Annotated in this window: 29 protein-coding genes; 8 read left to right on the top strand and 21 right to left on the bottom strand. The window is 68.8% G+C overall.

The features are described from left to right. Positions 1-206: integrase core domain-containing protein (locus KXV01_RS19525; RefSeq protein ID WP_263467825.1), on the top strand; the 206-nt coding region annotated here is incomplete at its 5' end. Positions 207-428: 222 nt separating this feature from the next. Here the strand turns inward: KXV01_RS19525 and gspD are convergent. From gspD to purL, 14 genes are all read right to left on the bottom strand, one after another. Further along, the gene (gene gspD, locus KXV01_RS19530; protein ID WP_099486224.1) at positions 429-2,630 is read right to left on the bottom strand and encodes a type II secretion system secretin GspD; all 2,202 of its coding nucleotides are present in this window, start codon (positions 2,628-2,630) and stop codon (positions 429-431) included. A 9-nt stretch (positions 2,631-2,639) separates the two neighbouring features. Beyond that, the gene (locus KXV01_RS19535; protein ID WP_099496130.1) at positions 2,640-3,428 is read right to left on the bottom strand and encodes a general secretion pathway protein GspN; all 789 of its coding nucleotides are present in this window, start codon (positions 3,426-3,428) and stop codon (positions 2,640-2,642) included. Further along, positions 3,418-4,125 carry a type II secretion system protein GspM gene (gene gspM, locus KXV01_RS19540; RefSeq protein ID WP_239668821.1) on the bottom strand — a complete coding sequence of 236 codons (708 nt, stop codon included), beginning with the start codon at positions 4,123-4,125 and terminating at the stop codon, positions 3,418-3,420. The genes KXV01_RS19535 and gspM overlap by 11 nt, the downstream gene beginning before the upstream one ends. Continuing rightward, positions 4,106-5,251: a PilN domain-containing protein gene (locus KXV01_RS19545; RefSeq protein ID WP_099496131.1), complete on the bottom strand. Its 1,146-nt coding sequence runs from the start codon at positions 5,249-5,251 to the stop codon at positions 4,106-4,108. Before KXV01_RS19545 ends, gspM begins: the two co-directional genes overlap by 20 nt. Further along, the gene (locus tag KXV01_RS19550) at positions 5,248-6,111 is read right to left on the bottom strand and encodes a type II secretion system protein GspK (RefSeq protein ID WP_099496132.1); all 864 of its coding nucleotides are present in this window, start codon (positions 6,109-6,111) and stop codon (positions 5,248-5,250) included. Before KXV01_RS19550 ends, KXV01_RS19545 begins: the two co-directional genes overlap by 4 nt. Next, positions 6,108-6,740, bottom strand: coding sequence for a type II secretion system protein J (locus KXV01_RS19555; RefSeq protein WP_099496133.1), 633 nt, complete (start codon positions 6,738-6,740; stop codon positions 6,108-6,110). The genes KXV01_RS19550 and KXV01_RS19555 overlap by 4 nt, the downstream gene beginning before the upstream one ends. Beyond that, on the bottom strand, positions 6,737-7,156 hold the full coding sequence (locus KXV01_RS19560; RefSeq protein ID WP_049417200.1) for a prepilin-type N-terminal cleavage/methylation domain-containing protein: 420 nt from the start codon (positions 7,154-7,156) through the stop codon (positions 6,737-6,739). The genes KXV01_RS19555 and KXV01_RS19560 overlap by 4 nt, the downstream gene beginning before the upstream one ends. Next, positions 7,153-7,647: a GspH/FimT family pseudopilin gene (locus KXV01_RS19565; RefSeq protein ID WP_099496134.1), complete on the bottom strand. Its 495-nt coding sequence runs from the start codon at positions 7,645-7,647 to the stop codon at positions 7,153-7,155. The genes KXV01_RS19560 and KXV01_RS19565 overlap by 4 nt, the downstream gene beginning before the upstream one ends. 6 nt (positions 7,648-7,653) lie before the next feature. Next, complete coding sequence (gene gspG, locus KXV01_RS19570) at positions 7,654-8,097, bottom strand: type II secretion system major pseudopilin GspG (RefSeq protein ID WP_005415225.1); 444 nt, start codon at positions 8,095-8,097, stop codon at positions 7,654-7,656. A gap of 49 nt (positions 8,098-8,146) precedes the next feature. Next, positions 8,147-9,367 carry a type II secretion system F family protein gene (locus tag KXV01_RS19575; protein ID WP_263468014.1) on the bottom strand — a complete coding sequence of 407 codons (1,221 nt, stop codon included), beginning with the start codon at positions 9,365-9,367 and terminating at the stop codon, positions 8,147-8,149. Between the two features lie 24 nt (positions 9,368-9,391). After that, positions 9,392-11,113, bottom strand: a complete 1,722-nt coding sequence (gene gspE, locus KXV01_RS19580; RefSeq protein WP_014035931.1) for a type II secretion system ATPase GspE — start codon at positions 11,111-11,113, stop codon at positions 9,392-9,394. A 136-nt stretch (positions 11,114-11,249) separates the two neighbouring features. Then, positions 11,250-13,103: a S8 family peptidase gene (locus KXV01_RS19585; protein WP_263468015.1), complete on the bottom strand. Its 1,854-nt coding sequence runs from the start codon at positions 13,101-13,103 to the stop codon at positions 11,250-11,252. Positions 13,104-13,260: 157 nt separating this feature from the next. Further along, positions 13,261-21,513: an ESPR-type extended signal peptide-containing protein gene (locus tag KXV01_RS19590; RefSeq protein ID WP_099496137.1), complete on the bottom strand. Its 8,253-nt coding sequence runs from the start codon at positions 21,511-21,513 to the stop codon at positions 13,261-13,263. Positions 21,514-21,952: 439 nt separating this feature from the next. Beyond that, positions 21,953-25,837 (bottom strand): phosphoribosylformylglycinamidine synthase, encoded by a 3,885-nt coding sequence (gene purL, locus KXV01_RS19595; RefSeq protein WP_099496138.1) that lies wholly within the window; start codon positions 25,835-25,837, stop codon positions 21,953-21,955. Between the two features lie 824 nt (positions 25,838-26,661). Here purL and KXV01_RS19600 point away from each other — a divergent pair. Continuing rightward, positions 26,662-28,761: a glycosyl hydrolase family 18 protein gene (locus KXV01_RS19600; RefSeq protein WP_263468016.1), complete on the top strand. Its 2,100-nt coding sequence runs from the start codon at positions 26,662-26,664 to the stop codon at positions 28,759-28,761. A 121-nt stretch (positions 28,762-28,882) separates the two neighbouring features. On the opposite strand, the gene KXV01_RS19605 is transcribed toward KXV01_RS19600, so the two are convergent. Continuing rightward, positions 28,883-29,668: a thioredoxin fold domain-containing protein gene (locus tag KXV01_RS19605; RefSeq protein ID WP_014645882.1), complete on the bottom strand. Its 786-nt coding sequence runs from the start codon at positions 29,666-29,668 to the stop codon at positions 28,883-28,885. A gap of 100 nt (positions 29,669-29,768) precedes the next feature. After that, complete coding sequence (gene xerD / locus KXV01_RS19610) at positions 29,769-30,746, bottom strand: site-specific tyrosine recombinase XerD (RefSeq protein ID WP_049414329.1); 978 nt, start codon at positions 30,744-30,746, stop codon at positions 29,769-29,771. Between the two features lie 56 nt (positions 30,747-30,802). Here xerD and KXV01_RS19615 point away from each other — a divergent pair, with 56 nt between their 5' ends. Beyond that, positions 30,803-31,294, top strand: a complete 492-nt coding sequence (locus KXV01_RS19615) for an RDD family protein (protein WP_049439199.1) — start codon at positions 30,803-30,805, stop codon at positions 31,292-31,294. Positions 31,295-31,411: 117 nt separating this feature from the next. Here the strand turns inward: KXV01_RS19615 and lptG are convergent, their stop codons facing one another. Continuing rightward, positions 31,412-32,518 carry an LPS export ABC transporter permease LptG gene (gene lptG, locus KXV01_RS19620; RefSeq protein ID WP_049414332.1) on the bottom strand — a complete coding sequence of 369 codons (1,107 nt, stop codon included), beginning with the start codon at positions 32,516-32,518 and terminating at the stop codon, positions 31,412-31,414. After that, positions 32,515-33,597 carry an LPS export ABC transporter permease LptF gene (gene lptF, locus KXV01_RS19625; RefSeq protein ID WP_100477538.1) on the bottom strand — a complete coding sequence of 361 codons (1,083 nt, stop codon included), beginning with the start codon at positions 33,595-33,597 and terminating at the stop codon, positions 32,515-32,517. The genes lptG and lptF overlap by 4 nt, the downstream gene beginning before the upstream one ends. A gap of 104 nt (positions 33,598-33,701) precedes the next feature. Between lptF and KXV01_RS19630 the strand changes: the two genes are divergently transcribed. From KXV01_RS19630 to KXV01_RS19645, 4 genes are all read left to right on the top strand, one after another. Continuing rightward, positions 33,702-35,180: a leucyl aminopeptidase gene (locus tag KXV01_RS19630; protein ID WP_164284371.1), complete on the top strand. Its 1,479-nt coding sequence runs from the start codon at positions 33,702-33,704 to the stop codon at positions 35,178-35,180. Between the two features lie 82 nt (positions 35,181-35,262). Beyond that, a complete protein-coding gene (locus KXV01_RS19635) occupies positions 35,263-35,688 on the top strand; it encodes a DNA polymerase III subunit chi (RefSeq protein ID WP_049414335.1) in 426 nt (141 codons plus the stop codon). Positions 35,689-35,760: 72 nt separating this feature from the next. Continuing rightward, positions 35,761-38,589 (top strand): valine--tRNA ligase, encoded by a 2,829-nt coding sequence (locus tag KXV01_RS19640; protein ID WP_263468017.1) that lies wholly within the window; start codon positions 35,761-35,763, stop codon positions 38,587-38,589. Between the two features lie 133 nt (positions 38,590-38,722). Then, complete coding sequence (locus KXV01_RS19645; protein ID WP_134709453.1) at positions 38,723-39,544, top strand: EamA family transporter; 822 nt, start codon at positions 38,723-38,725, stop codon at positions 39,542-39,544. Positions 39,545-39,610: 66 nt separating this feature from the next. On the opposite strand, the gene rimI is transcribed toward KXV01_RS19645, so the two are convergent. From rimI to pssA, 3 genes are read right to left on the bottom strand one after another with little or no spacing between them, the layout of a single operon-like run. Next, positions 39,611-40,108 (bottom strand): ribosomal protein S18-alanine N-acetyltransferase, encoded by a 498-nt coding sequence (gene rimI / locus KXV01_RS19650; protein ID WP_049414339.1) that lies wholly within the window; start codon positions 40,106-40,108, stop codon positions 39,611-39,613. Next, complete coding sequence (locus KXV01_RS19655) at positions 40,105-40,608, bottom strand: hypothetical protein (RefSeq protein WP_049414340.1); 504 nt, start codon at positions 40,606-40,608, stop codon at positions 40,105-40,107. Before KXV01_RS19655 ends, rimI begins: the two co-directional genes overlap by 4 nt. Beyond that, positions 40,605-41,381, bottom strand: coding sequence for a CDP-diacylglycerol--serine O-phosphatidyltransferase (pssA, locus tag KXV01_RS19660; protein WP_049414341.1), 777 nt, complete (start codon positions 41,379-41,381; stop codon positions 40,605-40,607). The genes KXV01_RS19655 and pssA overlap by 4 nt, the downstream gene beginning before the upstream one ends. Before the next feature lie 80 nt (positions 41,382-41,461). Between pssA and KXV01_RS19665 the strand changes: the two genes are divergently transcribed. Then, positions 41,462-41,839 carry a DUF4124 domain-containing protein gene (locus KXV01_RS19665; RefSeq protein WP_049414343.1) on the top strand — a complete coding sequence of 126 codons (378 nt, stop codon included), beginning with the start codon at positions 41,462-41,464 and terminating at the stop codon, positions 41,837-41,839. The last annotated feature ends 248 nt before the right edge of the window (positions 41,840-42,087 follow it).

Below are 42,087 nucleotides of genomic sequence, written 5' to 3' on the forward strand. Positions count from 1 at the left end.
GCAATTGCTGGGACAACGCGGTGGCCGAGAGCTTCTTTGCGACGTTCAAGACAGAAGAGGCTGCCGAGCCTTACGCCAGTAGGGAACAAGCCAGCCAGTCCATCGCTGCTTACATCCACGGCTTCTATAATCCAGCCCGGCTACACTCGGCGCTGGGCTACCACTCGCCTAACAACTATGCCCGGCAGCTCCGGGCTGCCGCCTGAAACGGCTTCATGGCGTCCGTTTTCAGGGGGCCAGATCAGTGAGCCGCATGGATGCGGCGACCAAGCCCCCATGGATGGGTTTACGGCGTCCCCGCAAACCCACAGTGCCCCGCCATCCCTCAGTAAACCCGCTGTTGCTTTGACTTTGGCTGTTGCCGTTGCTGTTGCCGGCCAGCGGCCGGCACTACCGCGGGTGCCGGGCGCAGCCCGGCCGCAAACCCCTTACTTCTTCGCGCGCGGCTGGTTCAGCGGCTCCATCGCGCGGAAGCGCTTGCTGTACTCATCGGTCAGGTTGCGCGATTCCTGGCTGTTGCGGACGATGGTCGGGGTCAGCAGCACGATCACTTCCGAACGACGGCTGGTGCGGGTCTTCTGCCCGAACAGCGCGCCAACCACCGGAATCCGGCTCAGGCCGGGAATGCCGCTGCTGCCATCGGTGCCCGAATCGGTGATCAGGCCGGCCAGCATGATGGTGTCGCCGCTCTGCACCGCCGCTTCGGTCGATAGCTTCTTTGTGGAAATGCGCGGGTTGCAGTTGCGCTCGTTCGGGTTGCAGGCGTCCGGCACGTCGGAGGCGCTGCTGACCTCCTGCACGATATCCAGGAACACCGTGCCATCGCGGGTCACGCGCGGGCGTACCTTGAGGATCACGCCCGTGTCGATGTACTGCACCGAGCTGTAGGTGCTGGTGCCCACGCCGGTATTCACCGTGGTGGTGTTGATCGGCACCTTGTCGCCAACGTTGAGCGTGGCCTCGGCGTTGTTGCGCACGAACACCGACGGTGTCTGCAGCAGGCGCAGGTCGGTGACCTTGTCCAGCGCGCTGACCACGGCGGCCGCGTTGTGGCCGGTGAACGCCCAGCCCACGCCATCGTTGCCGGTGACACCGCCGGCAAAGGTATTCCACGAACCGCCCGCTGCCGGCGGCAGGGTCAGGCCCGCCAGTGCGCCGGTCAGCGCGCGACCGGCCACGGCGTTGTCGAAGAACCAGTTCACGCCGTACTTCAGGTCACCGGTCAGCGCGACTTCGGCCACCTGTGCCTCGATGTGCACCTGCAGCGGCATCACGTCCAGCTTCTCGATCACCTCGCGGATCGAGCGCCAGGCCTGCGGGGTCGAGCGCACCAGCAGGGTGTTGGTCTCCTCCACCGCCGACACGCCGACGCGGTCGCCCTCCACTTCCAGGCTGACACTGACGTTGCCGGGCTGGCGCTGCGGCAGGTTCAGGCTGCCGTTGCTGCTGCCACTGCCACTGCTCCCGCCCAGCGTCGAGCCAAGGGTGCTGCTGTTGTTGTCCATGCCACGATCGCCGTCACTGCCCAGCTGCGACGGGATGGCGCCCGGCGCCAGCGAGGCCGGGCTGGAGCCGCCGCGGTTGCCACTGCTGGCGAAGGCCTCGCTGAGGCGCTCGGCCAGATCGCGCGCCTTGATGTAGCGCAGCTCGTAGGAGAACAGGCGGGCGCTGCCACCTGCGGTGTCGATGCGATCCAGCCACTGCTGGATCTGGTCCAGGTAGCGTACCTGTGGCGTGATCACCAGCACGGCGTTGGCGTTCTCCAGCGGCAGGAAACGGAACATGCCAGCGCTGGGCGTCTTGCTCTCTTCGCCGAACACCTTTTCCAGGTCGGCCGCGACCTGCTCAGCCTTGCCCGACTGGATCGGGAACACGCCCACCGACATGCCCGACAACCAGTCGACGTCGAAGATCTCGACGGTACGCAGGTAGTTTTCCAGTTCTGCGCGTGTACCACCGAGGGTGATCACGTTGCGGCCGCTGTCCACATTGACGATGGCGTTGGGACGCGCATACGGCTCCAGCACCTTCTTCATCTCGGTGGCGGAGATGAACTGCAGCGGGACCACGCGGACCTCGAAGCCGCGTGCGCTGGCCGCCGGCGCGGTGCTCGGCGCGACCGTGCCGGCCAGCGCCTGGTCGGCGGCGACAATGTTGTAGCGGCCGCCGCTGTAGACCATGCGCGCGTTGTTCCAGCCCAGCACCATCTCCAGCAGGTTCAGCGCCTGCGCCGGCGAGACCGGCTTGGGCGTGGCCAGGGTGACCGTACCCTGCACGCCCGGTGCGATCACGTAGTTCTGGCCAAGCATGTCGCCAAGGATGGCCTTGACCACCGCATGCAGTGATTCGCCTTCGAAGTTGAAGGTGGCCTCGCCGGTGCTGGCGCCATGCAGCGCAGGTGCCGGTGCGCGCGCGGCCTCACGGTTGATCATGGTGCCGGTGCCGCGACGGATCACCGCCTGCGGTGCGCCCTGGCTCTCGCGGGCGGCATCAGCGGCGACGTCGGCCGCTTGGCCGGCAGCGGCACTGGGCGACAGGTTGCCGTTGCGCTGCACGTGCGGCGCGGACACCGTACTGCAGCCGACCAGCAGCGCGAGGGCAAAGGACCAGGGAAGAAAACGCAGGTTCATGCATTCACTCTATCGGTTGGTGCCATCGCCCGGGGGCGGCGACGGTTGTTGCTGCTGTTGCTGCAGCTGGCGGCGGCGGGCCTGGATGCGTTCGCGGATGGCCTGCATCTGCGCCTCGCTGGGACCGTTGTTGTTGGCCGGTGGTGTTTTTGCAGCTGACGCCGCAGGTGTGGGGGCATTGCCGGCGGGCGGCGTCGGTGGGTTTGCCGCGACCGGGGGCGGCGCCGGCGGAGCACCCGCCGAAGGCGGCACAACGATCGCACCTGCAGGCGGTACACCGTTGGCACCGCGCAGCACCGTCGGCGGCTCACCGCCCTGGCCGTTGAACACCGCCAGTTCCAGGACCTGGTTGCCACCGGGGCCGATCACCGTCGCCTGGCGCGGCTGCAGCGCCACCAGCTGCCAGCCATCCACGGCTTCGCCATTGAGACGCAGGCGCAGCGAGCGGTTCTGTTCGGTGGTGAAGGTGGCCATGCCGAAATCGCCGGTCAGCAGCACGCCGGTCAGGCGCAACGCGGCACTGGCCGCCGGTTCGCTGCCACCCAGCAGATAGGGCCTCGGCCTGCGGTCTTCGGCAAACAGCGGGCGCTCTCCGATCGCGCTGTAGCTGTCGGCGCTGGCCATGCGCTCGGCAGCCAGCGGCGGCAGCGATGGCAGCGATGGCGCGGCGTCGGCATCACCGTCGGCGCCCGGCAGCTGGCTGCCCAGCCCGAAGACGGTTGCCAGCCAGACCGCCGCCGCCCAGCCGGCCAGTGCCAGCAGGAAACCGGTACGCAGGCTGATCTGCTCACGCTTCATCGGCCACCTCCTGCCCTTCGGACGGGGGCGCCGGCTGGGGCGCAGGCGTGGCCTCGGCCGGCGACGTGGACGATGCCGGTGCCGCAGCGGGTGCCGGTACCGTGCCATCGGCGGCGGCGCCTGGCAGCAGATAGCCGGCCAGCTCGAAGGACACATCCAGGCCCAGCCCCGATTCGTTCGGCGATTGCTGGAAGCGCTGCGCGATCAGGTTGAGGTTGTCGACGAACAGGCGGGGGCTGCCGGTTTCGAGGCTGTGCAGCACGGTGGCCAGTTCGGCCACGCCGCAGCGCAGGCGCACCTGCATGGCCACGCGCACGAACTCGGCATCGCGCCGGTTGTCGGCCAGTGGCGTGCGGTTGCTGATGGTGCAGCTGCGGTTGCCCGGGCTGGCCATCGCCACCGCATCCTGCAGTCGGGCGCCCAATGCAGCGGCGGCAGCTTCGGCAGTGGCTTCGCGCAGGAAGCCTGGCCGCTGCTGCAGTGCCTCGCGGGTAGCGCGAAGGCGCTGTTCGATCTGCGGCTGCTGCTGCAGCTGCGCCTGCACGCGCGACTCGCGTTCGCGCAGGGCGGCGACATCGGCATCGATCGCACGCAGCGGCTGGGTGAACCAGGGGTGCACCAGCAGCAGATAGGCCAGGCCCAGCACTGCCAGCAGCAGTGCCAGCGCCAACCAGCGATCACGGCGTGCGCTTGGCATCGGCATCGGCCGCCTCCGGGGTCGGTGCTGCGGCCGGCAACGGCTGCAGTTCGGCGGTCATGGTGAAGCGGTCGCGGCCACTGGCCGCGCCATCGGCCTGCAGCACCCCGGTCAGGTTGACCTTGCGCCACTGCGGTGCGTCCTGCAGCAGCTGCACCAGCTGCGATGCCTCGCGGCTCAGGCCGATCAGCTGCAGGTTGTTGTTCTCGATCGCCAGCTTTTCCAGGTAGGTGCCTTCCGGCAGGCGCCGGGTCAGTTCGTTCCAGATCTCCACCGTACCGGCGCGCTGGCTGCGCTGCTTCTCCAGGAATGCAGCGCCATCGATCAGCGCCTGCAGCTGCGCGCGTTCGCTGGCCACGCCACGCGCGCTGCGCGCGCTGCGCTCGACCTGCGCACGCAGTTCGTCGGCGGCGGCCTGGCGGTTGTCCAGCAGCTGCACCGCGGCCAGTACCAGCATCACGACGGATGCCACTGCCAGCAGCAGGTTCCAGCGCCGCATCGGGTCTGGCCGCAATTGGCGCTGCGCGGGCGGCAGCAGGTTCACCTGCAACACGTTACCCTGCGCATCGATGGCATCGACGCCGGCCAGCGCATCGGCCCATTGGCCCACCCGCGTGCGCCATGCCTCCAGCTGCCGCAGTGGCCACGCCACCAGTTCGACCTGCAACTGCCCTTCGCCGCCCGCGCCGAGTTCACGCACGTCATAGCTGACCTGGGACGCTTCGAACGGGGTCTGCCGGTCGATTTCGAAACCGACCACGGCACGCAGGCGGTCGGCCGCCGCGGCGGGCAGGCGCAGCGTGCGCCGCAGCACATCCGCCGCGGGCAGAACCCACACCCGGGGCAGGCTGCGCAGGCGCGGCTCGAGTACCCGGTCCAGTTCCACCGGCGACAGCGGCCACGGCAGGCGCGCCACCACTTCACGGCGTTCACCGGCCTCACGCCAGACCTGCAGCTGGTCGCTCTCAGGCTGCAGCAACAGGCGGGCCTGGCCCCAGCCCAACGCCCATTGCCAGCGCACCGGTACCCAGGCCAGCAGCGACTGCCGCCACCAGCGCAGGAAACGGCCAGCGCCCGGGCCGATCCGGCCCTGCACCTGCCGCAGACTGTCCTGCCACGCCGTCATCTTGCTGTCATTCCCTGCTCCCAGCGAAGCACTGTGTAGGTCCGCCCGGGAACCCCGCCCGAGCCACTGCGTACCACTGCCTGCAACACCGACCTGCGTCCACTGCTGTCGATGGCAGCGGACTCGATACTATAGGTGCCGCTGCTGCTGGCAAGCGTTGTCGTACCACCAGCGGAATCTGCATCACGCTCCTGCTGGGCGCGCTGCGCCAGCACAGTATCCGCATCCAGGCCCAGTGCGGTCAGTACCGGTGCGCTGGCGAACTGGGGATCCGGGCGCGCCTGGCGGCTGTACAGGGTCAGGTGCGGCAACATCGCCCGGTACAGCGTGCCGCGCATGCCCAGCACGCGCTGCAGCTCGCCCAGGGTCTCGAACCGCTTGTTGCGTGGGCCATAGGGCAACCCGGCTGCGGCGTAGTCCTGCGCTTCGGCACCACCGCCCGGCTGCAGCAGGCTGTCCTCGTCACGCCAGTCGATGATGGCCCCGGCCAGCTGCCGGGCCTGTGCATCGTCTTCACCCAGTGCCTTGAGGAAAGCGGCCAGCAGCGCGGCATCGGCCAGGTTCAGGTTGATCTTGCCGTTCTCGTCCAGCACCTTGATCTCGATGCTGGCGTCGTCGAACTGCCAGCGATAGGTCCGACCGTCGGCACGCCACGGCGCGCGCTGCGGATCGGGCGACAGGCGCAGCAGTGCATATTCGAGGCCGGCACGCGCACGTTCCTGCCCGCGTGCATCGTCATCCAGCACGCGCTGCTGCAGGTGTTCGACCCGTGCGCTCAGCGCGAATGCGCCGACCAGCGCGGTCATCAACGCGATCAGCCACAGCACCAGCACCAATGCCGCCCCACCCTGACGACTCATCGCGCGCCTCCGCTGCCACCGGCGCGCAGCGCCACCACCAGCGGTGGCCACGGCGCGCCCCGGGCCGGCACGAACTGGATCTCCACCAGCATCGGCAGGCGGCGGGTGTCGTCCCAGCGCGGCATCCAGTCGGTCACCTGCCCGGTGCTGGCATCGATACCCCGATAGCGCAGCTGCACCGACTTCAGGTTTTCCACCAGCACCTCGGGCGGGCGCGGCGGGTTCTCGGCGATGCGCTCGCCTTCCTGCAACAGCACCAGCTCCAGCAGCAGGCGCTGTCGGCCATCGCGTCCGTCGACCTGCAGCGCGTGCAGGTAGGGTCCGCCACGGCCGAGGTAGCCGGGCAGATCGGCGGCGAACAGCATGCGCTGCTCTTCGCCCTGGAAGAAGACCGGCTCGCGGGTGGGATCCGGAACTTCCAGTGGAGTGCGCAGCGCCCCCGCCAGCTGCCTGCGCAGCAACGATTCCACCGCGCGCATGCGTTCGCTTTCGGCGGCGATCTGCTCGCCGCGCTGGCTGACCGCCATCGCCGAGCGCACGCTGGCAAAGGCCAGCGCCAGGCCGCCGGCCAGCAGCACGGTGGCCAGCATCACTTCGACCAGGGTGAACCCTGCGGCGCGGCCCCTCACCGGGCATTCTCCAGGTCGGGCGGCAACAGGCGCAGGCTGCGCCAGCGCAGTTGTTCGCGTTCGCTGTCGCCCCAGCGCACCCGCAGCTGCAGCTCGGCCAGCCATGGGGTGCCCGCTGACGTGGCCTGCACGACGTTGCCGGCGCGTGGCTCCACCCACGGCTGAACCTGCAGTTCCCAGTGATAGCGCCCCTGTTCCCAGTCACCCTGTTGGCTGCCCACCTGCAGCGGTGTGTCGACGCCGGCTTCGGCCAGCAACGACTGGGCGTGCAGCACCGCGCGCGTGCGCAGCTCGGCATCGCGCACCTGTTTTGCGCCGCCGGACAGGCTGCCCAGCAGCAGGGTCAACGCCAGGCCCAGCAGGGCGAAGGCGATGATCACTTCGAGCAGGGTGAAGCCACGCGCGCGCCGCTTCATTGCGCCCGCCAGGGGCCGGAGCGGACCTCGCCGGTGAGCCAGCCGACGTCGACGCGCCATTCGGCGCCGTCGCGCTGCAACCGGATGCGGCCACCGCTGGAGCCGCCATCGGGGTGAAACTCGATCACGCCCTGCCCCGGCGCGGTGGCCAGCTGCGCGGCGCCTTCGAACTGCACCTGCAGCTGTGCCGGCACGTCACCGTGGCGCTGGTTGGCGCCTTCCCAGCGCCGCTTTGCCGGCTCGATGACAAAACGCTGCGGCTCGCCGCGGGCGATCGCCTGCGCGCGCACCATGCGCAGCTGGCTGGCGATGTCCTTGCCTGCGCTGCGCAACTGCATGCCGGCGAAGCCGCGCGACAGGCCGGCGGCGGTGATCAGGCCGATCGCCGCGATCAGTGCGATCACCAGCAGCATTTCCAGCAGCGACAAGCCCGCCGCGCGCCTGCCATGCAGGCGCGGGTGGGGCAACCGGCGCGGCAGGAAATACGTCATGCGCGGTTACGGCTGGTAGCGGATGTCAGCGTCGACGCTGCTGCCGCCGGCCTTGCCATCCTTGCCCAGGCTGACCAGCTCATAGGGCTGGCCTTCGCCCGGTGCGCGGTATTCCAGGGCGTGACCCCACGGATCGTTCAGGTCGGCCGGCTTGGCGTACGGGCCGAGCCAGCCGCCAACACCGGCCGGTGCGGTCACCAGGTCATTGAGCGAGCCGGGCAGCTTGCCGGTGTCGATCTGGTAGTTGTCGATCTTGGACGCCACGGTCTGCACCTGCGCCTTGGCGATGTTGGCCTTGCCACGGTCGGCACCGCCCAGTACGCGGCTGGCGACCAGGGTCAGCACCGCGCCGATCAGCACGATGACGATGATGATTTCCAGCAGGCTCATGCCCGACTGGTTGCGCGCGGCAGTGAAGGAAAGGCGGATCGGTCGGCGACGGGCAATCATGGACGGTCCTTTCAGTTGCGGAGTGTCGGGGTTGCAGGGAGTGCCATCGTCAACCGATGGCATTGGTCAGGTCGTACAGCGGCACCAGCACGGCGACGATCACCGCGCCCACCACCGAGGCCAGCACCAGGGTGATTGCCGGCACCATCGCCGCCAGCATGCGGTCGATGCGCCGGGCACTATCCTGTTCGAAGGTGTCGGCGGCCTTCAGCAGCATGGTATCGAGGGCGCCGGATTCCTCGCCGACCTGGATCATCTGCAGGGCCAGGCGCGGGAAGCGCTTGCCGCGCGACAGTGCCAGCGACAGGCCGGCGCCGTTCTTCACCTCATCGGCGGCCGTTTCCACGTCGGCGGCCAGCGCGCGGTTGCCCAGTACGTTGCGGGCGATGCCCAGTGCACCCAGCAGGGGCACGCCGTTGCGCAGCAGGGTGCCCAGCGTGCGCGCCAGGCGCGCGGTTTCCAGTTCACCGACGAGACGACCGATGCCGCGGCGCTGCAGCAGCCAGCCATCCAGCGCCAGCCGGAACGCGGGTTGCCGCGCCTTGCGCTCGAAGAACAGCGCCAGCAGCGCCGGCACCACCAGCAGCAGCACCCACCAGTCGCGCACGAACAGGCCCAGCTGCAGCACTGCATTGGTGAACCACGGCAGCGCCACGTCCAGGCTCTCGTACATCTGCGCGAACTGCGGCACCACGTAGCCAAGCAGGAACAGCAGCGCACCGCCCACCACCACCAGCAGGATCGCCGGGTAGACCAGCGCGTTGATGACCTTGCCCTGCAGCGCGCGGCTGCGCTCGAGGTAGTCGGCCAGGCGTTGCAGGGTTTCATGCAGGCTGCCATCGGCTTCGCCGGCGCGCACCATGTTCACGTAAAGGCGCGAGAACAGCCCATGCTGGCGTTCCAGCGCGGTGGACAGCGGTGCACCACCACGCACCACGTCGCGGATGTCGGTGATTGCGCGGCGTGATCGTTCGTCCTCGGGCAACCCCAGCAGGATCGACAGCGCGCGGTCCAGCGGCTGGCCGGCACCGAGCAGGGTCGCCAGCTGCTGGGTGAACTGCAGCAATGCAGCGCCCTGCAACGGCCGCTGCTGCAGCAGGTTGCGCCAGCTGCTGCCGCCGATCGCGCCGGCGTCGGCCAGCTGCGTCTCCATCGGCAGGTGGCCCTGGTCCTGCAGGCGCGCGATCAGCTCGGCCTCGCTGGCCGCTTCCATCTGCCCGTCGAAGACCTCACCGTGCGGATTGAGCGCCTTGTAGCGGTAGTTCGGCATGTCAGCCCCGGCGTCCTGCGCGCATCAGCTTTCCTCGGTCACGCGCAGCACTTCCTCGATGGTGGTCTGTCCGCTCAACGCCTTGGACAGGCCATCCTCGTACATGGTACGCATGCCGGCTTCGCGGGCGATGCGCTCGATCTCGCCCATGCCATCGCGACGCATCACCGCACGCCGCAGCGCATCGTTCATTACCAGGAACTCCATGATGGTGGTACGCCCCAGGTAGCCGGTCGGCGCCAGCGCCGAGGGCTTCGGGCGGTAAAGGTGGATCGGTCCCTCCGGCTGCAGGCGGCGCAGCTCGAAGCGTTCGATCTCCTCTGGCGACGCTTCGTAGCGTTCGGCATGGGTCGGCTCCAGCCGGCGCACCAGGCGCTGGGCCAGGATGCCGTTGATGGTCGAGGTGAGCAGGTAATCCTCCACGCCCATGTCGAGCAGGCGGGTGATGCCACCGGCCGCATTGTTGGTGTGCAGGGTGGACAGCACCAGGTGGCCGGTCAGCGCCGACTGGATGGCGATGCGCGCGGTTTCCAGGTCGCGCATTTCACCGATCATGATGATGTCCGGATCCTGGCGGACGATGCTGCGCAGCGCGTTGGCGAAATCCAGGCCGATCTGCGGCTTGGCCTGGATCTGGTTGATGCCCTCGATCTGGTATTCGACCGGATCTTCCACCGTGATGATCTTGACGTCGGCGGTGTTGAGCTGGCTCAGCGCGGTGTACAGCGTGGTGGTCTTGCCCGAGCCGGTCGGGCCGGTCACCAGCAGGATGCCGTGCGGCTGTTCCAGTACCTTGCGGAACTGCGGCAGGAAGGCATCGGTGAAGCCGAGCCGGTGGAAATCGAAGACCACCGTTTCACGGTCCAGCAGGCGCATCACCACGCTCTCGCCGTGCGCGGTGGGCACGGTACTCACGCGCAGGTCCAGCTCCTTGCCCTGCACGCGCAGCATGATGCGGCCGTCCTGCGGCAGGCGGCGCTCGGCGATGTTGAGCCGGGCCATGATCTTGATGCGGCTGATCACCGCTGCGGTGAGGTTGGCCGGCGGGCTTTCGCCCTCCACCAGCACGCCATCGACCCGGTAGCGGACTTTCAACCGGCTCTCGAACGGTTCGACATGGATATCCGAAGCGCGCAGTTCCACCGCACGCTGGATCACCAGGTTGACCAGACGGATCACCGGCGCTTCCGAAGCGAGGTCGCGCAGGTGCTCGATATCGTCGACCGCGCCGCCCTCGCCATCGGCGGTTTCCACGATCGCGCCCATCGCGCTGCGGCCCTGGCCGAACCAGCGCTCGACCAGGTCATCGATCTCCGCGCGCATGCCCAGCACCGGTGTCACCGGAACCCCCAGCGCCAACTGCACGGCCTGCTGCGGATAGGCATCGTGGGCATCGGCCAGCCACAGACGCACCCCGTGTTCATCCAACTCCAGCGGGCACACATGGAACTGCTTCAGGAAACGCAGCGACAGCGGTAGTCCCTCGGCCAGCGCCTGCGGCGGGGCCTCCGGCACCTGCTTGCCCTCCAGCAGCGGCAGGCCCAGCACCTCGGCGCTGGCCTGTGCCTGGTCGCGTTCAGACACCAGGCCCAGGCGCACCAGCAGGCCCAGCAGGCTGCCGCCGGCCTCGGCGTGCAGCGGCCGCGCGCGCGCCAGGTCTCCTTCCTTGAGCCGGCCGCGTGCCAGCAGCGCATCCAGGATGCGGCCTTCGGCATCGTCGGTAACGGTTGCAGCGAGCGCGTTCACGTGACTCTCCTGTCAATCGGACCGACTTTAGCAGTTAAGCCATGATTTCCGCCGCCCTGCGGCCAGCTTTCATAAAAAGACGAAGCCCGTCACACAGGATGACGGGCCTCGGCCGTTCAACTACGACACGTCAGGCTTACTGCGTGGCGAGGATGCTCACGCCGTTGTAGGCCGCTTCGCCCACTACCTTGATGTAGTAGGTGCCTGCCACCGGCTTGTTCACCCGTACCGTTTCGGACGTGCCGGGACGGGTCGACTTGCCATCGTTGTCGCTGGCGCTCGGCTCACGTCCCTGGGCGATGTAGACCGACACGTTGCCGGTGCCACCGTAGGTGATCACGCTGAGCTGCTTTCCGGCGGCTGCCTCGAAGCTGTACAGGCGGCTGCTGCCGGCCGTACCGTTCAGCCCCCCCACGGCGATCTTGTTGGTCAGCGGCGTCGCCACCGGCCCGCAGTTCTCGGTGCACGGCTCTTCCAGTGCCTTGGCCAGCGCCGCCTTGGCATCGACGATGCCGGTGCCGATCGGAGTGGCGGTCGGGATGCTGACCGGGAACGGACGCGCGGTTTCCTTCAGCAGCGTGCGCATCGCCGCGGGGCCCAGCGGATCCTTGCCCTTGGCGATCAGCGCGCTCTGCACCAGTGCCGCGACGGCAGCCACGTGCGGCGAGGCCATCGACGTGCCACCCATGCCCATGTAGCTGTAGCTGCCCGACTCCGGCGTGGTGGCCGCATCGGAACCGGACTGCCAGACGTAGCCGCCGGGATTGCCATCGACGCTGCCGCCACCCCCCGGACCGGACAGGTCCACGCGGGTGCCGTAGTTGGAGTAATAGGTGATGCCGCCGGTGATGCGGGTAGCACCGACGGTCACCACGCCGTCGCAACTGGCCGGACGGTACTTGGAGGCGTTGTCGGTCTCGTTGCCTGCGGCCACGACCACGGTGGTGCCCCGCGAGATTGCGCCGTTGATCGCATCCTGGTAAGTCCCGTCGCAGCTGCCGCTGCCGCCGAGGCTCATGTTGATGACCTCGGCCGGGTTGGCATTGGCGGGCACGCCCGCCACCGTGCCGCCGGAGGCCCAGGTGATGGCGTCGGCGATATCGGAAAGGTAGCCACCGCACTTGCCGAGCACGCGCACCGGCAGCACCTTGGCCTTGTGCGCGACACCGGCCATGCCGACGCCGTTGTTGGTCTGCTCGGCCACGGTGCCGGCCACGTGGGTACCGTGCCAGGAGCTGTCCTCCGCGACGGAGCCGGTGTAGCACTCGTTGTCGTTCTCGACCCAGTCACCATAGTCCTGCGCGCCTGGCACGCGATCGTTGGTGGCACGGCGCGACGTCTCGGCATCACTGATGAAGTCGTAGCCTTCCAGCAGGTTGCCGACCAGGTCCGGGTGCTGCGGCAGGATGCCGGTATCGAGTACCGCCACCACCACGCCTTCACCCTGCGACACGTCCCACGCCGACGGTGCATTGATGCCGCCGGTGGCGTTGTGCAGGTGCCACTGGTACTGCTGGTAGTACGGATCATTCGGCGCCAGCGCAGGCTGCACGTCACCGGCGCGCAGTTCGCTGCGGCGCAGCTTCACGTCGGCCTCGGCGTACTGCACCGCAGGGTCGGCCTTCAGTTCCTTCAGCACGCGCTGCAGTTCGGCCGGTGCCAGGCGGCCCTGCAGGCGGATCACATCCGCGCCCACGCCCAGCCGGCGTACCACCTGCGGGCCCAGCGTACTGGCGCGCGCGGTACCGCCGGCCAGGCTGGCGCGGGTCAGCGCCGACTGCACGGTGGACAGCTTGGCCGAACGGTCACCGGCTGCAGCGCTACCGGCACGATACTTGACGATGATGCGGTCGGTGCCCGGCTGGGCAGCACTGGCCTGGCGCACCGGTTCGCGGGTCGGCAGTCCAGCGGCGTGGACGGCACCCACCGCGGTCATCGACAGCACGGCGGCGGCAAGCACATTGATGCGAAGGTTCTGCTTCTTGATCACGTCGAATTCCTCTTCTGGGTCATGGATCGAACCAACACTGCGGCCATCATTCCTTGACGACTCCCGGCCGGCCCAGCCGGGATTGCCGTGACCTCCCCCCAGGCCCTGTTTGCAGGTTTGGCGCCGGCGTGGGTGGCCGCCGGCGCAGTGGTTTGGCTTACCAGCCGAAGCCGGCACCGACGCCAACCGAGCTGTCGTCACTGCTGAAGGCACCGCCGAAGGTAACCGTGGCGCGATCGCTGATCGCACGCTGGTAGCCCAGCGACAACGCCGACTCGCCGCCCTGGAAACCGATGCCGACGCCGACCCGGTTCTGGGTGCGGATACCGGCGGCACTGGTGGCCATGTTGAGCATCGCCGCACTCATCGCACCCTGGCGGTCGATGCGACGATCCATGTGGCGCAGGCGCCCGTCGATCTCGCCCTTGAACACATCGAAGCTGTCGGCAACGGCCTGGACGCGGCTGTCGGTGTAGCTGTTGGCGGTGGCCATGCCACGATCCAGCTGGCCCTTGTTGACGGCGTCGGTGGCGGTGGTGCCCGCGGCGACGTTGGTGACCTGGCGCTCGTTGCCTTCGCTGCCCACCGACACCGTATTGGCACGGTCGGCAACCGAGCCCTGGCCCAAAGCCACCGCGTTGGCAGCAGTGGCACTGGCGCCCTGGCCGATGGCGGTGGACGAGGCGCCACTGGCCACTGCGCCTTCACCCATGGCGACGGCATTGAAGCCCGTGGCCGGGGTGCCAACCGGAATCCCGGCGCCGGCGGCAGCGGCAGTCGGAGTGCCCTGCACGCGTGCGGCGCTGGCCGGTGCCGCATCGGCGGTCACCGCTGCGTCGGCGACGCTGGCCAGCGGGCTTTCATCCAGCGACGCACTCATTGCGCGCAGGCTGGAAGCACCTGCGCGCGTGCCACCGGCGGTGCGGCGATCGATCTCGCTGACCTTGCGGTCCAGCGCACCGAGCGCATCGCCGACGTTGCTGTACGTCGCGCCCTGGATCACGTAGTTCGGCGCCACGAACACACCCTGCATGCCGACGCTGGCGCCACCGCCGAGGAAGCTGGCGGCATCACTGAGCGACTGGAACAACTGCCCGCCATTGATCGCCTGGCGGCTGCCGGCGGCGATGCTGCCGGCACCGACGTTGTCGATGGTGGTGCCCTGGAAGCCGGACAGGGTCAGGCGATCACGGCTGGCGTCGTCATAGCCGACCGCACTGGCCGCCGTGGTCTCGACCGTGGCGATGCGCGCATCGAAATCACCCACGCGGGTTTCCACTGCGCCCACGCGCTGGTTGGTGACGTTGAGCTGTGACCCGGTGACCGCATCGGTGCTGCCGGCAGCAATGCGGCCGTCGGCAACATTGACGATCCGCCGCGTGGCCGGACCGGCGGTGCCGTTGCCACCGCCGACCGAGACCACGTTGGCCTCCAGCGCCCGCGAACCGGCACCCAATGCCACTGAGTTGTTGCCGCTGGCGCCGCTGTTGGCGCCCAGTGCCAGCGCCGCGTTGCCGATGGCCGTGGCACCACTGCCCAGCGCATTGCTGCGGCTTCCACTGGCGTTGGCGTTGCCGCCGATGGCGACGGCATCCGTGCCGGTGGCACTGGCGGTACCCGAACCGTTGGCCTTGAAGCGTTGGCCGACCGCATCGGCGGTGGCGGCCACTGCATCCAGCTGGCCCTTGTTCACCGCATCGGTGGCCTGCGTACCGGCCGCGACATTGGTGAGCTGGCGGTTGATCGCGCTGTGGGTGACGCCGGCAGCATCGACCCACTCCTGTGCGGCACCCACCGACACCGTATCGGCGCGGTCGGCCAGCGAGCCCGCACCCAACGCGACGCTGTTGCCGGCGTCCTTGGTGGTCCAGGTATTGCTGCCGAGCACCGTCGCGTTGCTGGCCTGCGCGTAACTGTTGTAACCGACCACGGTGGCACCGTCTTCGGTAGCCCACGCCTCACTGCCGATGGCGGTGGTGAACCGGCCTGCACTGACGCTGGCGGCATCCTGTCCGGCCAGTGCATTGAAGCCGACCGCCACGCCGTTCAATCCGGTCGCGGCGTTGTTGCCCAGAGCGGTGCCGTACTCGCCCGCCTTGGCCTGCACGCCGAAGCCGGCGCCGGCGATCTGCGCAATGGTGCCCTGGCCCACCGCCGTGGACACGTCGGCGGCCTGCGCGGCACTGCCGATCGCGGTGCCGAAGAAGCCGGCGCTGGCGCCTGCACCAAACGCCGTGGCGCGCCAGCCATTGGCCTGTGCGAAGTTGCCGACTGCCGTGGTTTCGCGACCATCGGCGATCGCGCCGTAGCCCACGGCGGTGGCCGCCAGGCCGGCGGCCTCGGCCATGCCGCCGACAGCGGTCGCCCCGATGCCCTGCGACTGCGACTGCGCGCCGATCGCAATGCTGGCGGCGCCGCCGCTGCTGCTCTGTGCACCCAGCGCGACGGCACCGCCTGCGGTGCTGCTGGCACCGCTGCCGATCGCCACACCCTGCTCGGCCGTGGCCAGTGCGTCGACGCCGACCGCCGTGGCATTGGCCGCGACCACCGTTGCGCCGCTGCCCACTGCGGTGGCGCCGTTGCCAATCGCATTGGCCGCATTGCCAGCGGCGAGCGCGTCGTCGCCCTCCACCCGTGCACCGGCTTCGCCATCGGCGTTGCCGCTGGCCTGGAACTGCCGGCCAGTCCTGTCGGCAACGCTGGCAACCGCGTCCAGCTGGCCCTTGTTCACCGCGTCGGTGGCCTCGGTGCCCGCCGCCACATGCGTCACCTGGCGCTCACCGCCCGCGGTGCCCACGGCCACGGTATTGTCGCGCTCGGCCTTGGAGCCGGCGCCCAGCGCCACGCTGTTCAACCCGCTGGCGGTGGCACTGGCGCCCAGTGCCGTGGCATCTGCCGCATCCGCCCACGAATTCCAGCCGATCGCGGTGGCGTAATCTTCGGTCGCCCAGGCGCCGGCACCGAAGGCCGCCGCGCCGGTGCCGCTGGCGCGCGACGGGATCAGGCCGAAGAAGGTGCTGCCACCGATGGCCACGCTCTCGGCGCCACTGGCTTCGCTGGACTGGCCGACCGCAACGGCACCGCTACCGGCCGCGGCGGCGCCGAAGCCCACTGCCGTGGTGTTGGCACCGCTGGCCGCCGAGCCGTAGCCCAACGCGGTGCCGAGGCGACCGCTGGCTTCGGCATAGCCACCGACCGCGGTGGTGCCATCGGCGGAGGCGGCACTGCGGAAGCCACTGGCCAGTGCCTGCGTGCCGCTGGCGTTGGATTCGGTGCCGGTCGCGTTGCTGTACGCACCACTGGCCTGTGCACGCGCACCCACGGCGCTGGCGCCGAGTTCGCTGGCGCTGGCGCCGGTACCGAGCGCAAGGCTGTCTTCGCCGGTGGCCTGTGCGGTACTGCCCAGTGCTGCGGCGTTGTTGCCGGTGGCCAGCGCATCGATGCCGACCGCCGTGGCGTTGGCCGCCAGTGCATTGGCGCCGCTGCCGAGTGCGGTGGCACCGTTGCCGATGGCGTTGGCCGCGTCACCGGCCGCCAACGCGTTGTCGCCCTCGACCAGGGCGCCGGTTTCACCCTCGGCGTTGCCACTGGCCTGGAACTGCCTGCTGGTCTTCTCCGCTGCTGCGGCGACGGCGTCTAGCTGGTTCTTGTTGACCGCATCGGTGCCCTGCGTGGCATCGGCCACGTTGGTGATCTGGCGGGTATTGCCAGCACCGCCAACCGACACGGTGTTGTCGCGGTCCGCAATCGAATCGGCGCCCAGCGCCACGCTGTTGGCCGCGCGCGATTCGGCGGCGTTGCCCAGTGCGGTGCTGTTGATGCCGCCGGACCAGGCGCCGCCACCGACGGCGGTGGAGTAATTGCCCGATGCTTCGGTGGCCAGCACGCCGAACAGCGAGCCGCCGACGGCGACGCTGTTGGTGCCGGTGGCCAGGCTGCCCTGGCCGGTGGCCGTGCTGTAGGCACCGGAGGCTTCCGCATCGCCACCCACTGCCACACTGTTGGAACCGGAGGCATTGGCGAAGTTGCCGAAGGCGGTGGCGTTGAACGCCGATGCCTGCGCATAGCCACCGATGGCGGTGCTGTAGCCACCGGTCGCTTCGGCGCCGATGCCGAACGCGGCCGACGCGGTGCCGCTGGCGATGCTCTCGCTGCCGACCGCGGTGGAGCCGCTGCCGCTGGCGTTGCTGAAGTAGCCCACCGCCACGGCTTCCTCGCCGGAGGCTTCGGACAACACACCGTTGGCGGTACTGCCGGCACCACTGGCGATGCTGGCGGCACCGAACGCCGCGCTCTGCTCGCCGCTGGCTTCGCTTTCCGCGCCCTGTGCGGTGGCGTACTCACCGGTCGCCTGGGCGTTGGCACCGACGGCGCTGGCGTTGGCGGCGCTGGCCAGCGCGTTGAAACCGATCGCCTGCGCGTTGTTGGCCAGCGCATTGGCACCACTGCCGAGCGCGGTGGCGCCGTTGCCGATGGCGTTGGCCGCATCACCGGCGGCCAGCGCGTTGTCACCCTCCACCAGCGCACCGGCTACGTCGTCATCGCTGCCACTGGCCTGGAAGAAGCGGCTGGTGGTGGTGGCGGTGCTCGCGACCTCATCCAGCTGTGCCTTGTTCACCGCGTCCGTGGCTTGGGTACCGGCAGCGACGTTGGTGATCTGCCGCTCGTTGCCGCTGCTGCCCACCGACACCGTGCGTGCACGACTGGCAACCGAACCGGCACCGAGCGCGACAGCATTGCTGGCGCTGGCGTTGCTGCCGGCGCCCAACGCGATCGCGCTTTCACCACCGGCCACCGTGTTGGTGCCGATGGCAATGCTGTTGAGGCTGTTGCCCAGCGCCTGGAAGCCCAGCGCCACGCTGTTGTCGCCATAGCCGAAGGCACCACGGCCGACCGCGGTGGAGCTGGCACCATTGGCCCAGCTGTTGTAGCCGATGGAGGTTGCGCCACTGCCGCTGGCCCAGGCCGCGTTGCCGAACGCCGAGGCATTGGTGGCGGTGGCCCATGCACCGGATCCGAAGGCGCTCGCACCACTGGCCGTGGCCCAGCTGTAGCCACCGACAGCGGTGCTGTCATCGCTGCTGGCGAAGGCGCTGTCACCGACCGCAACGGCATAGCTGCCGGTCGCACGCGACTTGCCGCCGGCCGCGAAGCTGTTGTCGCCGCTGGCCTTGGCGGCATTGCCGAACGCACTGCTGGCAGCCCCGGTGGCCTGTGCACCGCTGCCGACCGCCGTGGCATCGGCAACCGCCGTGGTGCCCACCTGCTGCGCCTTGCCGTCGGCGCCGATGATCGGCTGGTTGTACTCATCGTAGGCCTGTCCGAGGCCACCGATGGCAACACCGCCGTTGCCGGTGGCGCTGCTGTTGCGACCCACTGCCACGCTGTCATCACCGATCGCCGACGCGGCTGCGCCATGTGCAACCGCACCAGCACCGATCGCGTTGCTCGAGGAGCCGGCCGCGACCGCGCCCTCGCCCTCGGCGAACGCACCGGCATCACTGCCCGCTTCGGGCTGTGCCTGGAAGAAGCGCGCGGTGCCGTCGGCGGTGCTGGCCACGGCGTCCAGCTGCGCCTTGTTCACTGCATCCGTCGCTTGCGTACCCGCGGCCACGCTGACGATCTGGCGTTCATTGCCATTGGTGCCCACGGCCACCGTATTGGCCCGGTTGGAGCCCGAATAGGCGCCCAGCGCGACACTGTTTTCGGCGCCAGCGGTGGCGTAGTAACCGATGGCCGTGCTGTCCTTGCCGATGGCCCAGGTCTGCGCGCCCAGTGCGCTGGCGTTGTCGCCTGCGGCATAAGCGAAGTAACCCAGCGCAGTGGACTCCGCGCCCACCGCTTCGGTGAAGCTGCCGTTGGCCAACGAGCGGTCACCACTGGCGACCGCACCGCCACCTACCGCGGTGGAGGACACGCCGCTGGCACGCGTCTGCACATACAGGCCCATGCCCGGCACGATGTCGGCCGGGCCACCGATGGCGACGCTGCCGGCGCCAGTGGCGCTGCTCTGCGTTCCCAGGGCGGTGGCGTTGCTGCCACTGGCGGTGGCCGCCGCGCCGAAGGCCGCGCTGCCCTGCCCCGAAGCCAGCGCATTGCTGCCGACGGCAGTGGCGCTCTGCGCGATGGCAACGGCGCCCGCTCCCAGTGCACTGCTGCCATTGCCGATCGCGTTGGCCGCCTCGCCGGCGGCCAGCGCATCTTCGCCTTCGGCCAGCGCACCGGCATCGCTGTTGCTGCTGCCGGTGGCCTGGAAGTGCTTGGCGGTGGCATCGGCCACGGCAGAGACGTCCTTCAACTGGGCCAGATTGACCGCATCGGTGGCTTCACTGCCCGCGGCAACGCTGGTGATCTGCCGTTCGTTGCCGGCGCTGCCGACCGCCACGCTGTTGGCGCGCACCGCTTCGGAATTCGCGCCCAGTGCAACGCTGTTGGCACCGCGTGCGGTGGCGTAATAACCGACGGCGGTGCTCTGCGCGCCGCTGGCCCAGGTCTGCGCGCCGAGCGCGCTGGCATTCTCACCCGGGGCGTAAGCGAAGTAGCCGACGGCGGTGGATTCCGCACCGGACGCTTCGGTCAGGCTGCCGTTGGCCACCGCACGATCACCGCTGGCGATGGCACCGGCGCCGACCGCGGTGGCGGCTTCGCCGCTGGCCTGGGTCTGCACGAAGAAGCCCAGGCCCGGAATCAGGTCGGCCGGGCCACCGATGGCGACGCTGCTGGTACCGGTGGCGGTGCTCTGCGTACCCAGTGCGGTGGAGTAGTCACCGATGGCATTGGCGACCGCACCGAATGCGGACGACTGCGCACCGGCGGCATACGCGCCAACGCCGTAGGACGACGCCGCAAATCCACTGGCTTCGGCACTGGCACCGACTGCAGTGCCACCGACGCCTGCGCTGGTGGCGCCGGTTTCGACCGGCACGCCACCACTGGTGATCAGTGGATTGCCATCGGCATCCACCGCAGCACCACCGACGGCGACGCTGCCCGGGCCGTTGGCCTGTGCGTTGTTGCCGAATGCCGCGCTGTTCTGGCCTGAGGCCAGTGCGTTGTTGCCCACCGCGGTCGCGTTCTGTGCGACGGCATTGGCGCCCGCGCCCACGGCGGTGGTGCCGTTGCCGATGGCGTTGGCCGCCTCGCCGGCCGCCAGTGCCTCGTCACCTTCGGCCAGCGCGCCCGCATCGCTGTTGCGGCTGCCCGTGGCCTGGAAGTGCCTGGCGGTGGCATCGGCCACGGCGGCCACGTCCTTCAGCTGGCCGACATTGACCGCGTCGGTGTCTTCGGTGCCCGCCGCGACGCTGGTGATCTGCCGGGTCAGGCCGTATTCGGCGGCGCCGACCGACACGGTGTCGACACGGTCGGCCAGCGAGCCGGCGCCCAGCGCCACGCTGCCGGTGGCGACCGCCGCCGAGTTGGACCCCAGCGCGGTGCTGTACTCACCCACGGCGGTGCTGAACGCCCCCACCGCGATCGATGCTTCATTGGCGGCAGTGGCGCCACGGCCCAGTGCGGTACTGCCCGGGCCCATCGCCACGGCACCGCCACCGACGGCAGTGGCGCCATCGGCGGTGGCTTCGGACAACGCACCCAGTGCGGTGGCCGCGCCGTTCTCGCTGGCGGCATAGGCGCTGGCGCCGACGGCGGTGTCACCAAGACCGAACGCTGCGGCGCTCTGCCCGACCACCACGCTGGCGTCGCCGATTGCCAGGGCGCCCTGGCCGAACGCGCTGGCGCCCAGGCCGGCGGCAATCGCCTGGGTGCCGATAGCAGTCGTGGCATTGGCCAACGCCTGTGCACCGGCACCGGCGGCAACCGCGCCCTGCCCGTCGATCTTCGCCGCGTCGCTGTCATCACCGGCGCCATCGGCCTTGAAATAGCGCTCGCCATCGGCGGCCACGTCCGCCAGCGCGACCTGCGTGGCGCGCGCCTGCGCATCCAGCTGTGACTTGTTCACCGCATCGGTGGCTTGGGTGCCGGCGGCCACGTTGGTGATCTGCCGTTCCTTGCCGGCATCGCCAACGGACACCGTGTTGGCGCGGGTGGCCCTGGAGCCTGCGCCCAGCGCCACGCTGTTGGCGGCAGTGGCGCTGCTGTTGCTGCCAATCGCCACCGCGTTGCTGCCCTTGGCACTGGCGGAGCCTTCGACCAGGCATTTTTCCAGCAGCTTGCCGCTGAATGCCACGCAGGTGGCGCTGCCGCCGATCTGCACCGACTGTGCGGCGGCGGAACTGCTCATGCCCAATCCCAATACCAGGCCCAGTGCCACCGCCAACAGCGCGGGCGTGGCCGGTGTCGTATCGCGGCGCTGGTCGACAACACCACCGCTGCTGTCAGAGGAGGCCAGTTCCGAGGCCACCACCAACTGACCCAATGCTTTGTTCCAGACCTTGCGATAAATCCGATTCATCGGTACGGCTCCTGATTGGACTGGTTTTCGGCAAAGCAACGCCATCGCCGGGCCTTCTGGCCCAACGTCCCCTGGGGGCGTTTATTCGCGTGATTTACTGCGGGGTATTGCCGAACGGCGCGCAGCGACAGAAAACCGAGCGCGTGCGCCGAGCGGTTACTGCGGAATGAATGGTTCTGAAACGGGGTTCAAGTGTTAACGGCAACTTTGCAGATCGTCAAGACTTTGACACGACAAATGCTATTGCCGTGAAGCAGTTCACCATTTCACGTGTTTATAAAAGTATTTTGTTAGGTACACGTGACGGACCGCTGGCGCATGAAAACCGATGTAACTAGCGGGCGCGACAAGGGTTTCACGCGTGCAAAGAAAAACCCGCCGACGAAGCGGCGGGTTCTTCCATACGCGGTGGCATTGCAGCCTGCGCGGGACGATGCGATCAGCCGCACCACACCCGCGCGTTGCGGAACATGCGCATCCACGGCGAATCACCCTGCCATTCCGCCGGTGCCCAGCTCAGGTTGAGCGCGCGCGGGGTGCGTTCCGGGTGCGGCATCATGATGGTGACGCGGCCGTCGCTGCTGGTCAGGCCGGTGATGCCGTCCGGCGAACCGTTCGGGTTCAGCGGGTACTGGCTGGCCACCTTGCCATTGCCATCGATGTAGCGCAGCGAGACACGTGCAGCAGCCTGGTCGACGGCATTGTCGAACACGGCCTGGCCTTCGCCATGCGCCACCGCCACCTGCAGGCGCGAACCGGCCATGCCACGCAGCAGGATCGACGGCGATTCCACCACTTCCAGCAGCGCGGTGCGGGCTTCGAACTGCTCGCTGGCGTTGCGGCGGAACTGCGGCCAGTGCTCGGCACCCGGAATGATGTTCTTCAGCTGGCTCATCATCTGGCAGCCGTTGCATACGCCCAGCGCGAAGCTGTCTTCGCGCGCGAAGAACGCAGCGAAGGCATCACGCAGTGCACTGCGCTCCAGGATCGAGGTGGCCCAGCCACGGCCGGCACCGAGCACGTCGCCATAGCTGAAACCACCACAGGCGACCAGGCCGGTGAAGTCCTGCAGGGCCACGCGGCCTTCGATCAGGTCGCTCATGTGCACGTCGAAAGCACGGAAGCCGGCACGTTCGAAGGCGTTGGCCATTTCGATCTGGCCGTTGACGCCCTGCTCGCGCAGCACCGCCACGCGCGGGCGCGCACCGGTGCTGATGAACGGTGCGGCCACGTCTTCGTTGAGGTCGAAGCTGAGCTTCGGCTTCAGGCCCGGTGCGTTGAACGCACGCGCGACCTCGCGCTCAGCATCGGCGTTGGCCGGGTTGTCGCGGCGCTTCTGCATCGCGTGGGTGACCGACCACCAGGCATCGAACAACGCTTCCCAGCGCCACTCGGCCAGGTTCTCGCCGCCCAGCGACACGCGCACCACCGGTGCGGTGGTCGGCTTGGCGATGCGCTGCGCGCATTCGGTCAATGCATGGCGTTCAACCAGGTCGGCAAACGCGGCGCGGTCTTCGCGTGCGATCTGCACCACCGCGCCCAGTTCTTCGTTGAACAGGCTGCGGAACGGATCGTCACCCCAGGCATCGAGGGCGATGTCCAGGCCCAGGCGCGAGGTGAAGGCCATTTCGCACAGCGCGGCGAAAGCACCGCCGTCGCTGCGGTCGTGATAGGCCAGCAGCAGGCCGGACTGGCGTGCATCGCGGATCAGTTCGAAGAAACCCCGCAGGCGCTGCGGATCGTCCAGGTCCGGGGCGGCACCGGCGAAGGCCGGCAGGTCGCCGTGGTCGGCATGCACCTGGGCCAGGATCGAACCACCCAGGCGCTGCTTGCCGGCACCGAGGCCTATCAGCCACAGCTCGCTGTCCACCTCCCGGTCGAGCAGCGGGGTCAACTGCTGGCGCACGTCGGCCACCGGCGCGAACGCCGAGATCACCAGCGACACCGGCGACACGCTCTTGTGCGCTTCGCCCTGGTCGTGCCACTGCGCCTGCATCGACAGCGAGTCCTTGCCCACCGGGATGCTGATGTCCAGCTGCGGGCAGAGTTCCATGCCCACCGCCTTCACCGCGTCGTACAGCAGCGCGTCTTCGCCCGGGTGACCGGCCGCGGCCATCCAGTTCGCCGACAGCTTGATCTCATCCAGCGCATCGACCGGGGCCGCGCACAGGTTGGTCAGCGCTTCGCCCACCGCCATGCGTGCCGAAGCAGCAGCATCGAGCAGGGCCAGCGGGGTGCGCTCGCCGATCGACATCGCCTCACCGGCCACGCCGTCGAAATCGGCCAGGGTAATTGCCACATCGGCCACCGGCAGCTGCCACGGGCCGACCATCTGCTCGCGCGCGGTCAGGCCGCCGACGCTGCGGTCACCGATGGTGACCAGGAAGTTCTTCGAGGCCACGGTCGGGTGCGCGAGCACGCGCAGGCCGGCTTCCTGCAGGTCCAGGCCACCGGTCTTCAGCGCCGGCCAGCGCGGTGCCGGCGGGTGCGCGGTATCGCGGTGCATCTTCGGCGGCTTGCCGAACAGCACGTCCATCGGCAGGTCGATCGGTGCATCGGCCGGAGTGTGGCCCGGCACGGCACCGTAGGCCACCACCAGATGTTCCTCGGCGGTGGCCACGCCGACCGCAGCGAACGGGCAGCGCTCGCGGGCGCACAGCGCGGCGAACTCGGCCAGGCGCTCCTGGGCCACGCCCAGCACGTAGCGTTCCTGCGACTCGTTGCACCACAGCTGCATCGGTGACAGCGACGGATCATCGGTGGGCACCTTGCCCAGGTCGATGACACCACCGACGTTCGAGTCGTGCAGCAGTTCGGGGATGGCGTTGGACAGGCCACCGGCGCCGACATCGTGGAAGAACTTGATCGGGTTGTTGGCGCCCATCGCCACGCAGCGGTCGATGACCTCCTGGCAGCGGCGCTCCATTTCCGGGTTGTCGCGCTGCACGCTGGCGAAGTCCAGGTCCTCGGCGCTTTCACCGGAGGCCACCGAACTGGCCGCACCGCCGCCCAGGCCGATCAGCATCGCCGGGCCACCCAGCACGATCACCGCATCACCGGCCTGCAGCGGGATCTTGTCGACCTGCACGCGGTCGATCGCGCCGAGGCCACCGGCCAGCATGATCGGCTTGTCGTAGGCGCGCACCAGATCGGCGCCTTCCGGCAGCTCGAAGCTGCGGAAGTAGCCAAGCAGGTTCGGGCGGCCGAACTCGTTGTTGAACGCGGCGCCACCGAGCGGGCCGTCGGTCATGATTTCCAGCGCCGGTGCCATGCGCGGATTCAGCGCGCGCGGCGCCTCCCACGGCTGCGGCAATTCCGGAATGCGCAGGTGCGAGACCGAGAAGCCGGTCAGGCCCGCCTTCGGCTTGCCACCGCGGCCGGTCGCGCCTTCGTCGCGGATCTCGCCACCCGCGCCGGTCGAGGCGCCCGGGAACGGTGCGATCGCGGTCGGGTGGTTGTGGGTTTCCACCTTGATCTGGAAGGCACTGGGCACCTGCGCTTCGCGGCGGTATTCGCCACTGGCCGGATCGGGGCGATAGCGCGACGCCGGATGGCCTTCGATCACTGCGGCGTTGTCGCTGTACGCGCTGAGCGTGTGCTGCGGGGTCTGCTGGTGGGTGTTCTTGATCATCCGGAACAGCGAGCGGTCCTGCTCCTGGCCGTCGATGGTCCAGCTGGCATTGAAGATCTTGTGGCGGCAGTGCTCGGAATTGGCCTGCGCGAACATCATCAGTTCCACGTCCGACGGCGACCGGCCCAGCGCAGTGAAACGCTCGCGCAGGTAGTCGATCTCGTCCTGGGCCATGGCCAGGCCGAGGCGCTGGTTGGCGGCCTCCAGCTGGTCCACCGGCACGCGCTCCAGTTCACCCCGGGCCGGTGCCGAGAACAGCGCCTGGCCCTGTTCCACGGTCTCCAGCACGGACTGCGTCATCGGGTCGTGCAGCGCCTTGACCAGCGCCTGCTGGGCGGCGGCATCGGCCGGCCAGCCCTGCACGTCGATGCGCAGGCCACGTTCGACCCGGCTGACCGGCTGGCCGGCACCGCGGACCAGTTCGGTGGCCTTGCTCGACCACGGCGACAGCGTGCCCAGGCGCGGCACCACGATGCGGCTGACTGCGCCTTCGGCCACGGCTTCGGCCTGCGGCGCCGCTTCGAGGATGCGGCACAGCGTGGTCAGGTCGGGGGCGGCGCTGCCTTCGGGCTGCACGAAGTAGACGTGCCAGGCACCGCTGATGCGCAGGGAGGGAGCGATGGACTGCAGGCGGGATTCAAGACGTTCGCGGCGGAACGGCGACAGGGCGGGCGCGCCCTCGAGGACCATCATGTCCGGGGAACCGTAGTTGGGAAACGGGCCCGACATTGTACCGGAAGCAGGGGGATGGCTTCGGCCGGGCGGCGCCCGGCACCCGCCGAGGCCAGGGCAACAGCAACAGCAACGGCCCAAGCAAAAGCTGGGTTCCCGTGGGATGGCGGGGTGGTGGGGGCCAGCAGGACACGCCGTAAACCCGTCCATGGGGGCTCGATGGCGCCATCCATGGCGCCAACGGTCCTGCTGGCCCCCACCACCCCGCCCCCGACAGATTTCCGCGATCTGCGGTAGATCCACGCCATGCGTGGATGCTCCCCGGTAGTGCCGGCCGCTGGCCGGCAACCAGGAAAATGTCAGAAGTCAGGCATTGAAGAGCGAAGCGACCGGCTTTTGCTTTTGATTTCTTGTTCTGTCTTTCGTGGCTGGCCACGCAGGAACCTGTCCGTGGCCGGGCGGGTGGGCTGCGCAGGGGCGTAAGCGCCATGGATGGCGCGCCCGAGCCTACAGGGACGTATTCACGGCGTCCCCTGCGCAGCCCACCCGCCCGGCCAACCCCAGAAATCTGCTTTTCGCGGAAAGCCCCCAGCCACGAGGGGCTTCGCCGGTGGCCGCCGAGCGCGCGCCAGCGCCGCCCTCCGCCCAAATCCTCGAACCATGCGCTTGCTCACGGATTGACCACGCAATTGATGACAACGTTGTCCCCACCTGGTGCCGGACTCTCTCCCCGGCCTCCCAGGTGCCTCCGTCCGGCCCCTCCGTCGCCTTCCCGGGCGATGCCCGGACCTGCGTCACGCGCGGCGCCATCGGGGCCCGCGCGCCCTTTGATCGGAGACTCACCCATGTACGACCCGATTGTGCGCAGTGCCGAACGTTCGACCCGAAGCTGTCGTCCCCGCCACCTGGCCTGGCTGCTTGCCCTGGCCGCCGGCAGCGCCGCCCTGCCCGGCCTGGCCCAGGCCGCCAGCTGTGCCGGCGTGGCCCAGTGGGACCAGGCCAAGATCTACCGGGCCGGCGATACCCTGCAGAAAGGAGGCGTCCTCTATCGGGCGAACCAGGACATTTGGAACGCGCCGCCGGACCATCCGGCCGGTGCGCCCTACTACACCAACCTCGGTGCCTGCGATGGCAGCGGCAGCAACCAGCCGCCGGTGGTCAGCCTGACCTCGCCGGCCAACGGCGCCACCTTCAGCGCCGGCAGCACGGTGAACGTGACCGCCACCGCCAGCGATCCGGACGGCAGCGTCGCCAAGGTCGAATTCTTCCGCGACGGCAGCACGCTCGGCGTGGCCACCAGTGCGCCGTATGCAGCCAGCTGGGCCAACGCCAGCGCCGGCAGCCACACCCTGCGTGCGGTGGCCACCGACAACAACAATGCCACCGCCAGCACGGCGACCATCACCATCACTGTCAACGCCGCCAGCGGCGATACCACCGCACCGAGCGTACCCGGCGGGTTGGCGGCCGGTACGCGCACCGCCAACAGCATCGCGCTCAGCTGGAGCCCTTCCACCGACAACACCGGCGGCAGCGGCATGGCCGGCTACGACGTGTACCGCAACGGCAGCCTGGTCGGTTCGCCGTCCAGTGCCAGCTATGTCGATGGCGGGCTGACGGCGTCGACCACCTACCGCTACCGCGTACGCGCCCGCGACAACGCCGGCAATGCGTCGGCACAGGGCACCGAGATCAGCGCCACCACGCTGGCCGGTGACGGTGGCACCACGGGCAAGCGGGTCATCGGTTACTTCACCCAGTGGGGCATCTACGGCCGCAACTACCGGGTCAAGAACATCGACAGCAGCGGTTCGGCGGCGCGCCTGACCCACATCAACTACGCGTTCGGCAACGTGCGCAACAACCGCTGCGAAGTGGGCATCACCCAGCCGTCGGACCCGAACAGCGGTGCCGGTGGCGATGCCTTCGCCGACTACACCAAGGCCTTCAGTGCCGCCGAAAGTGTCAGCGGCAGCGCCGATACCTGGGACCAGCCGCTGCGCGGAAACTGGAACCAGCTCAAGCAGCTCAAGGCCAAGTACCCGAACCTGAAGGTACTGATCTCGCTGGGTGGCTGGACCTGGTCGCGCGGCTTCTCCAGCGCGGCGCGACCGGAAAACCGCCAGGCCTTCGTTGCCTCGTGCATCGACGCCTACATCAAGGGCAACCTGCCGGTGACCGACGGTGCCGGCGGCGCCGGTGCGGCGCTGGGCGTGTTCGACGGCATCGACATCGACTGGGAATACCCGGTGGCGTGCGGCATCGAATGCGGCAAGCCGGAAGACAACGCCAACTTCACCGCGCTGATGGCCGAGTTCCGCCGCCAGCTCGATGCGGTGCGTCCGGGCCTGTTGCTGACGGTGGCGGTGGGTGCCGGCATCGACAAGATCCGCGTCACCGATCCGGCGGCGTACCACCCGTACCTGGACTACATCAACGTGATGACCTACGACTTCCACGGCGCGTGGGATGCGAAGACCAATCACCAGTCGGCGCTGTTCGATTCGCCGAATGATCCGTCCACCGGCGACCAGAAGCTGTACAACAGCAACGACGCCATCGAGGCCTTCATCAGCCGTGGCGTGCCCGCCGCCAAGCTCAACCTGGGCATCGGCTACTACGGGCGTGGCTGGACCGGCGTGGCCAATGCCAACAACGGCCTGTACCAGACCGCCAGCGGTGCCGCCCCGGGCACGTATGAAGCCGGCATCGAGGACTGGAAGGTGCTGAAGAGCCTGGCGTGGCCGGGCTACACCGACAACACCGCCGGCGCCACCTGGATCTACAACGGCAGCACGCTGTGGAGCTTCGACACCCCGGCCAACATCACCCGCAAGATGGGTTACGTGAAGACCCAGGGCCTGGGCGGCGCGTTCGTCTGGGAGTTCAGCGGTGACGATGCGCAGGGCACGCTGACCAAGGCGGTCAGTGATGGCCTGAAGTGAGGAAAAAGCCGGGGATGCGACACGCATCCCCGGCTTCCTGCCTGTAGAGCCGAGCCCCATGCTCGGCTGATGGTTGCGCAGCCGAGCATGGGCTCGGCTCTACAGAAAAGGTCGGCGGCGATCAGCGCTTGGCCGACAGCTTTTCCAACGCCGCACGCAGCTGTGCCGGCGGCAGGTACCCCCCCAGCTGGGTGCCGTCCGGCGCGAAGATCGCCGGCGTACCATTCACGCCCAGCTGCTGGCCCAGCGCGTACTGCATCGCCACCGGGTTGGTGCAGTTCCTGGCGGGAACGCTGCCGCCGCGCTTGGCGTTGGTCAGCGCCTGGCGACGATCCGCTGCACACCAGACCGAAATCATGTCGGTGTAGTCCTTGCTGCCCAGGCCCATGCGCGGGAACGCCAGGTATTCGACGGTGATGCCGTTGCGGTTGAGCTCGGCGATGTCCTGGTGCAGCTTGCGGCAGTAGCCGCACTCGATGTCGGTGAACACGCTGATGGTGTACTTGGCGTTCGGCGCGGCGAACACGATGCGATCGCCATGGTTGGCCTTGGCCAGCAGGCCGCGACGGTAGCCGAGCAGGCCTTCGCTGTTGGCCGGGCCCTTGGCACGTGTGTCGTAGGGCTGAGACTGGAACAGATAGCGGCCGTCATCGGACACATACAGAAGCTGGCCTGAAACGACGACCTCGCGGAAGCCGGGGAACGGCGCGGCGCCAATGTAGTCCACCTGGAAACCGGGGTTCAACGCGGTCAGTGCGGCGCGTACCGCCTGGTCGGCGGGCGCATTCGCGGCCGGACTGGCCTTGGCCGCAGCGGCGGCGGGTGCCTTGGCGGCCGGTGGAGCCGGCTGGGCGCAGGCGGTCAGGCTGAGCGCACCGAACACGGCGGCGATGGCAAATCGGAGCATGGAGCGGTCCGCGACAGAAGAAGACCCCGGATTCTGACACAGCCGCCGGTACCGGGCGGCGAAGCCCGGCGGCGCCCCGGGCAGCGATTCAGCCCGGCACTCAGCCGCGCGGATGGTGGCGGGCGTGCAGCTTCTGCAGGTGCTCGCGCGCGACCAGGGTGTAGATCTGGGTGGTCGACAAGGAACTGTGGCCAAGCAGCATCTGCAGCGCGCGCAGGTCGGCACCGCGGTTGAGCAGGTGGGTGGCGAAGCTGTGCCGCAGGCCATGCGGGCTGATCCGCGCCGGGTCGATGCCGGCCACCTGTGCGTGGCGCTTGACCAGATGCCAGAACGCCTGCCGGGTCAGCGCATGCAGCGTCGGTTCGATGAACAACGGGGTCTGCCCATCCGCCAGGGCATGCACCTTGCCCTTGCCGACCAGCTGCGGGCGCGACTGCTGCAGGTAACGCTCCAGCCAGTGCTGGGATTCCTCGCCCAGCGGCACCAGCCGTTCCTTGCTGCCCTTGCCGGTGACCCGCAGCACGCCCTGGCGCAGGTTGACTGCCGTGGCCGGCAGCAACACCAGCTCGCTCACGCGCAGGCCGGCGGCATACATCAGTTCCAGCATGGCGCGATCGCGCAGGCCCAGTGGGCTGTCGATGTCCGGGGCCGCCAGCAGCGCATCGACCTGGCTCTCGGCCAGGGCCTTGGGCAACAACCGTGGCAGCTTCGGCGGATCCAGCAGCGCACTCGGGTCCTCGCTGCGTTCGCCACGGCGGACCGCATCGGCGAAGAACGCCCGCAACGCCGACAGCAGGCGCGCATTGCTGCGCGGCGACCAGCCATGCCGGGTGCGCCAGGCCAGATACTCGAACAGTCCGGGACGCTCGATGCCGGCCAGGCCACCGTCGCGTCCATCCATCCAGCGCGCCAACCCTTCGAGGTCACGCCGGTAGCTGTCGAGCGTGGCACGGGCCAGGCCGTTCTCGGCCCAGATCGCATCGAGGAAGCGCTGGATGCGCACGCTGTCGTCGGCGCGAAGCTCGGGCAGTTGCTGGACCAGCTGGCGGCGTTCGGCGGGGGTGGAGACAAGGGCCATGCATGCAGGATACGAGGGCCACTGCGGGCACGGCCAGCTTTGCGTATGCTCGGCGCATGTCCCGCCCTGCCACCGACACGGCCCCTGCGGCCGCTACCGAAATGCTCCATCCGCGCGCATTGCTGCTGTGGCGCGTGCTGGCGATGGTCTACGACGCACTGCCGGTGCTGGCACTGTGGATGCTGGCCGGCACGCTGTTCACCCTCGCCTACACCTTCAGCGGCCACGCACAGCGCGAGAACATCGCGCCGTTCAGCGCCTGGCAGTGGCTGCTGTGGGCGGTGTGCTGGGCGGTCACGGGGTGGTACGCCACGGCCAGCTGGCGCCGTGGCGGACAGACCCTGGGCATGCGACCGTGGCGGCTGAAAGTGCAATCAATCGATGGCGCGCCGTTGCGGCGCAGCCAGCTGTGGCTGCGCTTTGCGGTAGGCACGCTGTCACTGCTGCTGGGCGGGCTGGGATTCTGGTGGGCCTGGATCGACCGCCAACGGCTGACCTGGCACGACCGCGCCAGCGGCACCCGCCTGGTGCGCATGCCCAAGCGGTGATGCGTCACCCTTCAATCCGATCCTGCGCAGCGCTTGTGTAGGGCCGAGCCCACGCTCGGCTGGCGGGCGGTGCACGCAAAGCAGCCGAGCGTGGGCTCGGCTCCACAACAACGAGGATCAGCCCGACTTGCGCCGGAACAGCAGTCCGGACACCGCCAGCATCACGATCGGCGGCAACGCGTAGGCAATGCGGTAATCGAACTTCAGCGCGCCGGCCATGCGGCCGAAGAACAGCTGCAGCAGCCAGAAGCCCAATGCGAACAGGATGCCCAGGAACAGGCGCTTGCCCATGCCGCCGCTGCGCAGCGATCCGAACGCGAACGGCACCGCCGCCAGGCACAGGGCCAGCACGTTCACCGGATAGAACCAGCGGCTCCAGTACACATCCTCGAAATCGCGCGCGTCCAGCCCGTTGCGTTCGCGGTAGGCAATGCTGGTGCTGAGCTCGGACACGCTGAGGTTGCGCGGCTTGGCGATGCCGGTCGCCAGCGCGGCCGGGTCCAACTTCGAGTTCCAGGGCTCACGTGCCACTTCCTGACGGGTTGCCGAGCGCTCGCCAAAGGTGTCGCGGCGCACGCCGGTCAACACCCAGCCGTCCTTGTCGTGCTCGGCGGTGGCGGCGTGGGTCAACGAGGCGATCTTGCCGTCTTCGGCGACCCGGTACAGGCGCACATCACGCAGGATCAGCCGCGTGCCCTTGTCGCCCACCAGCTGCTCCTCGCCGCTCTGCGCATTGAGGAAGGTGTCGCCTTCGCGCGCCCACAGCCCCGAGTAACGGGTAGTGGCAATATCCCGCCCCCATTTGGCGCTGGACTTCAGCGCATCGGCGCGGTCCTGGCCCCAGGGGCCCAGCGTCTCGGCGCTGAGCACCATCACCGCGGTCAGCAGCGACAGCGCAATCGCCACCGAAACGCTCAGGCGCTTGCGCGACAGGCCCAGTGCACGCAATGCGGTCAGCTCCGAGGTCGCGGCCAGCTGGCCCAGGCCCATCAGTGCGCCGATCACTGCGGCCGTCGGGAACATGGTGTAGGCGCGGCGCGGCACCGTGTACAGCACCCACGCGGCGGCATGCCCCAGGGTGTAGCCGTTCTTGCCGATGTCCTTGAACTCGCCGGAGAAGGCCATCACCACGTCCAGGCCCACCAGCACCGCCCAGGTCAGCAGCACGGTGGTGAACACCGACCGGCCCAGGTACAGGTCGAAACGCATCGGGCGCAGCCTCATGCGCGGGCTCCCTTCGGACGGCCCAGGCGGCCATCACGTACATACATCCAGATCGCCAGCGCCAGCAGCGGCAGGGTCAACCACCACAGGCCGAGCGCGGGCGGAATCTTGCCGTTGGCAATCCAGCCGCTGCCGATGAACATCAGGTTGGTGCCCACCATGTAGGCCAGCAGGGCCAGCATCATGCGGCCGTAGCGCTGCTGGCGCGGTGAGCTGCGGCCCAGCGGCACGGTCAGCAGGGCGAACGCCAGCGCGATCAGCGGCGGTGCCAACCGGCGATGCAGCTGCGCCTGCGCCTGCGGCCGTGCATCGCCGATCAGCTGCAGGGTCGGCATCAGTTCCGGGTCGTCCTCGGTGCGGGTCTGTGCGCCATCGGGCAGGGCCACGTCGTTGCGGGCGAAGGTCGCCAGCCGGTAATCCAGCCCAGCGGCCACCGGGCCTTCCACCTGGTGGCCATCATCCAGCTCCAGGAAGCGCTGGCGGGTGCCCTCGAAGTACATGCGGCCACTGTTGGCCGACACCACTTCCAGGCGATCGTCCTTCTGCCGCTGCATGAACACCTTGCCGAGCTCGGTGCCGTCAGGCGAGATCGAGGACAGGTAGACCACGCCGCCATTGGGCAGCGGCGTGAACCGGCCCGGCTCCAGGCCGGCCATCAGCACGCTGCGGTTGGCCTCGATGATCATCTGCTCGGCCATCCGGCCCGCCCACGGGCCCAGCCACAGCGAGCAGGCGCCGACCAGCAGCACCACCGGCACCACCAGCATCAGCAGCGGCCGCAGCAGTCGCTTGGGGCCGACACCAATGGCGGTGATGACCGCCATTTCCGAGTCGCGGTACAGCCGCGCCACGGCCAGCAGCAGGCCCAGCATCAGTGCCAGCGGCAGGATCAGCGGCAGGTAGGCGATGAACTGCAGGCCCAGCTGGGAGAACAGCAGCTTGGCCGGCAGCCGCCCGTCGGCGATGTTGCCGAGGATGTCCACCAGCACGCCGCCCACGCTGACCACCAGCAGGACGATCAGGGTAGCCAGGAAACTCTGGACGAAATCGCCCAGCAGGTATCGGTCGAGCTTCAGCATGGGGCGGTGGTTTAAACTCTGGGGTTCGTTCGCGGTGCCGCCCAGTCTACTGTCTGGGCGTAAACGGCCTGCGATTGTACGGACTCGCCAATGGAATCTGCTCAATGGCCCTCGAATTCACCCTGAACCACGTTGCTCCGGCCGCCGCCACCGTTGATTGCCTGGTGGTCGGCGCGTATGCCGACCATACCCTGACCCCGGCCGCGCAGGCCCTGGATGCCGCCAGCGGTGGCCGCCTGGCCGCCCTGGCCCAGCGTGGCGACCTGTCCGGCAAGACCGGCGCGACCACCCTGCTGCACGACCTGCCGGGCGTGACCGCCCCGCGCGTGCTGGTGGTCGGCCTCGGTGAAGCCGCCCGTTTCGGCGTGCCGCAGTACCTGAAGGCCGTGGGCGACGCCGTGCGCGCGCTGAAGCCCGGCGCCACCCGCAGCGCGCTGTTCACCCTGTCCGAAGTGGCGGTGAAGGACCGCGACGCGGCCTGGGCGATCCGCCAGGCGGTGATCGCCGCCGATCACGCCGCCTACCGCTACACCGCCACCCTGGGCAAGAAGAAGGCCGACGATGCCGGTCTGGCCCAGCTGGCCATCGCCGGTGACGACGCGCAGGCGCTGGCCCAGGGCCAGGCCATCGCCGCCGGTGTCGAGTTCGCCCGCGAGCTGGGCAACCTGCCGCCGAACTACTGCACCCCGGCCTATCTGGCCGACGTGGGCGTGAAGTTCGCCGGCGAGCACGAGGGTGCCGAAGCCGAGATCCTCGACGAGCACCAGATGGAAGCCTTGGGCATGGGCTCGCTGCTGGCCGTGGCCCGTGGCTCGGCCAACCGCCCGCGCCTGGTCGTGCTGAAGTGGACCGGTGCAGGTGACGCCAAGCCCTATGTGCTGGTCGGCAAGGGCATCACCTTCGATACCGGTGGCGTCAACCTGAAGACCCAGGGCGGCATCGAGGAAATGAAGTACGACATGTGCGGCGGCGCCAACGTCATCGGCACCTTCGTCGCTGCGGTCAAGGCCAAGCTGCCGCTGAACCTCGTCGTGGTGGTCCCGGCGGTGGAAAACGCCATCGATGGCAACGCCTATCGTCCGTCGGACGTGATCACCTCGATGTCGGGCAAGACCATCGAAGTGGGCAACACTGACGCCGAAGGCCGCCTGATCCTGTGCGACGCGCTGACCTACGCGCAGCGCTTCGAGCCGGCCGCGCTGGTCGACGTCGCCACCCTGACCGGTGCCTGCATGGTCGCCCTCGGCCACCAGACCGCCGGCCTGATGAGCAAGCACGATGACCTGGCCAACGAGCTGCTGGCCGCCGGCGAGCACGTGTTCGACCGCGCCTGGCGCCTGCCGCTGTGGGACGAGTACCAGCCGATGCTGGATTCGACCTTCGCCGACGTCTACAACATCGGTGGCCGCTGGGCCGGCGCGATCACCGCCGGCTGCTTCCTGTCGCGCTTCGCCGAAGGCCAGCGCTGGGCCCACCTGGACATCGCCGGCGTCGCCAGCGATGAAGGCAAGCGTGGCATGGCCACCGGCCGCCCGGTCGGCCTGCTGAGCCAATGGCTGCTGGACCAGGCCGCCCGCGCCTGATGCCGTACCCGACCCTGGCCGGCAGACGCCGGCCGGGGCCTCGCCCGGCACTGCCGGGCCCCTGCCTGACCCGGACCCTGCCATGCCCCGCGCCGACTTCTACCTGATCGCCAAGCCCCGCTTCCTGACCGAGCCGCTGCGCCTGGTCTGTGAGCTGGCGCGCAAGGCCAATGACGCCGGGTTGTTCACCCTGGTGCTGGCCCGTGACCAGGCCCAGGCCGAGGAGCTGGACGAGCTGCTGTGGGCGTTCGACAACGACGCCTACATCCCGCACCAGATCGCCGGCGAAGACATGGACGAGGAAGAGGCCCTGGTACTGATCGCGGTACCCGGCACCGAGGCACCGGCGCGTCCGCTGGTGATCAACCTGCGCGACGAGCCCTGGCTGGGCCAGTGCGAGCGCGTGCTGGAAGTGGTGCCGGCCGATCCGGAAGCGCGCGAACCGCTGCGCGAGCGCTGGCGCCAGTACAAGGCCGCCGGTTACGCCCTGAACAAGCACGACATGTGAGCGCGCCGCGGCCCCCTTGATGGGCCGCCGCCGCGCCCTGATCCTTCAACGATTACCTCCTGGTTCCCCCGCATGACCCAACTCGCCTCCAGCTACGACCCGAAGTCCTTCGAGACCGACCTCTACGAGGCCTGGGAGAAGGCCGGCCACTTCAAGCCGTCCGGCACGGGCGAGCCGTACACCATCCTGCTGCCGCCGCCGAACGTGACCGGCACCCTGCACATGGGCCACGCCTTCCAGCAGACCCTGATGGACGCGCTGGTGCGCTACCACCGCATGCGCGGCTACGACACGCTGTGGCAGGTCGGTACCGACCACGCCGGCATCGCCACCGAAATGGTGGTCAGCCGCAACCTGGCGCTGGAAGGCAAGGGCGAGACCCGCGATTCGCTGGGCCGCGAAGGCTTCATCGGCAAGGTCTGGGAGTGGAAGCAGCAGTCCGGCGACACCATCGAACGCCAGATGCGCCGCCTTGGCACTTCCGCCGACTGGTCGCGCAGCACCTTCACCATGGACCCGCAGCCGTCGGCGGCGGTCAATGAAGCCTTTGTGCGCTGGTACGAGCAGGGCCTGATCTACCGCGGCCAGCGCCTGGTGAACTGGGACCCGGTGCTGAAGACCGCCATTTCCGACCTGGAAGTGGAGAGCGCCGAGGAAGACGGCTTCCTGTGGTCGATCGCCTACACGCTGGACGAAGGCCTGAGCTACGAGCACGTCGAGCGCGATGCCGACGGCGTGGAAACCCTGCGCGAAACCCGCGACTACCTGGTCGTCGCCACCACCCGCCCGGAAACGCTGCTGGGCGATACCGCGGTGATGGTGCATCCGGAAGATGAGCGCTATGCGCACCTGATCGGCAAGAGCGTGGTGCTGCCGCTGACCGGCCGCCGCGTGCCGGTGATCGCCGACGACTACGTGGACCGCGCGTTCGGCACCGGCGTGGTCAAGGTCACCCCGGCGCATGATTTCAACGACTACGAAGTGGGCGTGCGCCACAGCCTGCCGATGATCAACCTGTTCACCCCGGTGGCAGCGCTGAACGAAAACGCGCCGGAGCGCTTCCAAGGTCTGGACCGCTACGCCGCGCGCAAGGCGGTGCTGGCCGAACTGGAAGACCTGGGCATCCTGGTCGAGACCAAGGCACACAAACTGCAGGTGCCGCGCGGTGACCGTACCGGCCAGGTGATCGAGCCGTACCTGACCGACCAGTGGTTCGTGAAGATGGACGACCTGGCCAGGCGTGGCCTGGAACTGGTCGAGGACGGTAGCATTTCCTTCGTGCCGCCGAACTGGATCAACACCTACCGCCACTGGATGAGCAACATCCAGGACTGGTGCATCAGCCGCCAGCTGTGGTGGGGCCACCGCATCCCGGCGTGGTTCGATGCCGCCACCGGCAGCTGCTACGTCGGTCGCAGCGAAGCAGAAGTGCGCGCGAAGCACAACCTGGGCAGCGACGTGGTGCTGAACCAGGAAAGCGACGTGCTGGAGACCTGGTTCTCCTCGCAGCTGTGGCCGTTCTCCACCCTGGGCTGGCCCAACGAACAGGCCATGGCCGAACGCGGCTTCGACCGCTACCTGCCGTCGTCGGTGCTGATCACCGGCTTCGACATCATCTTCTTCTGGGTGGCGCGCATGATCATGGCCACCGACAACCTGGTCGGGAAGATCCCGTTCAAGGATGTCTACTTCACCGGCCTGATCCGCGACGGCCAGGGCCAGAAGATGTCCAAGAGCAAGGGCAACGTGCTCGACCCGCTGGACATCATCGACGGCATCAGCATCGACGACCTGGTCGCCAAGCGTACCGGCGGCCTGATGCAGCCGAAGATGGTCGAGAAGATCGAGAAGGCCACCCGCAAGGAATTCCCGGACGGCATTGCTGCCCACGGTGCCGATGCGCTGCGCTTTACCATCGCCGCGCTGGCCACCCACGGCCGCGACATCAAGTTCGACATGAACCGCGCCGAGGGCTACAAGAACTTCTGCAACAAGCTCTGGAACGCCAGCCGCTTCGCCCTGATGAACACCGAAGGTGCGGCATTCACCGGCGCGCCGACCCCGCGTACCGATGCCGAGCGCTGGATCCTGGCGCGCCTGGCCGCGGTGTCCGCCGAGGCGCAGGGCCACTACGCCAACTACCGCTTCGACCTGCTGGCGCAATGCCTGTACGAATTTGCGTGGAATGAGTTCTGCGACTGGTTCCTGGAACTGAGCAAGCCGGCACTGAACGGCGCCGACGCCGCAGACGCCGAAAGCACCCGCCACACCCTGCTGTACGTGCTGGAAGCGCTGCTGCGCCTGCTGCACCCGCTGACGCCGTTCATCACCGAACAGCTGTGGCAGCAGCTGGCCCCACGCCTGGGCCTGGCCGAAACCACGCTGTCGCTGCGCCCCTACCCGACCGCCGCCGAATTCGCCGGTGATTTCGCCCAGGCCGAGGCCGACGTGGAATGGCTGAAGGCGGTGATCAGCGCGGTGCGTCGCGTGCGCAGCGAACTGAACGTCGCACCGTCCAAGCAGGTGCCGCTGCGCCTGCAGGCCGGCCTGGCGCAGGACCGCGTGCGCATCGAACGCTTCAGCACCTCGCTGTCGTTCCTGCTGAAGCTGGACAGCATCCAGTGGCTGGCCGAAGGCGAAAGCGCACCGCCGGCGGCCGCCGCGATCGTGGGCGAGCTGAAGCTGCTGGTGCCGCTGGAAGGCCTGGTCGATCTTGATGCCGAGCGCGTGCGCCTGGACAAGGAAATCGCCCGCGTCGAAGCCGAAAAGGCGAAGAGCGAGACCAAGCTGGCCAAGTTCACCGACAAGGTGCCGCCGGCCGTGGTCGAGCAGGAACGCGTGCGCCTGGCCGACTGGAACACCCAGCTGGCCGGCCTGCGCGAACAGCGCGCGAAGCTGTAACGCCGCGCTCCGGTGCGTGCCAACCAAGGTTGGCACCTGCCACGACGGGAGAGGTTGGCACCCACCCAAGCGGAATCGGAAACGCCGGGCGATGCCCGGCGTTTCCGATTCCCCCGCATGGCATCATCGCCGGATGCCTCTTTCGATCTTCCTGCTGGTTCTCGCCGCTGCGGCACTGCATGCCAGCTGGAATGCGATCGTCAAGCGCGGGCCGGACAAGTTCCTCGGCACCGTGCTGGTCACCGGCAGTGCCGCGCTGCTGTCGGCCGCCGCCCTGCCCTTCCTGCCTTTTCCCGCCGCGCACAGCTGGCCCTGGCTGGGCGCGTCGGTGCTGTTGCAGGTGACCTATTACGGGCTGGTCGCACGCTGTTACCAGCAGGTCGACATGAGCCTGGCCTACCCGCTGATGCGTGGCAGCGCGCCGATCCTGGTCGCACTGGCGGGCACCCTGCTCGGTGAGCCGTTGCCCGCTGCAGCGTGGCTGGGTGTGGTGCTGGTGAGCACCGGCATCCTGTGCATGGCAGTGGGTGCGCGTGGCGGCCAACTGCGCCTGCCGCTGCTGACCGCAGCGATGATCGCCACCTACACGCTGGTCGATGCGCAGGGTGCGCGCCAGTCCGGCAGCGCGCTCAGCTACACGTTGTGGTTGTTCCTGCTGTCGGGCATTCCGCTGCCGCTGTGGGCGTTGTACACGCGCGGCGGCGCGGTGCTGGACTATGCGCGGCGGCATTGGCCGCTGGGACTGGCCGGTGGCGTCGGCACCACCGCCTCCTATGCAATGGCGTTGTGGGCCATGACCCAGGCGCCGGTGGCAATGATTTCGGCGCTGCGCGAATCCTCGATCCTGTTCGCGCTGCTGATCTCGGTGTTCCTGCTGCGCGAGCGGATTCCGCGCGCGCGCTGGCTGGCGGCATCGCTCATCGTCGGTGGCGTGCTGGCGTTGCGGCTGGCGTGAGCAGAGCGTGCCAACCAAGGTTGGCGGCTAGCGGTAGTGCCGGCCGCTGGCCGGCACCCTTCTCCGTCACAGCGGCGGCATCACCTGCAGGTCGCCGTCGACCAGCTCGATCGCCATCACCACCGCGTCCTCGCGGCCCTGTGCGGCCGGGTAGTAGCGCGGGCGGCGGCCGATCTCGTTGAAGCCTTCGCTGTGGTACAGCGCCAGCGCCGGCGTATTGGACGGACGCACCTCCAGGAAGACGCGCTGGGCGCCACGGTCGGCGGCCAGTTGCACCAGCGCGCGCAGCAGCTGGCGGCCCAGCCCGCGCGACTGTGCCAGCGGGTCGATGCAGATGTTGAGCACGTGCGCTTCATCGGCGGCGATGCTGAGCACGCCATAGCCGATCAGCAGGCCATCGCGCTCCATCGCCAGGCCGGGATAACCGGCGCGCAGGCAGTCGATGAAGATGCCGCGGGTCCAGGGAAAAGGATAGCCGCGCAGTTCGATCGCCATCACCGCATTGAGGTCGCTCTCGCGCAGCGCACGCAGGCTGACCGGGCCGGGCCGGGTCACCGCGCTCACGGCGTGCCCCGCTTGCGCAGGGCACGCAGCTGCGGCCACAGCGCACGCTTGGCGGCCGGGTCGCGGCGCAGCTGGTCCAGCGGCCAGCTGTCCATCAGTACCTGGGTGGCCGGGTCGTTCGGGTTGCAGCCGGAGGCGCGCAGCAGTGCGATCTGCAGGCGATCGGGCAGGCGCACCACCGGCTGGCGTGCGTTGCCGCTGGGCAGCGGGCGCTCAGCCGCCGGCACGGTATCCGGGGCACTGACCGGCGTTTCGCGGCGCGGCGGTGCCGGGCGTTCCGCGCGTACTGCGGTCGCGGGGGCGGCGTGGGCATCACGCGGCGGCACAGCGGCCCGCACCGGCTCCGGCGGGGCAACACTGGCCTCGGCTTCGGCCACGCTCAACTGCAATGCGGCATCCAGCCCGGCGGCCAGCTGGCCGTCGTGATAGACGGTATAGCCCATGGCCTGCAGCCAGGCCTGCTGGGCCGGTGACCACAGCACGGGCAGGTCCTGGCTCACGCGGCCTCGGGCTTCTTGCGCAGGCGCTGCACGGCCCACATCACCGGGCCGGACAAGGCGTACAGGATGCCGACCGCGAACAGCACGCGCGGCAGGTCGATCACCGCGATGGCGATGGCCACCGGCACCAGGGCGAGTACCAGGAACGGCACGCGATCCGAACGGGTGCCCTTGGCAGCGCCGCCCTTGAAGCTCCAGAAACGGATACGGCTGACCATCAGCAGCGCAGCGATGATCGTCACCGCCAGCGCCACGTAGCGCAGCTGGTTGCCGTCCCAGCCCAGATTGCCGTCGGCAAAAGCCCAGACAAAGGACATCATCAGGCCGGCCGCGGCCGGGCTGGCCAGGCCGACGAACCAGCGCTTGTCGACCACCGCCACCTGCGTATTGAAGCGGGCCAGGCGCAGCGCCGCGCAGGCCGCATACAGGAAGGCCACGGCCCAGCCCACACGGCCCAGCAGCGGATCGTCGAACTTCAGCCACGACAGCGACCAGTGATACATCACCAGCGCCGGGGCCATGCCGAAGCTGACCAGGTCGGCCAGCGAGTCGTACTGCACGCCGAATTCGCTGCTGGTGCCGGTCAGCCGTGCCACGCGCCCGTCCAGGCCATCCATCACCGCCGCCACGAACACGGCGATGCTGGCGTTGACGAAATCCCCGTTGGCCGCGGCGATGATCGCGTAGAAACCGGAGAACAGGCCGGCGGTGGTGAACAGGTTGGGCAACAGGTAAATCGTGCGCGAGCGCGGCGGCGGTGTGATCGGGTCCATGGAATCCAGTTTAATCGACTTGCCAGCGGTCGGCGCCAATGCTGCAATCGGCGTTCTGCGCCCATTCCGTGGAGTTTGCCATGCGTGCCCTGTCCTGCCTTGGATGCCTGCTGCTATTGGCCAGTGCCAACGCCGTGGCCGGTCCCGTGTACAAATGGAAGGACGCCCATGGCGTGACCCAGTACTCGGAGACCCCACCGGCGGGCAAGAAGTACGAGACACGCGAGCAGACCCGCACCCCGCAGGCCGCAGCCAGCACCGAGACCCCGGCCGCCCCGGTTCCCGAGCAGTGCAGCACGGCCCGGGCCAACCTGGCCCTGCTGGACGGCGGTGGCCAGGTGATGCAGGACACCGATGGTGATGGCAAGGCCGACACCCCGTTGACCCCGGAGCAGCACACCGCGCAGAAGGGATTGGCCGAAGCCGCCATCAAGGCGTACTGCCCACCGGCCGGTTAAGGGTATCGGCAGGGCTGCGCCCTGCACCTGCAGAGGCTGCAAGCAACGGCAACGTCAAAAGCGGGCATTCCGTGGAATGGCGGGGCGGTGTCGGATTGCGGGGACGCCGCAAGTACGTCCATGTAGCAACTGTGTTGATGGAGGGGCTTGGCCCCTCCAGGAGACGGGCACGGTAGTGCCGGCCGCTGGCCGGCAGCCTTTGGTCTGCGCCCTGGCTGGCCTCAGGCAGGGACCAGCCCGTTTTCAGC

The sequence above is a fragment of the Stenotrophomonas sp. Ps181 genome, from assembly GCF_025697425.1.
GTDB classification, from domain to species: domain Bacteria; phylum Pseudomonadota; class Gammaproteobacteria; order Xanthomonadales; family Xanthomonadaceae; genus Stenotrophomonas; species Stenotrophomonas sepilia.

Excerpts from the sequence above, each read along its gene's own strand:
- KXV01_RS19605 (WP_014645882.1), bottom strand. The coding sequence starts at position 29,668 with ATGCTCCGATTTGCCATCGCCGCCGTGTTCGGTGCGCTCAGCCTGACC.
- KXV01_RS19600 (WP_263468016.1), top strand. The coding sequence starts at position 26,662 with ATGTACGACCCGATTGTGCGCAGTGCCGAACGTTCGACCCGAAGCTGT.
- KXV01_RS19635 (WP_049414335.1), top strand. The coding sequence starts at position 35,263 with ATGCCCCGCGCCGACTTCTACCTGATCGCCAAGCCCCGCTTCCTGACC.
- lptG (WP_049414332.1), bottom strand. The coding sequence starts at position 32,518 with ATGAGGCTGCGCCCGATGCGTTTCGACCTGTACCTGGGCCGGTCGGTG.
- KXV01_RS19550 (WP_099496132.1), bottom strand. The coding sequence starts at position 6,111 with ATGAGTCGTCAGGGTGGGGCGGCATTGGTGCTGGTGCTGTGGCTGATC.
- gspM (WP_239668821.1), bottom strand. The coding sequence starts at position 4,125 with ATGCCAAGCGCACGCCGTGATCGCTGGTTGGCGCTGGCACTGCTGCTG.
- KXV01_RS19535 (WP_099496130.1), bottom strand. The coding sequence starts at position 3,428 with ATGAAGCGTGAGCAGATCAGCCTGCGTACCGGTTTCCTGCTGGCACTG.
- pssA (WP_049414341.1), bottom strand. The coding sequence starts at position 41,381 with ATGGACCCGATCACACCGCCGCCGCGCTCGCGCACGATTTACCTGTTG.
- KXV01_RS19630 (WP_164284371.1), top strand. The coding sequence starts at position 33,702 with ATGGCCCTCGAATTCACCCTGAACCACGTTGCTCCGGCCGCCGCCACC.
- KXV01_RS19575 (WP_263468014.1), bottom strand. The coding sequence starts at position 9,367 with ATGCCGAACTACCGCTACAAGGCGCTCAATCCGCACGGTGAGGTCTTC.
- lptF (WP_100477538.1), bottom strand. The coding sequence starts at position 33,597 with ATGCTGAAGCTCGACCGATACCTGCTGGGCGATTTCGTCCAGAGTTTC.
- KXV01_RS19560 (WP_049417200.1), bottom strand. The coding sequence starts at position 7,156 with ATGAAGCGGCGCGCGCGTGGCTTCACCCTGCTCGAAGTGATCATCGCC.
- gspG (WP_005415225.1), bottom strand. The coding sequence starts at position 8,097 with ATGATTGCCCGTCGCCGACCGATCCGCCTTTCCTTCACTGCCGCGCGC.
- KXV01_RS19615 (WP_049439199.1), top strand. The coding sequence starts at position 30,803 with ATGTCCCGCCCTGCCACCGACACGGCCCCTGCGGCCGCTACCGAAATG.
- KXV01_RS19565 (WP_099496134.1), bottom strand. The coding sequence starts at position 7,647 with ATGACGTATTTCCTGCCGCGCCGGTTGCCCCACCCGCGCCTGCATGGC.
- gspD (WP_099486224.1), bottom strand. The coding sequence starts at position 2,630 with ATGAACCTGCGTTTTCTTCCCTGGTCCTTTGCCCTCGCGCTGCTGGTC.
- purL (WP_099496138.1), bottom strand. The coding sequence starts at position 25,837 with ATGATGGTCCTCGAGGGCGCGCCCGCCCTGTCGCCGTTCCGCCGCGAA.
- KXV01_RS19645 (WP_134709453.1), top strand. The coding sequence starts at position 38,723 with ATGCCTCTTTCGATCTTCCTGCTGGTTCTCGCCGCTGCGGCACTGCAT.
- KXV01_RS19640 (WP_263468017.1), top strand. The coding sequence starts at position 35,761 with ATGACCCAACTCGCCTCCAGCTACGACCCGAAGTCCTTCGAGACCGAC.
- KXV01_RS19665 (WP_049414343.1), top strand. The coding sequence starts at position 41,462 with ATGCGTGCCCTGTCCTGCCTTGGATGCCTGCTGCTATTGGCCAGTGCC.
- xerD (WP_049414329.1), bottom strand. The coding sequence starts at position 30,746 with ATGGCCCTTGTCTCCACCCCCGCCGAACGCCGCCAGCTGGTCCAGCAA.
- KXV01_RS19545 (WP_099496131.1), bottom strand. The coding sequence starts at position 5,251 with ATGACGGCGTGGCAGGACAGTCTGCGGCAGGTGCAGGGCCGGATCGGC.
- KXV01_RS19590 (WP_099496137.1), bottom strand. The coding sequence starts at position 21,513 with ATGAATCGGATTTATCGCAAGGTCTGGAACAAAGCATTGGGTCAGTTG.